The 57,671-nt window shown below is 74.0% G+C and carries 38 protein-coding genes (2 of these 38 running past the window's edge); 16 read left to right on the top strand and 22 right to left on the bottom strand.

Annotation, left to right across the window (positions count from 1 at the left end):
- The 3 genes from BLU95_RS36675 to BLU95_RS36665 all read right to left on the bottom strand — a co-directional run.
- Nucleotides 1–170 carry the 5' end (the start) of a C45 family autoproteolytic acyltransferase/hydrolase gene (locus tag BLU95_RS36675; RefSeq protein ID WP_093863791.1) on the bottom strand. Its footprint begins 1,015 nt before the window's first position, so 170 of the gene's 1,185 nt are visible here — the first part of the coding sequence; it begins with the start codon at nt 168–170; the stop codon falls past the left edge of the window.
- Nucleotides 167–2,035: an amidohydrolase gene (locus tag BLU95_RS36670; protein WP_231978075.1), complete on the bottom strand. Its 1,869-nt coding sequence runs from the start codon at nt 2,033–2,035 to the stop codon at nt 167–169. The genes BLU95_RS36675 and BLU95_RS36670 overlap by 4 nt, the downstream gene beginning before the upstream one ends.
- Nucleotides 2,036–2,164: 129 nt before the next feature.
- Nucleotides 2,165–3,703 (bottom strand): purine-cytosine permease family protein, encoded by a 1,539-nt coding sequence (locus BLU95_RS36665; RefSeq protein WP_093863790.1) that lies wholly within the window; start codon nt 3,701–3,703, stop codon nt 2,165–2,167.
- Between the two features lie 103 nt (nt 3,704–3,806).
- Between BLU95_RS36665 and BLU95_RS36660 the strand changes: the two genes are divergently transcribed.
- The 5 genes from BLU95_RS36660 to BLU95_RS36640 all read left to right on the top strand — a co-directional run bounded on the left by BLU95_RS36660 (nt 3,807) and on the right by BLU95_RS36640 (nt 11,183).
- Nucleotides 3,807–4,502, top strand: coding sequence for a TetR/AcrR family transcriptional regulator (locus BLU95_RS36660; RefSeq protein ID WP_093863789.1), 696 nt, complete (start codon nt 3,807–3,809; stop codon nt 4,500–4,502).
- Nucleotides 4,503–4,777: 275 nt separating this feature from the next.
- Nucleotides 4,778–6,934 (top strand): serine/threonine-protein kinase, encoded by a 2,157-nt coding sequence (locus BLU95_RS36655; RefSeq protein WP_093863788.1) that lies wholly within the window; start codon nt 4,778–4,780, stop codon nt 6,932–6,934.
- A 450-nt stretch (nt 6,935–7,384) separates the two neighbouring features.
- Nucleotides 7,385–7,966: a hypothetical protein gene (locus tag BLU95_RS36650; protein WP_093863787.1), complete on the top strand. Its 582-nt coding sequence runs from the start codon at nt 7,385–7,387 to the stop codon at nt 7,964–7,966.
- 164 nt (nt 7,967–8,130) lie between these two features.
- On the top strand, nt 8,131–8,973 hold the full coding sequence (locus BLU95_RS36645; RefSeq protein ID WP_093863786.1) for an SDR family NAD(P)-dependent oxidoreductase: 843 nt from the start codon (nt 8,131–8,133) through the stop codon (nt 8,971–8,973).
- A 191-nt stretch (nt 8,974–9,164) separates the two neighbouring features.
- Nucleotides 9,165–11,183 (top strand): LamG-like jellyroll fold domain-containing protein, encoded by a 2,019-nt coding sequence (locus BLU95_RS36640; protein ID WP_093863785.1) that lies wholly within the window; start codon nt 9,165–9,167, stop codon nt 11,181–11,183.
- On the opposite strand, the gene BLU95_RS43490 is transcribed toward BLU95_RS36640, so the two are convergent.
- Nucleotides 11,170–12,570: a serine hydrolase domain-containing protein gene (locus BLU95_RS43490; RefSeq protein ID WP_093863784.1), complete on the bottom strand. Its 1,401-nt coding sequence runs from the start codon at nt 12,568–12,570 to the stop codon at nt 11,170–11,172. The two genes, BLU95_RS36640 and BLU95_RS43490, sit on opposite strands and share 14 nt — an antisense overlap.
- 174 nt (nt 12,571–12,744) lie before the next feature.
- Nucleotides 12,745–18,567, bottom strand: a complete 5,823-nt coding sequence (locus tag BLU95_RS36630; RefSeq protein ID WP_093863783.1) for a DUF7927 domain-containing protein — start codon at nt 18,565–18,567, stop codon at nt 12,745–12,747.
- 336 nt (nt 18,568–18,903) lie between these two features.
- On the opposite strand from BLU95_RS36630, the gene BLU95_RS36625 reads away from it, so the two are divergent.
- On the top strand, nt 18,904–19,872 hold the full coding sequence (locus tag BLU95_RS36625) for a hypothetical protein (RefSeq protein ID WP_093863782.1): 969 nt from the start codon (nt 18,904–18,906) through the stop codon (nt 19,870–19,872).
- Between the two features lie 137 nt (nt 19,873–20,009).
- Here the strand turns inward: BLU95_RS36625 and BLU95_RS36620 are convergent, their stop codons facing one another.
- Complete coding sequence (locus BLU95_RS36620; protein ID WP_093863781.1) at nt 20,010–21,071, bottom strand: LacI family DNA-binding transcriptional regulator; 1,062 nt, start codon at nt 21,069–21,071, stop codon at nt 20,010–20,012.
- A 155-nt stretch (nt 21,072–21,226) separates the two neighbouring features.
- Between BLU95_RS36620 and BLU95_RS36615 the strand changes: the two genes are divergently transcribed.
- The 5 genes from BLU95_RS36615 to BLU95_RS36595 all read left to right on the top strand — a co-directional run bounded on the left by BLU95_RS36615 (nt 21,227) and on the right by BLU95_RS36595 (nt 28,043).
- Nucleotides 21,227–22,504 (top strand): MFS transporter, encoded by a 1,278-nt coding sequence (locus BLU95_RS36615; protein WP_231978074.1) that lies wholly within the window; start codon nt 21,227–21,229, stop codon nt 22,502–22,504.
- 131 nt (nt 22,505–22,635) lie between these two features.
- A complete protein-coding gene (locus BLU95_RS36610) occupies nt 22,636–23,343 on the top strand; it encodes an alpha/beta fold hydrolase (RefSeq protein ID WP_093863780.1) in 708 nt (235 codons plus the stop codon).
- A gap of 30 nt (nt 23,344–23,373) precedes the next feature.
- Complete coding sequence (locus tag BLU95_RS36605) at nt 23,374–25,923, top strand: beta-glucosidase family protein (RefSeq protein ID WP_093863779.1); 2,550 nt, start codon at nt 23,374–23,376, stop codon at nt 25,921–25,923.
- Between the two features lie 185 nt (nt 25,924–26,108).
- Nucleotides 26,109–27,158, top strand: a complete 1,050-nt coding sequence (locus tag BLU95_RS36600) for an NAD(P)-dependent alcohol dehydrogenase (protein ID WP_093863778.1) — start codon at nt 26,109–26,111, stop codon at nt 27,156–27,158.
- A 141-nt stretch (nt 27,159–27,299) separates the two neighbouring features.
- Nucleotides 27,300–28,043, top strand: a complete 744-nt coding sequence (locus BLU95_RS36595) for a hypothetical protein (RefSeq protein ID WP_093863777.1) — start codon at nt 27,300–27,302, stop codon at nt 28,041–28,043.
- 102 nt (nt 28,044–28,145) lie between these two features.
- On the opposite strand, the gene BLU95_RS36590 is transcribed toward BLU95_RS36595, so the two are convergent.
- From BLU95_RS36590 to BLU95_RS36540, 11 genes are all read right to left on the bottom strand, one after another.
- The gene (locus BLU95_RS36590; RefSeq protein WP_231978073.1) at nt 28,146–28,748 is read right to left on the bottom strand and encodes a hypothetical protein; all 603 of its coding nucleotides are present in this window, start codon (nt 28,746–28,748) and stop codon (nt 28,146–28,148) included.
- Between the two features lie 234 nt (nt 28,749–28,982).
- Entirely contained in the window at nt 28,983–30,596 is a 1,614-nt protein-coding gene (locus tag BLU95_RS36585) for a glycoside hydrolase family 13 protein (protein ID WP_093865399.1), read from the bottom strand.
- Between the two features lie 115 nt (nt 30,597–30,711).
- Nucleotides 30,712–31,581 (bottom strand): carbohydrate ABC transporter permease, encoded by an 870-nt coding sequence (locus BLU95_RS36580; protein WP_231978072.1) that lies wholly within the window; start codon nt 31,579–31,581, stop codon nt 30,712–30,714.
- Between the two features lie 8 nt (nt 31,582–31,589).
- The gene (locus BLU95_RS36575) at nt 31,590–32,498 is read right to left on the bottom strand and encodes a carbohydrate ABC transporter permease (protein WP_231978071.1); all 909 of its coding nucleotides are present in this window, start codon (nt 32,496–32,498) and stop codon (nt 31,590–31,592) included.
- Nucleotides 32,499–32,612: 114 nt separating this feature from the next.
- Nucleotides 32,613–34,007, bottom strand: coding sequence for an extracellular solute-binding protein (locus tag BLU95_RS36570; RefSeq protein ID WP_093863776.1), 1,395 nt, complete (start codon nt 34,005–34,007; stop codon nt 32,613–32,615).
- Between the two features lie 311 nt (nt 34,008–34,318).
- Entirely contained in the window at nt 34,319–38,611 is a 4,293-nt protein-coding gene (locus tag BLU95_RS36565; RefSeq protein ID WP_093863775.1) for a discoidin domain-containing protein, read from the bottom strand.
- Between the two features lie 349 nt (nt 38,612–38,960).
- Nucleotides 38,961–39,974: a LacI family DNA-binding transcriptional regulator gene (locus BLU95_RS36560; protein WP_093863774.1), complete on the bottom strand. Its 1,014-nt coding sequence runs from the start codon at nt 39,972–39,974 to the stop codon at nt 38,961–38,963.
- A 178-nt stretch (nt 39,975–40,152) separates the two neighbouring features.
- Entirely contained in the window at nt 40,153–44,517 is a 4,365-nt protein-coding gene (locus BLU95_RS36555) for a bifunctional nitrate reductase/sulfite reductase flavoprotein subunit alpha (protein WP_093863773.1), read from the bottom strand.
- 429 nt (nt 44,518–44,946) lie between these two features.
- Complete coding sequence (locus tag BLU95_RS36550) at nt 44,947–46,044, bottom strand: TolB-like translocation protein (protein WP_231978070.1); 1,098 nt, start codon at nt 46,042–46,044, stop codon at nt 44,947–44,949.
- Entirely contained in the window at nt 46,041–47,366 is a 1,326-nt protein-coding gene (locus BLU95_RS36545; RefSeq protein ID WP_093863772.1) for an MFS transporter, read from the bottom strand. The genes BLU95_RS36550 and BLU95_RS36545 overlap by 4 nt, the downstream gene beginning before the upstream one ends.
- Nucleotides 47,367–47,368: 2 nt before the next feature.
- Nucleotides 47,369–48,715: a discoidin domain-containing protein gene (locus BLU95_RS36540; RefSeq protein WP_231978069.1), complete on the bottom strand. Its 1,347-nt coding sequence runs from the start codon at nt 48,713–48,715 to the stop codon at nt 47,369–47,371.
- A 529-nt stretch (nt 48,716–49,244) separates the two neighbouring features.
- Between BLU95_RS36540 and BLU95_RS36535 the strand changes: the two genes are divergently transcribed.
- Complete coding sequence (locus BLU95_RS36535) at nt 49,245–49,685, top strand: hypothetical protein (RefSeq protein ID WP_093863770.1); 441 nt, start codon at nt 49,245–49,247, stop codon at nt 49,683–49,685.
- A 12-nt stretch (nt 49,686–49,697) separates the two neighbouring features.
- On the opposite strand, the gene BLU95_RS36530 is transcribed toward BLU95_RS36535, so the two are convergent.
- From BLU95_RS36530 to BLU95_RS36525, 3 genes are all read right to left on the bottom strand, one after another.
- Nucleotides 49,698–50,762 (bottom strand): hypothetical protein, encoded by a 1,065-nt coding sequence (locus BLU95_RS36530; protein WP_231978068.1) that lies wholly within the window; start codon nt 50,760–50,762, stop codon nt 49,698–49,700.
- A 174-nt stretch (nt 50,763–50,936) separates the two neighbouring features.
- Nucleotides 50,937–51,113, bottom strand: coding sequence for a DUF8730 family Cys-rich protein (locus BLU95_RS43125; RefSeq protein ID WP_173862196.1), 177 nt, complete (start codon nt 51,111–51,113; stop codon nt 50,937–50,939).
- Nucleotides 51,114–51,184: 71 nt separating this feature from the next.
- Nucleotides 51,185–51,583: an ASCH domain-containing protein gene (locus BLU95_RS36525; RefSeq protein ID WP_093863769.1), complete on the bottom strand. Its 399-nt coding sequence runs from the start codon at nt 51,581–51,583 to the stop codon at nt 51,185–51,187.
- A gap of 294 nt (nt 51,584–51,877) precedes the next feature.
- Here BLU95_RS36525 and BLU95_RS42700 point away from each other — a divergent pair, with 294 nt between their 5' ends.
- The 4 genes from BLU95_RS42700 to BLU95_RS42695 are packed head-to-tail and all read left to right on the top strand — an operon-like array spanning nt 51,878 to nt 55,491.
- Complete coding sequence (locus BLU95_RS42700; protein WP_093863768.1) at nt 51,878–52,771, top strand: hypothetical protein; 894 nt, start codon at nt 51,878–51,880, stop codon at nt 52,769–52,771.
- Nucleotides 52,772–52,811: 40 nt separating this feature from the next.
- Nucleotides 52,812–53,627, top strand: coding sequence for a hypothetical protein (locus tag BLU95_RS36515; protein ID WP_093863767.1), 816 nt, complete (start codon nt 52,812–52,814; stop codon nt 53,625–53,627).
- Complete coding sequence (locus tag BLU95_RS36510) at nt 53,624–54,484, top strand: hypothetical protein (protein ID WP_093863766.1); 861 nt, start codon at nt 53,624–53,626, stop codon at nt 54,482–54,484. The genes BLU95_RS36515 and BLU95_RS36510 overlap by 4 nt, the downstream gene beginning before the upstream one ends.
- A complete protein-coding gene (locus BLU95_RS42695) occupies nt 54,481–55,491 on the top strand; it encodes a hypothetical protein (RefSeq protein WP_093863765.1) in 1,011 nt (336 codons plus the stop codon). Before BLU95_RS36510 ends, BLU95_RS42695 begins: the two co-directional genes overlap by 4 nt.
- Before the next feature lie 124 nt (nt 55,492–55,615).
- Here the strand turns inward: BLU95_RS42695 and BLU95_RS36500 are convergent, their stop codons facing one another.
- Both BLU95_RS36500 and BLU95_RS36495 read right to left on the bottom strand, forming a co-directional pair.
- Nucleotides 55,616–56,737 (bottom strand): RICIN domain-containing protein, encoded by a 1,122-nt coding sequence (locus tag BLU95_RS36500; protein WP_159425152.1) that lies wholly within the window; start codon nt 56,735–56,737, stop codon nt 55,616–55,618.
- A gap of 100 nt (nt 56,738–56,837) precedes the next feature.
- Nucleotides 56,838–57,671 carry the 3' portion of an alpha/beta hydrolase gene (locus BLU95_RS36495; protein WP_197698661.1) on the bottom strand. 291 nt of this gene lie beyond the right edge of the window, so 834 of the gene's 1,125 nt are visible here — the last part of the coding sequence; its start codon lies beyond the right edge, outside the window; the stop codon is at nt 56,838–56,840.

Below are 57,671 nucleotides of genomic sequence, written 5' to 3'. Positions count from 1 at the left end.
CGGGCGGGGGTGATGCCGCCGAGGGCGAAGAGGCGGTCGTACACGTCGAGCGCGGCGGGGAGGTGCGCGCGCAACTGCTCGCCGCGGGCGGTGCCGCGCCGGTGCGGGTCGACGGCGTCGACGTGGACGTGGCGGCGGTGGTCGGGGCGGGGAATCGGTGTCGGGGTCACGGCTGGTCCTTCCGACCGGCAACAGGGCCGGCGAGGGTGGTGGGCGCGGTCCGGACGGTGGGCGCGACCGGGGCGGCGAGCGCGGTACGGACGGTGGGCGCGGCCGGGGTGGCCGCGTGGAACTGGACCGCGCCGCCGACGACGGTCGCGAGCACCGGGTTCACCGCCTGGGCCTCGGGGTCGAGGTCGAGCGGGTTGGCGGCGAGGACGGTGAGGTCGGCGGTGAAGCCCGGGGCGATCCGGCCGAGTTCGCCCTCCGCCCCTGAGGCATAGGCGACCGCGGCGGTCATGGCCCGGTAGGCCTCGCGCGCCGTGAGCGCCTGACCGGGCTGCACGGGTGCGGCGTCCGGTTCCTCGACGGGGCGGCGCAACTGGCAGTCGGCGAGTCCGACGCGCGGATCGCCGGGCCCGATCGGCCAGTCCGACCCCAGGGCGACGACGGCGCCGTGGTCGAGCAGGTCGCGGGTGCGCCAGCCGTGGGCGGCCCGCTCGGGCCCGATCCGTCGGGACCAGTTGTCGGTGCCGTCCGCACGGGTCTGCCGGGTCGCGTGGACGGGTTGCAGTCCCGCCACCACGTCGAGGCGGGCGAAACGGGGCAGCAGGTCGTCCGGGACGGATTCGAGGTGTTCGATCCGGTGCGGCGCACGGGCGGCCCGGCCGGTCTCCTCGATGACGTCGAGGGCGAAGCGTACGGCGCGATCGCCGATGGCGTGGGTGGCGGTGGGGATGCCGCGTTCGGTGAAGAAGCGGACGGCGGCGCGGTAGGCGTCGGTGTCGCGCCAGAGCGGCTCGCGGTTCTCGCCGTGGACGTCGGGGTGTTCGAACCAGGCGGTGCCGTTGTCGGCCGTGCCGTCGAGCATGAACTTCACCCCGTCGACCTGCCAGCGCCGGCCGCCCAGACCCTGGAGCCCGGCGATCCGCTGCCACACCTCCGGTGCGGAGTCCGCGGGCACCAGCGGGGAGCAGCGCACGCGCAACGGCAGTTCGCCCTGCTCCTCCAGGTGCCGGAACACCTCCTCCGAGGGCTCGCCGAAGTCGAGGGCGTGCAGTCCGGTGAGCCCGCTGCGGGCGAAGCGTTCGAGCTGCGCCCGGACATGGGCGGCGGCGGTGTCGAGCGGGACTTCCGGGCAGTGGGCGAAGACCAGGTCCATGGCCTGGAGTTCGAGCACGTAGCCGGTCGGGCGCCCGGCCCGGTCGACCACGACGGAGGAGGCGTCGGTGAAGGTCTCGCGGCCGGTGAGGCCGGAGAGTTCGACGGCACGAGGGCTGACGACCAGCGCGTGGGCGTCGCGGGTCAGCAGGGACACGGGGCGCCCGGGGAGTTGCTCGGCGAGGAAGGCGCCGTGCGGTTCGCCGTCGAACACGTTGACGTCGAGGTCGTAGCCGGTGATCCAGTCCTCGGCGGGGCGACCGGTGGCGGCGTCGGCGAGGCGGGCGAGGACGTCGTCGAGGGTGGCGGCGCCGGACAGGTCCACGCCGCTGCCGGTGGAGATCGCACCCCAGACGGGGTGGGCGTGGGCGTCGGTGAGGCCGGGCAGGATCGCGGCTCCCGGGAACTCGTGGACCTCGGTGGCGGGGCCGCACAGCGGGGCGAGGAGTTCGGCGGGGCCGACGGCGGTGATCCGGCCGGCGGTGATGGCGACTCCGTACCGCGGCGGGGTGAGGGTACGGGGAGTGTCCGCGGCGGGGCCTACCAAGCCAGTGGGGGCGGCGGGGCCGGTGCGGTCGGCCGAGTCGGTCGGGCCGGTCGGGTGCTCCGGGTCGGTCGAGCGCACCGGGGCGGCCGCGTCGGTCGGGTCGGCCGCGTCGGTCGGGTCGGTCAACAGCTCGACTGTGCGGGCGAGGAGGATGGTGTCGGCGTGCACGGGGGTGGGTTCTTTCGGGTCGGGGACGGTATTGCTTATTGGTCACTCGACCAATAAGCAGCACTGCGAAACGGGGTGCTATTGGCCATGCAACCAATAGCACCGAAGGGAGGATCGGGACCGCGATCGTCAGGGGCGCGGGATCGTCGCCAACGCGCTGGTGGCCGCCCAATAGACAGCAGCAGCGACCGCCATCCCCGCCGGTACGGAGAGGTCGACGCCGCCCGCGGCCGCCGCGATCGGTCCGGTCCAGAAGGTGGTGCGCACCCACAGCACGGCGGCGAGCGCGCCGGCGGCCAGGGCCAGGACCCCGGCCCAGTGGACACCACCGCGGTACCAGAACGGCCCGCCTCGTCGCTGGGCGAGCAGCTCCGGCCCGCTGTAACGGTTGCGGCGCAGGACGAGGTCGGTCATCGCCACCGCCATCACCGGACCGGTGACCACCACCACGAGCTGGAGCACGGCACTGACGCTCGTCAGGAAGTCGAAGACGAGGATCGCGTAGAGCGTCATGGCCGCGCCCAGGACCCCGATGACCAGCACCGCCGGGATCCGGGCGATCCGGACGCCGACCGACTGGACGGACAGGCCCGCGCTGTAAGCCGTCATACCGTTGTTGGCCATGGTGTTGAGGACGACCGCGACAACGAAGACCGGCACGAACCAGCCGGGCAGCACGCCCTCCAGCGCTGCCTCCGGGTCGCTCATGTCGAGCCCGGTGGCGGCGAGCGCGCCTACCGCCGTGAAGACGACGCTGGGCAGGTAGGCCCCGAGCGCGGTCCAGCCCGCGACGGCGACCGGGCTGCTGTCCCGGGGCAGGTAGCGGGCGAGGTCGGGACTGTTGGTGTAGGACAGCGGCGCCGAGGCGACCAGCGTGAACCCGGCGCCGAGCGCGGCCGCCAGCGCGGCGCCCCGCAGCGGTTCGGCCGGGGCGTACGAGAGGTCGGCAGCAGCCAGCACGTACCCGGAGACCACAGCGAAGACGACGGTCAGCGCGACACTGAGCCCGGCGTAGAGGCGCACGATCAGGCCGTACCCGAAGATGGCGATCAGCAGTGTGCCGGTGGCGACGGCACAGACCACCGCCGCGTCGACGACCGGGGAGTCGGGCAGGCCGAGCCGGGCAGCGAGGCCGATGCCCGCCACCGAGGCGGCCGACCAGTTCAGGGCCAGGTAGGCGGCGGCGATCAGCCACCCGGTGACGACCACCACCGCCCGATTGCCGCGCACCCCGTACAGGGCGCGGGAGACGACCGACCCACTGGTGCCCGCGGCGGGGCCGGCGGCCGCGACCACGCCCGTGCAGATCCAGACCAGATTGCCGACCAGGACGACCCCGAGCGCCTGCGGGAGGGTGAGCCCCATCAGGACGAGCGCGGCGCCGACGACGAAGCTGAGGTAGCTGACGTTCGGCGCGGCCCAGACGGCGAACAGGTCGCGGGGGCGCCCGCCGCGCTCCTCGTCGGGGACGAGGTCGATCCCTCTGACCTCGGGGCCACCGGCGCGCGGGGCGGGGGCGGGGGCGACACCGTCGGCGCCGTCGCGGCCACGGGGGCCGTCGGGGCCGTCGGAGGCGGCGCCCGGTCCGGGGCCCGCACCCGGTCCGGGACGGGCGGGCCGGGAGTCGTCGGCGGATCTCGGGGCGGGGGTGGAGTCGGTCGGTCTCATCAAGGCCTCTCGGGTCGGGCAGGGATCCGGCCGCCGGCCGTTCCAGTCTTATTGGTCGGATGGCCAACAACATGTTGGGCACACATCCAATAGCGTGTCCCCCATGACGTCAAGACCTCAGGCCGCCCGCACCCGCAAGCCCCCCGGCGAACGCCGCGCGGAGATCCTGCACACCGCCGCCCGCATCGCCCTGGACGAAGGTCTGGAGCGCATCACCCTGCGGCGCGTCGCCGACGAGCTCGGCGTCCGCCCCGGACTCATCGGTCACTACTTCCCGGCCGCCGACGATCTGGTGAGCGAGGCCTTCGCCCACGCCGCCGCCCAGGAGCGCGACGCGCTGCTGCCGCCCGGCGCCCACGAGGCGGACCGCTCCCCCACCGTTCGGCTCGCCGGCTTCCTCGTCCGCCTCACCGGCGCCGACTGCCTGGACCTCAGCCGCCTCTGGCTCAACGCCCGCCACTTGAGCCGCTTCAAACCGGGCCTGCGCGCCACCGTCCGGGAACAGGAGTCCCTCACCCGGACGGCACTGACCGGACTGGTGGAGGAGGGCGTACGCCGCGGTGAGTTCCGCACCGACGATCCGCTCGGCGCGACCCTGCACATCCTGGTCACCGTCGACGGCCTCGCCGCCTACGCCAACGACGACATCGACGACGACCACGGCGGCGACGACGAGGACGGCACCGGCGACAGAACCAGCACCGACGTCGACCACCCGGCCCTTCAGGACCTCGCTCTCACCGTCGCCGAACACCGACTCGGCCTCACACCGGGCCTGTTGCGCGCCGCAGCGTTCTGACGCACCCACTCGGGCGACGACCGCAGACGCACGCGGCGGAGGCGCGGGGAAGCGGGGAGGCGCACCCGGGCGCGCGGAAGCGGACCGCACGCCGCCCGAGTGCGCCTTTCCGTCCCCGGCCGCCGTCCGCCCACGTCGGGCCACCTGCCAGCAGGAACGCCCAGGGGCGTGCACGACCGGCTGCCGCGGCACGTTCGGACCGTGTCCGAAGAGGGGAACCCGTCGATCGGTGGCCGCGTCGACGGCTGCGAGACGACTCGCGGAGGGGGCCCACCGTGCGCGACCAGGACCAGGGACAACAGAACCGACAGGACCGACAGGACCGGCAGGACCGGCAGGACCCGCGACACCTGCACCACCCGCAGGACCCACACGACCCGCAGGACCGAAGACACCCACCGCACGCCACCCCGGCCGCAGCGTCCGCCGACGGCTGGTGGCTGCCGGAGTACCACCACGAACGGGAGTTGGGCAGCGGCGCCAGCGGCCGCGTCTGGCTGGCGCACCACCGCCCCACCGGCACACCGGTCGCGATCAAGTACCTGCACGACCCGGCGGACGGCGCCGACCTGCGCCGGGAGGCGACCGTCCTGGCCCGGATCGACTCGCCCCACGTCACCCGGCTCTACGAGTACGTGGAGGCCGGGCCGAACGCGGCCATCGTGATGGAACTCGTCGACGGCCTCTCCCTGCGCGCCCTGCTGGGGGCCGAGGGCGCCACCACCCCGGAGGCGGCGCTGGTGGTCCTCAAGGGTTCCCTGCTGGGGCTGGCCGCCGCACACGCCGCCGGACTCGTCCACCGCGACTACAAGCCGGCCAACGTCCTGGTCGCGGCGGACGCCACTTCCAAGCTCGTGGACTTCGGCATCGCCGTCCCCGGCGGCGACGCCCGGGACATCTCCGGCACTCCCGCCTATCTGGCACCTGAGCAGTGGACCGGCGCCCCGGCCTCGCCCACCGCCGATGTCTACGCGGCCACCGTCACCTTCTTCGAGTGCCTGGCCGGCGTCCGGCCCTTCGGCGGCACGACGACGATCGAACTCGCCGTCCAGCACCTGGAGTCGCCGGTGCCGACCGGGCTGGTCCCGGAGGCCGTGCGGCCGCTGGTCCTGGCCGGGATGGCGAAGCGGCCGGAGGAACGCCCGGCCGGCGCGGTGGAGTTCCTCCAGTTGCTGGAGGCAGCGGCCGTCACCGCGTACGGGGAGCTCTGGGAGGAGCGGGGCCACGCCGACCTCGCCGTCCTGGTGGGGCTGCTGGCCTCGCTGCTGCCCCGGAGCGCGGCGGCGGCGCCCGGCGGCGCGGTCACGCCGCCGCTGCAACTGGTCGCGGCGGAGAGCGCGTTGCCGGACCGCCCCCGTCCCCGGGACGGCGTCGGCCGGGGCAGCGTCGGCCGGGGCTCCGGGACCGGCGCCCCGGCCGGACCGGCTACGACGCCGCACGAACGGACCGTGTCCTCGGCCACGTCGTACCCAGGAGGCTCGCGCCGTCGGCGGCGCTCCACGGCGGTCGCGGGCACGCTCACGGCGGCCCTGCTGGCCGGAGCGGCGCTCGCGGGGACGACCGGGCCGGACGACCCGACGGTGACGGGCAGTCCGATGCTGCGGGTCACCACCACCCTGGACCCGGCGGGTGTCGGGAACGTGACCACCCGGCCGCCCGCGTCGACGAGCCCGCGCTTCCCTGGCGCGCCCGCCGACTCCTCCGGCGCTCCGCGCTCCCCGTCGTCCTCCGGGACGTCGACCCCAGCGGTCGCCGCCCCGCCCTCGACGAACCCTCCCTCGACGAACCCGTCCCCGGCGTCCTCCCCGTTCGCGCCACCGCCCGCTCACCGGCCGTCCTCGATCTCCCCGTCGCCGATCCCGCCGCCCGTGCCCCGGCAACCCTCGGCCGTACCGCCGCCGTCGGCGCCACCGCAGCCGCCGGCCAGCACCGCTCCGTCGACCGGTTCCCACGCCCCGGCCCCCGCCTCGTCGTCACCGCCCTCCCCCTCCCCACGGCTCACGGACCCGCCGGCCACCTCCACCGCCCCGCCCGGTGGCACCGCCCCCTCCCGCACGCCGCAGCCGCCCGTCGTGACCTCCCCGCCGGCACTGCCCGTCCGGGTGGAGTCGCTGACCGTCGACTCCCTCCAGTGCCTGGACAGCAATCTGTTCGGCCTCCAGGCCCGGATCACGGTGGTGGCCTCGGGACCGCCCGGCGCCACACTGACCGTGTCCTGGCAGCATCACTCCGGCGCGGTCAACCCTCCGGCGACCGTCGCCACGGAGACCGTCCGTCTCGGCTCCGGGTCCGTCACCCTCAGCCGCTCCCACGTATTCGGCTCGGACCCGGCGGCCCAGTGGGGCGTCCTGGTCGGCAGCGACCCGCGGCCGGAGAGCGCACCCGTGGCCTACCGCGAGCTGCCCGCGATCGACTGCAGCCAGCCCGGCTGACCCCGCACCGTCCGATCAGCACCCCCGATCGCCATCCCCGGATCACCACCCCCGATCGCCACCGTCCGGTCGCCGTTACCGCCCACCGCCCGGGCAGTCGTCCGACCTCCCGCACCCGCCCCGGAGGCTCCCGTGACCGTGCCCCCGCCGGACCCCCGGTCCGGCCCCGACCGCACCGTCCGTCTCAACCCCTCCGTTCCCCAACCTCCTCCCGTCCAGCCGCGCGTTCCCGGCACACCCGCCCGGCCCGTCCGTCCCCCCTCGTCCGCCGGGCCAGGTGCGGGGCGGACCACGGACGGCGAGGACGCCGGGTGCGCCACCGTCCTCGACCCGACCGCCTGGAGCACCCCAGCCACCACCCCCACCCCCGCACAACCGCCCGCACCCCCGCCGCCACCGCCACCGCCACCCGCGAACCCCCCAGCCCCGACCCAGGAGGCCCCGGCCCCGGTGCCCGCTCAGCACCAGCCCCACGAGGTCCGCCGGTTCGGCCCCGGCGTACCCCCGGCAGTGGCCGCGGTGTGGCGACGCCCGCCCCCACCGGCCCGACCCGCCGCACGGCTCCGGCGCCACCAGACCCTGCCGTGGCTCGTCCCGGCGGCCGCGGTGGTGGTGCTGCTCGCCGCACTGCCCGCCCGCTGCCGGGCCACCGAGCCTCCCCTCACCCCGACCGGTCTCACCCTCACCGTCACCACCGTCGCCACCTCCACCTCCACCACCGCGAACGGCCCGACGAACAGCCCGACGAACGCCCCTGCCGACAGCCCGCACTGCGACAACAGCGCCCTGTTCACCGCGAGCGTCACCACCGACGGCCGCCCCGGCACCCTCCGTTACCGCTGGCGGCGCAACGACGGCACCGCCTCCGACGAGCTGCGGCAACCCGTCCGGTCCGGCGAGTACCGCACCACCCTGGTCCTCGGCTGGTCCTTCGTCGGCCACGGCGCCGTCCACGCGACGGCGACCGTCGAGATCCTCTCCCCCCGCAGCCTGAGCGCGACCGCTTCCTTCGACTACGACTGCCCGGCCTGACGGCATCCCCGGGCCGTGCCGGGGGCGTGCACTCCCGCAGCCGCGAGACCCCAACGCTCCCGCGCGCCTCCGGAGCGGATTGCCGGAGGGCTGGGCGAGGGACCGCCGGAATGGGACGGTGTCCCGTCTCGGGAGCCGAGCAGGACGGATCGGGGGCACGGAGCATGACAAGACGTTGGCTGGTGACGGGGTGTTCGACCGGGCTGGGCCGGGCGCTGGCCGGGGCCGCGGCCGGCGCCGGGGACCGCGTCCTGGCGACCGCACGCCGGACGGAGACCTTGGACGACCTGGTCCGCGAGCATCCCGGACGGGTCCTCGCCGCACCCCTGGACGTGCGCGAGCCGGAGCAGTGCGAGCAGGCCGTCGCCACGGCGGTGGAACGGTTCGGCGGCGTGGACGTCCTGGTGAACAACGCCGGGAACGGTGTGTTCGGCACCGTGGAGGAGGTCGGCGACCACGAACTCCGCGACCAGTTGGAGACCCTGGTCGTGGGTCCCTGGCGACTCGCCCGGCTGGTGCTGCCGGTGATGCGCGCGCAGGGCGGCGGACTGATCGTGAACGTCTCCTCGCTCGCGGGGCGGACGGCCTTCCCCGGTCTGGCCGCCTACGTCACGGGCAAGCACGCGCTGGAGGGCATGACCCAGGCACTCGCCGCCGAGGCGGCCCCGTTCGGCGTCCGGGCCGTAGCGCTGGCCGCCAGCGGGTACGCCACCCGGTACGGCGCCTCGGTGACCGACGCCGCCGGCCGCTCCGACGCCTACCGCCCGACCACCGGGCCGATGCGCGAGCAGCTGCGCGACATGGCGGCCCTGCCGGGCATCGGCCGCCCCGAGGACTTCGCCCGGGAGGTGCTCCGCCTCGCCGACACCTCCGGACCGCTGCCGGTGCGGATCCCGATCGGCCCCGGCAGCTTCGCCCACCTCACCGCCGCGGCGTACGCCACCCAAACCGAACTCGCCACCGCCCGCGCGCTGCTGCTGGACCGGTCGGATCCGCAGCAGGGCTGACGGCCGCTCCGACGGCTCCCGGAAGCCGTCCCGAGCAGCACCCCGACCACCGACCCGCGCACCGCCCCGCCCCCGCCCCGGCCCCGCCCCGACGGGTTCGGCCGCTGTTCAGCGGGGCGTGGCCCGGCCGATGATCTCCGACCAGACCCGGTGCCTACGGTCGGGGACCACACCACTTCCGGGAGCGAACCATGCACGACAACCACGAGTCCGGACATCCCTGCGAGTGCCCGCGCACCGCCGAACTCGACGGCGACGGGCCCGCCGCGGCCGGACGTCGCCGGTTCCTGCGCGGCGCCGGCCTGTTGGGCGCCGGGGTGGGCACGGCCGGGCTCGGCCTGCTCGGCGCGGCGCCCGCCCACGCGGCCGGCCCCGGACCGGCCGGCGCGCCCGGCACCGCCGCCGGGTCCGACCCGTCCGCCGCCGCACCGGGGAAGGCCAAGAAGCCGGCCGGGAAGCAGCGTTGGCAGCCCGACCCGGACGCCCGCCGGTTCACCCTCGTCGTCATGCCGGACACCCAGTACCTGTTCGACCAGGACCGGATCCACCCGGCCCCGGTCGAGGCCGCGCTCCGCCACGTGCTCGACGGCGGGGTCAACCGGGAGGACGGGACGGACGACAACATCGTCTTCCTGGCCCATCTCGGCGATGTCACCGAGAACGGACTGGCCACCGAGTTCGCCGCCGTGAGCAAGGTGTTCGGCCTGCTGGACGACGCCGGCGCGGCCTACGGCGTGCTCGCCGGAAATCACGACATCCGCTCCTCCACCGACGACCGGCGCGGCAGCACGCCCTACCTGGAGACCTTCGGCCCGGCCCGGGCCGCCCGCACCTCCGGGTACCACAGCTCCAGCCCGGACGGCTACAACACCTGCCACATCGTCACGGCCGGCGGCCGCCCGTGGATGCTGCTCTCGCTGGACTGGCGACTCTCCGACGCGGGCTTCGCCTGGGCCAACGCCGTCATCGCCGCCAACCCGAAGGTGCCGGTGGTCCTCACCACCCACGAGCTCGCGTACGCCGACGACGCCGGCCGGGCCGAGCTGTCCGACTACGGCCGGCAGCTCTGGGAGCGGTTGATCAGCGCCAACGACCAGATCTTCCTGACCGTCAACGGCCACTACTGGCCGCCCGGCCGGACGGTACTGACCAACAAGGCCGGTCACGACGTGCACGTGCACATCACCAACTACCAGGACCGCTACTACGGCGGCGCCGCGATGATCCGGGCGTACCGCTTCGACCTGGACCGCAACACCGTCGACGTGTCGACCTACTCGCCGTGGATCCAGGAGATCGCGGCCGAGGAGCGCAACACCCTGGCCGCGCAGCAGGTCGAACTGACCTCGGACGTGGACCGCTTCTCGCTCTCGATCGACTTCGACCGGCGCTTCTCGGGCTTCGCGCCCGTCCCGGCGCGCCCCGCCCGCCGGGCGTCCGACCTGCTGGTCCGGGACACCGCGGCCTACTGGCGCTTCGACGGCGGCAGCGGCGACGGCACCCCGGTCACGGCCCGGCAGGTCGTCAAGGACCTGACGGGGCAGGGCAACGACCTGTTCCCGCAGAGCGCCCCGGGTACTCCGGACGGCGGCCTCACCTGGTCCTCCGAGCACCACCCGGACCAGCCGGGCCACGGCAGCCTCCTGTTCAAGGGCACCCGCTCGCCGGTGCGCGGCACCTATCTGCAGACCGCGCCCAACGCCCCGCTGAACCGGGAGACCTTCGAACGCGGCTTCACCGTCGAGGCGTTCTGCAAGCTGCCCGCCGACTGGGACTCCGGCCGGAGCCGCTGGTCCGCCCTGCTCAGCCGCTGGGGAACGGCGGCCGAGGCGGGCCGGAGCGGCCCCGGCACGGATGCCGACGAACCCGTCGTGACGCTCAGCCTCTCCGAGGCGCCCGCGCTCCAGTGGTGTGTCTACCCGGTCAACCAGACCGGGGCGTCCACGTGTTGGGGTCACCAGCTGCCGCTGGACCGCTGGTGGCACGTCGCGGTCGTCAACGACGGGAAGTTCAGCCGGATGTACGTGGACGGCTGCGAGGTGGCCCGCAACCCGGCGACCCCGGCCGTGGGACTCGCCACCCTCGGACGCCCCTGGATGGTGGGCGGCTACGCGTACGCGGGAGTGCTGGACAAGGTGTTCCACGGGTACATCGGCGACGTCCGGGTCGTGCGGCGGGCCCTGCGGGTGAAGGAGTTCATGACCGGCTGACGAGGTCGGGCAGCGGGAGGTCCGGGCCGGTGCGCGGAAGCGTCCCCGGGAACGGCTGCGGCACCGGTGCCGCAGCCGCCGGACCACCCGCACCGGCGCCCGCATCCACGCCCGCACCGGCACCCACACCCACACCCACACCCACACCCACACCCACACCGGCATCTGCACCGGCACCCGGCTCGCACAGCGTCTTGGCGATGATCGAGCCGATCGGTTCCGTGCCCCCCGACCCGTCCTTGCCGACGAACGGGTTGGTCGACAGCGCGAACTGCCGCTTCCCGTCCCCGCTTCCGAGCAGCAGGGTGCTCCAGCCGGCCAGGCTGCCGTCGTGGCCCCAGGCGGCCTCGCAGCCCGGTCCCAGGTCGATCCGGACCACGCCGAGCCCGTACCGCAGGCCCGCCACCGTGGTCGCCACGGTGTCCTTGAGCGCCGCGGTCTCGGCGGGCCGCAGCAGCCTCCCACCGAACAGCGCGGCGTGGAAACGGTCGAGGTCGGACGTGGTGGAGACACCGCTGCCGGACGCGTCCACCACGGACGGGTCGAGCCGGGTGATGTCGGCCGGACCGGCGGGCATGTCGAGGTACGCGTGGGCGTGCGGCCCGCCGAAGCCGGTCCCGGACACCGGGAAGACCGTGTCGTCCAGGTGCAGCGGCCGGACGATCCGGCGGTCCGCCTCCTGCTGCCAGGACCGGCCGGTCACCTTCCGGACGATCATCCCGGCGAGCACGTAGCCGGTGTTGGAGTAGTGCCAGCCCGCGCCCGGGGCGAAGTACGGCGGGTGCTCGGCGGACACGGCGGCGAGCTGCTCCGGCCGGTACGTCCGGTAGCGCCACCTCCCGTACGCGTAGTCCTCCAGGTCGGCCCGGGTCCGGATCAGGAACCGCTCGTCCTCGGTGTGGTTGAACACGCCGCTGGTGTGGTTCAGCAGTTGCCGGACGGTGATCGCGCCCCCGTTGGGGACCACCCCCGGCAGGTACCGCTCGACCGGGTCGTCCAGTCCGAGCCGCCCCTCCCCGACCAGTTGCAGCACCACGGTCGCCACGAAGGACTTGGTCACGCTGCCGATCCGGAACCGTCCGTCCGGCCGGGCCGGCTGCCCGGTGGCCAGGTCGGACACCCCGGCGGCGCCCCGCCACGGGGAGCGGCCGACGCCGCGGATCTCGGCCAGCGCGGCGGTCGTCCCGCCGTGCTCCACGAGGTCCCGCAACTCCCGCTGCGCGTCGACGCGGGGCCGGCGCTCCGCCCGGCCGCCCTCGCCGCCGGTCGCCGCGGCCGAGGCCGGGGCGACCGCGAGAACGGTGGTGCCGGCCAGCGCGACAGCGGCGAGCCGTGCCCCGAACCGTCCGCGCCGCGGAAGGCCCGTCCGTACCCGAACACTCGTCATGGTGCCCCCTCCCGGCCCGGCCGTCGGGCCGCCGGCTCCAGGATCGCAACGGCCGCGCGGCCGCGCCTCCTCCCCAGGGGGTGATCGTCGCTCCGTCCGGAGGACCGGGCCCCCGGCCGAACGGCGGGGGCCGGGTGAGCACGCCCACCCGGCCCCGTCCTCCGCGCCCTCCCGTCAGTCGGTCCGGCGGCGCAGCACGGTCAGGGCGACGCCGAGGGTGAGCAGCGCGGCGACGGCCGGCAGCAGGTCGATCGCCCGGCTTCCCGTCGGCGGGAGCACCGGCGGCTCGACCGGGGGCACCACCGGCGGCACCACCGGCGGCACCACGGGCGGCACGACCGGCGGGACCACCGGCGGCTCGACCGGCGGCCGCACGGGCGTGTCGGTCCCGCAGCCGGGCTCCGACGGGTCCTCGCAGTTGGCACCCGGCGTCCCGGAGGTGACCGCGTTGCGCAGCGTGCGCGTCCCGGTGAGGTCGGTCCGGACGGTGACCGAGTAGGTGACGGTGACGGTCCGTCCGACGGCCAGGGTCCCGTGCCAGGCGAGCCGGGGCGCGCTCCAGTCGAGCGTGCCGCCGTCCGCCCGGGCGTCGCCGTTCCAGACGGCGGCGTCCAGCACCCCGCTCAGGTCGTCGGTGAACGAGGCGTCCTCGTACGCGGCGGCGCCGGTGTTGACGACGGTGACGCGGTAGCCGACCGTCCCGCCGGGGCGGACCTCGGTGGGCGCGGCGGTCTTGGTGAGCCGCAGCGAGCGGACGGGCGTGACGGTGGCGCAGTCGGGGTCGACCGCCGCCCGCCGTCGGTCGCCCATCGGCAGCGGGCAGTTGGTGCGGTCGGGGCTGGTGACGGCGTTGCGGAGGGTCTTGTCGCCGGTGGGTTCACGGACGACGGTGACGGAGTAGCCGACGGTGGCGGTCGCCCCGGCGTCCAGGGTGCCGGTCCAGGTGAGGACGGGTGCGGCGTAGCCGACGGTGCCGGTGTCCGCCCGGGCGTCGCCGTTCCAGGTGGCGTTGCCGAGCACCCCCGCCAGGTCGTCGGAGACGGAGGCGTTGCGGTAGGCGGTGCTGCCGGTGTTGGTGACGGTGAGGGTGTAGGCGACGGTGCCGCCGGGGGTGGCGACCGCGGGGGCGGCCGACTTGCGGACCCGCAGCAGCGGCGCGGGGAGGATCTCCCGGCAGGCGGGGTCGGTGGAGCCGGCCTCGCAGTTGGAGCCGCTCGCGGTGACGGTGTTGGTGAGCCGCTGGTCGCCGGCGAGGGTGGCGGTCAGGCGGTAGGTGACGGTGGCCCGCTCCCCCTTGGCGAGGGTGCCGGTCCAGGTGAGGACGGGCGCGGCGTAGTCGACGGTGCCGGTGTCCGCCCGGGCGTCACCGTTCCAGGTGGCGTCGTCGAGGACGCCGCTCAGGTCGTCCCGGAAGGAGGCGCCGGGGTACGGGGCCTCGCCGGTGTTGGTGACGGTGACGGTGTAGGTGACGGTGTCCCCGGCCTTGACGTCCTTGGGGGCTCCGCTCTTCTCGATCCGCAGGGCGGGCAGCGGGGTGACGGTGCCGCAGTCCCCCTCGCAGGTGGAGTCGGTGGGGCCGGTGACGGCGTTGCGCAGCACCTTGTCCCCGGCGGGCGGGCTGCCGACGGTCACGCTGTAGGTGATGACGACGGGGGTGCCGGGGGCGACGTCCCCGGTCCAGCCGAGCACCGGCCGGGTGTAGGTCGGGGTGCCGGAGGTCGCCCGGGCGTCGTCGTTCCAGGTGGCGTCGTCGAGGACGCCGCTCAGGTCGTCACGGACGGTGGCGCCGGTGTAGGTGACGGTGCCGGGGTTGGTGAGGCGGACGGTGTAGGTGACGCGGCCCCCGGGCACCGGGTCGGCCGGGTCGGCGGTCTTGCGGATCACGAGCTCGGCGACGGGGGTTTCCGTCCCGCAACTGCCTTCGCAGGTGGAGTCGGTGGGGCCGGTGACGGCGTTGCGCAGCACCTTGTCCCCGGCGGGCGGGCTGCCGACGGTCACGCTGTAGGTGATGGTGGCCCTGGCTCCGGCGGGGAGGTCGCCGCTCCAGTGCAGCCGCTCGGCGCGGCGCTCGACGGTGCCGAGGGTGGCGGTCGCGTCGTCGTTCCAGGTGGCGTCGTCGAGGACGCCGCTCAGGTCGTCGGTGAAGGAGGCGCCCGGGTAGGGGGCGGTGCCGGGGTTGGCGGCGGTGACGGTCCAGGTGACCTTGCCGCCGGGGCGCGCGGTGGCGGGGTCGGCGGTCTTGGTGAGGACCAGCCGGGCGACCAGGGTCTCCGTCGTGCAGGCCGGATCGGTGCTGCCCGCCTGGCAGTTGGAGCCGTCGGGGCCGGTGACGGCGTTGCGCAGCCGGTGGTCCCCGGTGGGCGGGGAGGCGACGGTCACGCTGTAGGTGACGGTGGCGGAGGCTTCCTGGGGCAGGTCGCCGGTCCAGCTGAGCCGCCGGGCGGCGGCGTCGAAGGTGGCGGTCCCGGTGGAGGCGGTCACCGCGTCGTCCCAGACGGCGTCGTCGAGGACCCCGCTCAGGTCGTCGGTGAAGGAGGCGCCGCGGTAGGTGGCGCGGCCGGTGTTGGTGACGGTGACGGTCCAGGTGATCCGCTCGCCGGGCCTGGCCTCGGCCGGGACGGAGATCTTGGCGATCGCCAGGGTGGCGAGCGGGGTCACGGTGCCGCAGGACGGGTCGGTGCTGCCGGGCGGGCAGCTGGAGTCGGTCGGGCCGGTGACGGCGTTGCGCAGCACCTTGTCGCCGGTCGGAGGCTTGGCGACGGTGACGGTGTAGGTGACGGTGACCGTGGCGGAGCGGGCCACGTCGCCGGTCCAGGTGAGCCGCTTCGTGGCGGGGTCGAACACGGCCGACCCGCCGGAGGAGGTCACCGCCCCGTCCCAGACGGCGTCGTCGAGCACGCCGGTCAGGTCGTCGGTGACGGTGGCCGCGCGGTAGTCGGCGTCGGCGCTGAGGTTGGTGACGGTGAGGGTGTAGGTGACGGTCTCGCCGGGGCGGGCGCCGGCGGGGGCGGCGCTCTTGCGGACGGCGAGGGTGGGGCGGGGGATGACGGACCGGCAGTTCGGGTCGGTGGAGCCGGGCGGGCAGTTGGAGTCGGTGGCGGTGGCGGTGTTGCGCAGGTAGGTGTCGCCGGTGTTGGTGACGGTGACGCCGTAGGTGATGGTGGCGGTGGCGCCGACGGCCAGGTCGCCGGTCCAGGTGAGGATCCGGCTGCCGGGGTCGAAGGCGGTGCTGCCGGTGCTGGCGCTCGCCGTGTCGTTCCAGGTGGCGTCGTCGAGCACGTCGGTGAGGTCGTCGGTGAGGGTGGCGCCGGGGTAGGGCGCGGTGCCGTCGTTGGTGACGGTCAGGGTGTAGGTGACGGTGTCGCCGGTCTTCGGGTTGTCCGGGGTGCCGCTCTTGACGACCTTGAGCGAGCGGACGTCCGTCTCGGTGGCGCAGGCCGGATCGGTGCTGCCCGCCGGACAGTTGGAGCCGTCGGGGCCGGTGACGGCGTTGCGCAGCCGCTTGTCCCCGGCGGGCGGGCTGCCGACGGTGACCCGGTAGGTGACCGTGACGGTGGCTCCCGCGGGAACGTCGCCGCGCCAGCCGAAGCGGCGGGCGACCGGGTCGAAGGAGGTGGTGCCGGAGCCGGCGGTCACGGCGTCGTCCCAGCTCGCGTCGTCCAGCACGCCGGTCAGGTCGTCGGTGAAGGAGGCGCCGGGGTAGGCGGCGCGGCCGGTGTTGGTGACGGTGACCGTCCAGGTCAGCTGCTCACCGGCGGAGACGGTGGCGGCCGAGGCGGTCTTGGCGATCACCAGGGCGGCGAGCGGCGTTTCGGTGCCGCAGGACGGGTCGGTGCTGCCGGGCGGGCAGCTGGAGTCGGTCGGGCCGGTGACGGCGTTGCGCAGCACCTTGTCCCCGGTCGGGGGCGTCCGCACGGTGACCGAGTAGGTGATGGCGACCGTCTGTCCGACCGCGATGTCACCGGTCCAGGTCAGCCGGGCGGCCCCGGCGTCGTAGGAGGGCTGGGTGGGCGTGGGCGTGCCGCCGCTGCGGGCGGTGGCGTCGCCCCGGTAGTCGGCGTCGTCGACCAGTCCGGAGAGGTCGTCGGTGAGGGTGACCCCGGTGCGGGCGACGCCGCCGGTGTTCTCGGCGGTGACGGTGTAGGTGACGGTGTCACCGGGTTTCGCGGAGGCGGTGGAGACGCTCTTGGTGACGACCAGGCCGCTGATGGTCTCGTCCGTCGTGCAGTCGGGATCGGTGCTTCCCGCGGCGCAGTTGGAGCCGTCCGGGCCCACCGCGCGGTTGGTGAGGCGTTTGTTCCCGGCGGGTGGTGAGCCGATCCGCGCCGAGTAGGTGACGGTGACGGTGCCGCCGCGGGCGACGGTGCCGGTCCAGCGCAGGGTGCGGTCGGCGGGGGTCCAGGTGACGGGACCGGCGCCGGAGCCGTCGGCGTTGCGGGCGGTGGCGTCGTTGTTGTAGACGGCGTCGTCGACCACGTCGGTGAGGTCGTCGGTGAGGGTGGCACCGGTCCAGTCGGCCTCGCCGTCGTTGGCGAGGGTGACGGTCCAGGTGACGGTGGAGCCGGGCTGCGGGGCCTCGGGGGTGACGGACTTGCGGATCGCCAGCCGGGCGACCGGGACCTCGGTGGTGCAGGCGGGGTCGGTGGAGAGCGCGCCGCAGTTGCTGTCGGGCACGGTCACCGCGTTGCGCAGGACGCCGTCCCCGCCCGGCGGGTCCGCCACCTTGACGGAGTAGGTGACAGTCACCGTCGCCCCGGCCGCGACGTCCCCGCTCCAGCGCAGGGTGCGGCCGGCGGGGTCGTACACCGGCTGGTTCGCGGTGGGGCTGCCGCCGCTGGTGGCGGCCGCGTCGCCGTTGTAGGCCGCGTCGTCCAGCACGCCGGTCAGGTCGTCGGTGATCACGGCCCCGCTGACCGGCACGGCGCCGTCGTTGCGGGCGGTGACGGTGTAGCGGACGGTGCCGCCCGGCTTGGCGGTCGCGGTGTCGGAGGTCTTGGCGACCATCAGCCGGGAGGTCAGGTTGGGCGCGACGGCGCAGCTGGCCAGGTCGGTGATCGGCCAGGAACCGCCGGACTCGGAGCTGATCCGCCCGGTCTGGTTGTCCTGGGCGTTGCCGCCGGCGACCTGGACCGAGACGCCGGTGCGAGGGTCGGCGCGGTAGAGCGCGCCGCCGTAGTAGCCCAGGTAGATGGCGCCGTCGAAGAAGGCCATGCCGTAGTTGTTGAAGCCGTTGCTCGCGCCGGCGCCGGTGAGCCGGACGGCCTGGGCGGTGGTGCCGGTGGCGGGGTCGAGCCGGTAGATGTAGGTGGAGCCGGAGTAGACGATCCCGTAGTACACGCCGCCGTCGACGTCGACGAAGATGTCCGGCACCAGGGTGCCGGAGGCGAACACCGGGTCGTTCGCCGGGACGGAGGTGAGGGTGCTGCCGCGCGACCAGGTGCGGGTCGCGCCGGTCGCCAGGTTCATCTCGAACAGCACGGGCGCGCCGCCGTTCTGCGCGCCGTAGAGCATCCCGGTGCGCGGATTCGCGCCCAGGCCGCCCCAGTTGACCCCGCTCGGCAGGTTGCGGGTGGCGCCGCCGGCGATCTGGTCGGTGACCGTGTCGGTGCCGGAGACGTGCTTGTAGAGCTTGAGGTTCGAGGTGGTGTAGCTGGAGTAGAAGGCGGCGACCCGGCCGGTGTCGGGGTCGGTGCCCATCGCCATGTTCGTCGACCAGTAGTCCGGCAGTCCGCTGCCGACCCGCTTGCTGATCACCGTGTTGCGGATGCTCGCGGCGCCGGCGGCGTCGTTGGCGAACTCCATGCCGGAGCGGTAGTTGCTGTAGTAGAGGTGGTCGCAGTCGAAGGCGGAGGGCACGTTCTGCCCCTCCACCGTCCAGCTCTGGGCGTGGGCGGGCCCCGCTCCGGAGAGCACGAGCGAGGGCAGGACGAGCAGCAGGGCGAGCAACTGGGCGAGCCTGCGCTCGACGGACGGACCGAAAGCGGCGAGTGGCCTCACGACACGACTCCTGTGGGCTGGCGGCGGCAGTCACAGAAAGTCACAGCATGAGCTGATCATCAAACACCCACTCCGACGGTTGATCTGATGATCACTCGTCCGGCTGCGAATGCCGGCCGGCGCCCGGCCCGCACCCGAACCGCGCCCGCCTCGCCCCCGGGCCCGCGCACCGGCACCAGCGGGTCTCCACTGAAGGGGGGCGCCACCCCGAGGCGCCCTGGTGGCGCCGGAGCGACTCTGACAGCATCGCAGCCGGGACGGCCACCGGTATAGACCACTGGCCGCCTCGGCTCTGTCATTCCGCCATGGAGCATCAAGAGGAATCCGAGGCCCGGCATGAAGACCCTACGGAACCACTTCTCCCATCTGATGACGGTCGTCCTGCTGATGCTGGGGATGGTGACGGCCGCCTCCGCCCAGGCCCACGCCACCCCGCAGCGGCTCACCGGCAGCGCGACCATCTGCTCCAACTCCCCAGTCCCGGCGGGCTGGGTGATCACCGGCGCCTACAACAGCAGCAGCTGTACCGGCACCGGCGTCGCCTACACCATCACCGACACCAGCAACCTGACCAGTGTCTCCGCCGTCTGCTCGCAGTCGCCGATCCCGGCGGGCTGGGTGATCACCGGCGCCTACAACAACGGCGGGTGCGTCGGCACCGGCGTCAGCTACACCCTGGTCAGGATCACCACCCAGAGCTCGATCACCGTCTGCTCCCAGTCGCCCGTCCCCCCGGGCTGGGTCATCGTCAACGCCTACAACAACAGCGGCTGCGTCGGCACCGGCGTCGGCTACACCATCAACAGTGTCGCCAACCTGAGCTCGGTCACCGCCTGCTCGCAGTCGCCCGTCCCCCCGGGCTGGGTCATCACCGGCGCCTTCAACAACAGCGGGTGCGTCGGCACCGGCGTCAGCTACACCCTGGTCAGGATCACCACCCAGAGCTCGATCACCGTCTGCTCCCAGTCGCCCGTCCCCCCGGGCTGGGTCATCACCGGTGCCTACAACAACGGCAGCTGTGTCGGCACCGGCGTCGGCTACACCCTGGTGAACTCCGCCAACCAGACCTCCCTGACCGTGTGCTCGCAGTCGCCGATCCCCGGCGGCTGGGTCGTCACCGGCGCCTACAACAACAGCAGCTGCACCGGCACCGGGATCGCCTACACCCTGGTGAAGATCACCACCCAGACCTCGATCACCGTGTGCTCCCAGTCGCCCGTCCCGGCGGGCTGGGTGATCAGCGGCTCGTTCAACAGCGGCTCCTGCGCCGGCACCGGCATCGCCTACTCCATCCGGAAGGTGTGACCCGCCGCCGCCACCGGTAGCCACCTGCGGCCGGACGTACCGGGTGGGCGCGCCTCGACCGGGGCGCACCCACCCGGGGCGTCCGGCCCCGGTGCCCCGCCCGACGGGGCTGCCGCGCGTCCGCCCGGCGACGGTCCTCAGGAGGAGTCGCGGGCCACCAGTTCCACGGTCATCAGGTCCTGGCTGACCAGGGCGGACCCGGGGTCGGTCAGCGCGCGGTCGACCAGGTCGGCGAGGTGGCCGCCGCCCGGCAACCGCATCCGCACCGAGGTCAGCCGCGGCCGCAGCAGCCGGCCCAGCAGCAGGTCGTCCGCACCGACCAGGGCGATCTCGCCGGGGACGTCGAGCCCGGCGTCCTGGAGCGCCCGCAGGGCGAGCATCGCGTACTCGTCGTTGTAGCCGAACAGGCCGTCCAGGGAGAGCTCACGGGACCGCGCGACCAGGGCGGCGGCCGACTCCTCGGTGTACTCCAGTGACAGCGGCTCGACCGCCCCGCCGTCCGACGGCCCACCGCCCGCCGTCGCGACGGCGGCACGCACGCCGGCCAGCCGGGCGCCGCTGAACGGTGCCAACGCGGGGTCGGCCGGGACCACCACGCCGATCCGCCGACGCCCGCGCTCCAGCAGGTGGGTCGCGGCGCAGAGACCCACCTCGACCTGGTCCATGATCAGCGCGTGCGCGCCGGGCACCGGCTCGGGGCCGAGGGTGAACACCGCCCGGGTGCCGGAGCGCAGCAGGATCCGCACGCCTTCGGCGGTGAGCCCGGGCGTGAGACAGACCACCGCGGTGGGCCGCAGTTCGGCCCAGGCGCGGGCCGCGTCGTCGCCGCTGCCCAGGGTGGTGCCGAGCAGCACGCCGGTGTAGCCGCGCGGCAGCAGGGCGTCCTGGAACTCCCGGTAGAAGCCGCTGAACAACGGGCCGATCGGCACCGTGGAACCGGCCATCAGGATCAGGCCGGTGCGGCCGGCCCGGAGGGACCGGGCGCCGGCGTGCGGCACGTAGCCGAGGCGGTCGGCGGCGGCCAGCACCCTGGCCCTGGTCTGCTCACCGACCCGGCCGCCGGGCGTGTTGTTGAGGACGAAGGAGACCGTGGCCCGGGAGACGCCGGCCAGCCGCGCGACGTCCGCGCTGGTGGGAGGGGCGGCGGGTGGGACGGCGGGCGGCGGCGGGGCGGCGGGATCGGTGGGGTCGCTGTTCATAACGGTTCGAATCTTTTCACGGCCGGGCCTGGCCCAGGGCGGGAACGCCCTGCTAAACATCTGGTTACACGAGTAAGCGTTACACGTGTAACCTCACATTTCGGTCCACCGCTCGGCACCCCCACCCCAGCCGGGCACGTCTTCTGGAGGGCACCGTGGCCCTTTCCCCCGACCGCGACGTACCGCAGGACACCCGAAGAGCCACCACCGCCGACCACCCCGCGATCACCGCCGACAGCCCCGCGGCCCCCACCCGCGGCCTGCTCCCCCTGCTCCTCACCGGCAACACCGCGATGTACGCGCTCTACATCGGCGTCGGCAGCGTGCTGCTGCCCCTGCAGATCGAGCACCTCGACCCCGCCGCCAAGGTCGCCAACCTCGGCCTGGTCAGTGGCGTGGCCGCGGTCCTCGCCACCCTGTTCAACCCGCTCGCGGGCGCGCTGTCCGACCGCTCCGGCCGCCGCAACCCCTGGATCCTGGGCGGCGGGCTGGCCGCGGTCGCCACGATGGCCCTGCTCGGCAGCGTCGACTCGGTACTGCTGGTCTGTGTCGCCTGGTGCCTCGGCCAGGCGGCGATGAACTTCTACCAGGCCGCGATCACCTCCGTGGTGCCCGACCGCGTCCCCGCGGCGCGCCGGGGCACCGCCTCCGCCGCCGTCGGCCTCGGCCTGCCGCTCGGCTCCACCCTCGGCGTCCTGCTCGCCTCCGCGTTCGCCGACCACCTCCGCACCGGCTACCTGGTCCTCGGGCTGCTGGTGGCGCTGGCCGCCGCGCTGTTCAGCGGCCTCGCCCGCGAGCGGCGGATGCCCGCCCGGACGGCCGTGCCACTGCGCGACCAGGCCGCCGCCTTCCTCGGCGTGCTCCGCGTGCGGGACTTCCGCTGGGCGTTCATCGGCCGGGCCCTGCTGGTCCTGGGCTACTTCGCCGTGGTCGGCTACCAGCTCTACATCCTCCAGGACCACATCGACCTGCCGGCCGGGCTGCGGCCCGAGGACGCGATCGCGATCCTCACCCCCGTCTCGGCCGTCGCGATGGCCGTCTCCACGGTCGCCGGCGGAGTGCTCTCGGACCGCCTGGACCGGCGCAAGCCGTTCGTCGCCGCGTCCGCCGCGCTCTCCGCGGCGGCGCTGCTGATCCCGGTGCTCAGCCCGACCTGGCCCGGCATGATCGTGTTCTCGGCCGTCAACGGACTCGCCTTCGGCTGCTTCATGGCCGTGGACACCGCGCTGGTCACCATGGTCCTGCCCAGCGCCGAGGACGCCGCCCGCGACCTGGGCGTGCTCAACGTCGCCAACGCCGGGCCGCAGATCGTCGCCCCCTTCGTCGCCTCCGCCGTGGTCGGCCTGGGCGGCTACACCCCCCTGTTCTCGCTCGGCGCCGTGCTCGCGGTCGCCGGCGCACTGGCGGTCCGCCCGATCCGCGGCGTCCGCTGACCCGGCGCCCGGCACCCGGCCCCCGGCACCCGGCCCCCTCGGGCCCGGCCGGCACCCGGAACCACCCCCGCACCACCTCGCACCACCACCCTCGCAAGCAAGTGACTGAACGTCAGAAAGGCTGTGGATCCGTGAAGTTGCACACCCAGGAATGGGGAACCGGAGACCGCCTGGCCGTGCTGGTGCACGGCATCATGTCCGACCACCGCACCTGGCGCCGGGTCGGACCGGCCCTGGCCGAACGCGGCTACCGCGTCGTCGCGGTGGACCAGCGCGGCCACGGGCTCAGCCCCCGGGGCACCGGCGCGACCCCCCGGGAGCGCTACGACCTCGACGCCTACGCCCAGGACCTCGTGGACACCCTGCCCACCGGGATCGAGCTGGCGGTCGGCCACTCGCTCGGCGGCATCTCGCTGCTGCGCGCGGTGGAACGGCTGAAGCCGGCCCGCGCCGTGTACGTCGACCCCGCCTGGCAGTTCGCCCTCGCCGAGGGCCTGGACCCGGCGGTGTTCGTGGAGTTCCGGCACGCCACCGCCGAGCAGATCGCCGCCCTCAACCCGCGCTGGGAACAGGCCGACATCGAGGTGGAGCTCGCCACCCTCGCCGCCTGGGACCCGGACTCCGCGCTCGCCCTCGCCGGCCAGCACTCCGACCTGCCGGAGGCGCCCGCCGTGCCCTCGCTGGTGGTCCTGGCCGACGGAAGCATGCTGGTGGGTCCGGCCGACGCCGCGCTCCTTCGGGCGCGCGGTCTCGAGGTCCGCACCGTGCCGGGAGCCGGGCACACCGTCCACCGGGACGACCACGAGGGCTTCCTGGCCGCGCTGGACGGGTGGATCTGAGCCGTGCACAACCATGAGGAGAACAGCGACATGACCGGCGACACCGACCGCACGCCCGCTCGCACCGACCGCGCTCCCGCCGACGCCCGCCGCGAGGCGGCCGTCGAGGCCGCGCTCGCCCGGCTGGACCTGCCCGCCAAGGTGGCCCTGCTCGCCGGCGCCGACATGTGGTCACTGCCGGCCAACGAGGAGATCGGCCTCGGCCGCCTGGTGATGTCCGACGGCCCGGCCGGCGTCCGCGGCGAGCACTGGACGGCCGACGACCCGTCCGTCGCCCTGCCCTCGCCCACCGCGCTCGCCGCCACCTGGGACGTCGACCTCGCCCGACGGGCCGGCCGGCTGCTGGCCCAGGAGGCCCGGCGCAAGGGCGCCCACGTGGTGCTCGCACCCACCGTCAACCTGCACCGCAGCCCCCGCGGCGGGCGCCACTTCGAGTGCTACTCGGAGGACCCGCTGCTCACCGGCGAGATCGGCGCCGCCCTGGTGTGCGGCGTCCAGGACGGCGGCGTGGCCACCACGCCCAAGCACTTCGTCGCCAACGACTCCGAGACCGACCGCTACACCGTCGACGTGCGGGCCGACGAGCGCACCCTGCGCGAGCTGTACCTGGCGCCCTTCGAGACCATCGTGCGCAAGGCCCACCCGTGGGGCCTGATGGCCGCCTACAACGCCGTCAACGGCACGAGCATGAGCGAGCACACCGCGCTCAACCTCACCGTCCTGCGCGAGGAGTGGGGCTTCGACGGCGTCCTGGTCTCCGACTGGACCGGCGCCCGCGACACCGTCCGCTCCGCGCTCGGCGGGCTCGACATCGCGATGCCGGGCCCGGCCACCGTCTACGGCGAGCACCTGGTCGCGGCCGTCCGGGAGGGCCTGGTGCCCGAGTCCGCCGTGAACGGGCTGGCCCGCAACGTGCTGCGGCTGGCCGCCCGGGTCGGACTGCTGGCCGGCGCGCCCGCGGCCGTCCCGGCCGGGGAACTGCCCCCGCCGGTGGACGGCGAGGCCCTGGTGCGCGAGCTCGCGGCCCGCTCCTTCGTCCTGCTGCGCAACGAGGGCGGTGTGCTGCCGCTGGACCCGGCGCCCGCCTCGCTGGCCCTGATCGGGGCGGCCGCGACCGAGGCCCGGATCGGCGGCGGCGGCAGTGCGCAGGTCTTCCCCACCCGGATCGTCGGCCCGCTGGACGGCCTGCGCGCCGCACTCGGCGCGGACACCGCACTGGTCCACGAGACCGGCGCCGACCCGCGGACCTTCGTCCCCGCCGCGGCCTTCCCCTGCACCGCCGAGCTCCTGGGCGCCGACGGCACCGTCCTCGGCACCGCCGCCCTCACCGACGGCAGCGTCCGCTGGCTGGGCTCGCTCCCCGGCGGCGTCTCCTTCGGCGACCTCGCCGCCGTCCGGCTGACCGGCGCCACGCCGGCCGGGCCGGCCGGGCGGCACCTGCTGGCCGTGCGCGGCGTCGGCCGGTTCACCCTGGAGGCGGACGGCGAGGTGCTGTTCGACGGGGTGCTGCTGCCCGAGGGCGAGGACCCGGCCGCCGCGTTCCTCAATCCCCCGGAGCGCCGCTTCGAGGTGGAGCTCCCCGAGGGCGGCCGGACGGCGGTCACGCTGACCTGCACCATGCCGGAGACAGGCGAGTTCGCCGGCTTCGGCCTGGTCTCCTTCGCGCTCGGCCACGCCGAGCCGACCGTCTCCCCGGACGAGCTGATCGAGCGCGCCGTCGAGGCGGCCCGCGCGGCCGAGGTCGCGGTCGTCGTGGTCGGCACCACCGAGGAGGTGGAGAGCGAGGGCGTGGACCGGGACGGCCTGCGGCTCCCGGGCCGCCAGGACGAACTGGTCGCCCGGGTCGCGGCCGCCAACCCGCGCACCGTGGTGGTGGTCAACGCCGGCGCCCCGGTGCTGATGCCGTGGCGCGAGTCCGTCGCCGCCGTGCTGCTCTGCTGGTTCCCCGGCCAACAGGCCGGCGAGGCGCTGGCCGACGTGCTGCTCGGCACGGTCGAGCCGGGCGGCCGGCTGCCCACCACCTGGCCCGCCGAGGAGGCCGACAGCCCGGTGTGGGAGGTGGTCCCGACCGACGGCCGGCTGGAGTACAGCGAGGGACTGTTCATCGGCTACCGGGCCTGGCAGCGCCGGGCCGGCGCCGCCCCCGCGTACTGGTTCGGCGCCGGCCGGGGCTACACCGACTGGTCCTACGAGGGCCTGGAGGTCCGGCTGGTGGACAGCGCGGAGGGCGCGACCGGCGCGACCGGCACGGAGGGCGCGACCCCGGACGTCCTGGCCGAGGTCGCCGTCCGGGTGCGCAACACCGGGGCGCGGACCGGCCGGGAGGTGGTCCAGGTCTACCTGGGCACCGACGGGTCCGACCGCAGCCGCCCGGACCGCCGGCTGGCGGGCTTCGCGGTGGTCGAGGCCGCCCCCGGCGCCGTCGCGACCGCGCGGATCGCGGTGCCGCTCCGGGCCGTCCAGAGCTGGGACACCGCGGCCCGCGCCTGGCGCACCGACCCGGGCGTCCACCTCGTCGAGGCAGGCCCGCACGCCGGGGACCGTCCCCTCACGGTGGCCCTGGTGGTGCCGTCGGCATGACTGGCGCGGCCCGGCCCGTGTGCGCCCCGCACGCGGGCCGGGCCGTCCGGGGCCGGGAGTTCGGGCCGGGGCATTCCGGGGCCGGGGCATTCCGGGGCCGGGCGGTGCGCCGACTGGTTCGCACCGGTGCGCTCCGCGACGATGGGAACAGTGCCGGCCGCCCGACCGAGAGGCAACGAACCGCCATGAGCACCACGACCACCGTGACCGCCTACGCGGCCCCCGCCCCCAAGGCCCCGCTGGAGCGCACGACCGTCGAGCGCCGCGCCGTCCGCGAACGCGACGTGCGGATCGCCATCGCCTACGCCGGCATCTGCCACTCCGACCTGCACCAGGTCCGGGCCGGCTGGGGCGGGGAGATCTTCCCGATGGTGCCCGGGCACGAGATCACCGGCATCGTCCGCGAGGTCGGCCCCGGGGTCACCCGCCACCGCGTCGGCGACCGGGTCGGCGTCGGCTGCATGGTCGACTCCTGCCGGGTCTGCGACGACTGCCGCGCCGGTCTGGAACAGTACTGCGCCGAAGTACCGGTCTGGACGTACAACGCCGTCGGCAAGGACGGGCAGCCCACGTACGGCGGCTACTCGCAGGAGGTCGTCGTCGACGAGCACTTCGTGGTGCGGGTGCCGGACGCCCTGGCGCTGGACGTGGCCGCGCCACTGCTGTGCGCGGGCATCACCACCTACTCGCCGCTGCGCCACTGGAAGGCCGGCCCCGGCCGCAGGGTCGCGGTGGTCGGGCTCGGCGGGCTCGGCCACATGGGCGTGCAGCTCGCCCACGCGCTCGGTGCCGAGGTGACCGTGCTCTCCCAGTCGCTGCGCAAGCGGGAGGACGGCCTGCGCCTCGGCGCCGACGACTACCGCGCCACCTCGGACCCGGCGACCTTCGAGGAACTCGCGCGCACCTTCGACCTGGTGCTCAACACCGTCTCCGCCCCGATCGACTTCGCCGCGTACTTCGGGCTGCTGCGCACCGACGGCGCGATGGTCAACCTCGGCCTGCCCGAGGAGCCGGTGCAGGTCCACCTCCAGTCGCTCAGCGGGCGCCGCCGCAGCATGAGCAGTTCGGGCATCGGCGGTATCGCGGAGACCCAGGAGATGCTGGACTTCTGCGCCGCGCACGGGGTGGCGGCCGAGATCGAGACGATCCGCGCGGAGCAGGTGAACGAGGCCTACGACCGGCTGCTCGCCGGTGACGTCCGCTACCGCTTCGTCATCGACGCCGCGACGCTCTGAAGCGGCAGGGGCGGCGGAGCCGTCGGCGGCGGACGCGGGGAGCGCGGCTGCGACCACGGCGCCCGTCCGCCCCGATCGGTCGCGGTCGGTCCCGTCCGGTGCAGGTCATCGGGGTGGGTCGGACCGCCCTATGCTGGCGGCATGTCCGAGCTCCCCTCCTTCACCGTCCTGCTGCAACGACTCCTGGACCACCGCGGGCCGGAGTCCGCCCCGGCCGCCGCGCGTGCCGACGGACCGGCGTCGGCCGCCGTCCTGGCCGGTGCGACGCCGGACGGACCCCTGCTGCGGGACCTGGCGCCGGCGCTCGGGCTGGACCCGGCGGACCTGTTCGAGATCGCGGACGTCCCGCTGCCGCCGGACCTCGCGCCGGGCGGGGGCATGGTCACCACCTCGGTCGTCGGCGTGCTGCGGCTCTGCCGGGCACTGCCCGCCGAACGGCGGGGCGAACTCCTGGACTTCGTGGCCGCGTTGCCGCCGTCGCCACCGTCGTCCCAGGACGCCCGGATCGAGGGGCTGCCGGCCAGGCTGCCCCGGTCGGCGCAGCCCGGCAACCTGCTGATGCGACTGGTCGCCGTGCGCAACCTCGGCTGGACGGGCACGGCGAAGGTCTTCCGCCTGCTGACCGGCCGCTCCTGGATGGCCGACGCCTACGGGCGGATCGCCACCGGCGAGCAGCCGGTGACGCCCGACCTGCTGGTCGACTTCGCGACGGTGCTGGCGTGGCCGGCACCCGAGCTCGCGGCGCTGCTGGGCGTGCCGCTGTCCGGGCAGCCGCCAGTGCCGCCGGCCGAGGTGGCCGACACCGCCCGCCTGCTGGTGGGCCTGCGGCGCCTGGGCGTCGCGCAGTTGCGCGAGGCGGAGGACCTGGCGCGGGCCCTCGGGTAGGCGCGGTCGTCGGGCGGCTGCGGGCCCCGACCGGGCGCGCGGCCCCGGCCGGACGGGCATCGTGGTGCCGGTCCGGCCGGGGCGCCCGGAGGGGCGGTCCGGTCAGGCCTTGACGAGCACCCAGGCGCCCAGGCCGCTGCACCCGCCGGCGTTGTAGGTCGCGGCGCGGAACCCGGCCGGGATCGGCGAGTAGGGGCAGGTCCAGAGGCCGACCCGGGCGAGGTTGTGGCGCCAGGATCCGGCGCCGCCGCAGCCGGTGGTGGTGTGGTCGGTGAGGACGTACCCGTTGACCACCGGCGAGCCGCTGCAGGTCCAGATGCCGTCCTTCGGCAGGTTGTGCCGCCACGAGCCGATGCCCGAACAGCCGGTGGTGGTGTGGTCGGTGATGACGTACCCGGGGACGACGGGCGAGCCGGAGCAGGTCCAGATGCCGTCCTTGACCGGCTCCTGGTACCAGGAGCCCCGGCCGCTGCACCCGTTGCGGTCGTAGAGGGTGAGGACCCAGCCGGACTGGATCGGCGCGCCGCCGCAGGCCCAGGTGCCCGGTCCGCCCCACCCGGAGGTAGCGGCCGAGGCGGTGGAGGTGCCCGCGGCGGTGCCGCCCACGACGAAGGCGGCGATCAGCGCGAGCGTGCCCACGGTGGCGGCGAGCCCCCTGCGGGCCGCGGCGGATATCAGGTGCTTCCACAACTGGCGGACGGCCATGGGCGTTGCGCTCCAATGCTGGTGAGGGCGGAGGTGGTGCGGCCCGCACGGGGTGGGCCCGGGGTGGAACGCGATCACCCTACGCAAGGATCATGTGTGCGTCCGGTGCGAGAGACGTGAACCGTCAAGCTTGACCGGAACCCGACCCTCCGGTGGCGGGCCGACGCCCTCGGAGCCCGACGGATGCCGTCACGGGCCGTCACCGTGCCCGCGGGCAAGCCTCCGGGCGCAGCCTCAGGCCCGCCCCAGCCACAACGCCGTGTCCGACGGCAGCCGCCCATCGGTCAAGGAACCGCTGCGGAGCAGGAGTTCGCCGGGGGTGTCGATCGGGACCGGCTGCGGGGAGAGGTTGACCAGGCAGGTGAAGCCGGTGCCGCGGTCGAAGGCGAGCACGCCCTCGGGGGCGGGCCGCCACCGGAGGCCGCCGGTGATCGCGGTGCGGCGCAGGCGCAGGGCGGTGCGGTAGAGCTCCAGCATCGAGTCCGGGACGCCGGTCTGGGCCTCGACGGTGAGCGCCGTCCAGTCGGCGGGCTGCGGCAGCCAGGGTTCGGCGGCGCCGGGGGCGGTGGAGAAGCCGTACGGGGGGCGGTCCCCGGACCAGGGCAGCGGGACCCGGCAGCCGTCGCGGCCGGGGTCGGTGCCGCCGGAGCGGTGGTGCATCGGGTCGCGGAGCCGGTCCGGGGGCAGGTCCTCGACCTCCGGCAGGCCGAGCTCCTCGCCCTGGTAGAGGTAGACCGATCCGGGCAGGGCCAGGGTGAGCAGCGCGGCGGCACGGGCCCGGCGGCGGCCGAGGGCGAGGTCGGTCGGGGTGCCGAAGGCCTTCGCGGCGAAGTCGAACCGGGTGTCGGCGCGCCCGTAGCGGGTGGCCGTCCGGGTGACGTCGTGGTTGGCGAGCACCCAGGTGGCGGGGGCCTCGACCGGCTCGTGCGCGGCGAGCGTGCTGTCGATCGACGCGCGCAACGCGGTCGCGTCCCAGGGGCGGGCGAGGAAGTCGAAGTTGAAGGCGGTGTGGAGTTCGTCGGGGCGCAGGTAGCGGGCGAACCGTTCGGCGTCGGGGACCCACACCTCGCCGATCAGGGCCCGCGGCGGGTGGTAGGAGTCGGCGACGGCGCGCCAGGAGCGGTAGACCGGGTGCAGGTCGTCACGGTCGACGTAGGGGTGCGGGCCTTCGGGGGTGAGGTCGGGCAGGTCCGGGTCCTTGACCAGCAGTCCGGCGGAGTCGATCCGCACGCCGGCGGCGCCGCGGTCGAACCAGAACCGCAGGACGGCCTCGTGCTCGGCGCGCACCTCGGGGTGGTCCCAGTTGAGGTCGGGCTGCTCGGCGGCGAAGAGGTGCAGGTACCACTGGCCGTCCGCGGTCCTGGTCCAGGGGAGGCCGCCGAACTCCGACCGCCAGTTGTTGGGCGGGAGCCGGCCGTGCTCGCCGCGGCCGTCGCGGAAGTGGAAGCGCTCGCGTTCGGGGCTGCCGGGCGGGGCGGCGAGGGCGGCGCGGAACCACGGGTGCCGGTCGGAGACGTGGTTGGGGACGATGTCGACGATCGTGTGCAGGCCCAGGCCGGCGGCTTCGGCGATGAGCTTCTCGGCCTCGTCGAGGGTGCCGAGCACGGGGTCGACGGCGCGGTAGTCGGTGATGTCGTAGCCGCCGTCCTTCTGCGGGGACGGGTACCAGGGGTTGAACCAGACGGCGTCCACGCCGAGCCGGGCGAGGTGCGGCAGCCGGGCGCGGATGCCCGCGAGGTCCCCGACGCCGTCGCCGTCGCCGTCCGCGAAGCTGCGCGGGTAGACCTGGTAGACGGCCGCGTCGCGCCACCACGGGACGGCCGACGGCACGGACGCGGGCACGGGCACGGGCGCGGGCTCGGGCACGGACTCGGACGACCGCACGGACGACGGCACGGACGCGGACGCGGGCACGGACTCGGGCTGCTGGGCCACGGGGCCCTCCTTCGGGGTCGGGGGTGGGTCAGCCCTTGAGGCTGCCGGTGGTGAGACCGGCCATGATGTTGCGCTGGAAGATCAGGAAGAACACGATCGTGGGCGCCGAGGCGATGGCCAGGGCGGCGATCAGGACGTTCTGCGGGACGCCCAGCGAGAGCGAGTTGATGCCGGTGTTGAGCGGCTGGTCGCGCGGGTCGGGCAGCACGAGCAGCGGCCAGAGGAAGTCCTTCCACACGCTGACCACGGCGAAGATCGAGACCACGCCGAGGATCGGCCGGGACACCGGCAGCACGACCGACCACAGGGTCCGCAGCGGGCCGGCGCCGTCGATCGCGGCGGCCGCCAGCAGCTCGTCCGGTATCGAGTCGAAGAACCGTTTCAGGAGGAAGATGTTGAAGGCGTTGGCCACGGCCGGCAGCCAGATCGCCCACGGGGTGCCGACCAGGTCGACGTGCAGCACCGGCAGGTCGAGCACGGTGAGGTACTGCGGGACGACCAGGACGGCGGCCGGCACCATCAGGGTCGCCAGCATCATGCCGAGGACCAGCCGGCCGAGGAGCGGGCGGAGCTTGGAGAGCGCGTACGCGGCGGCGACGTCGAAGACCAGCTGGAAGGCGAGCGCCCCGAGGGCGTAGAGCAGGGTGTTGGAGAGGAGTCGCCCGAGCCGCAGTTGGTGCCACGCCTCCGCGTAGGTGCCGGGGTGCAGTTCGTGCGGGACGAGGGTGGGCGGGCTCTGGACGACCTCGCGGGCCGATTTGAGGCCGCCGGTGACCAGCCAGTAGAGCGGGCCGAGGAAGACGAGGGTGAAGCCCACCACGGTCACGACGAGGACGGTCCGGTGGACCAGCCGTCCGCGCGGCCGGTTGAGCTGCACGTCGGAGATCAGGGTGCGCACGGGCGGCCTCAGTCCTGTTCGGTGCGACGGGCGAGCCGTGCGTAGAGGGCGGAGAAACCGGCGAGGACGAGCAGCATGACCAGGCCGAGCGCCGAGGCGCTGCCGTAGTTGTTGAAGTTGAAGGCGTACTGGTAGACGAGGTGGACCACGGTGGTGGTGGAGCCCTCGGGGCCGTTGCCGCCGGTGAGCAGGTAGGGCTCGACGAAGACCTGCATGGTGGCGACGATCTGGAGCAGCAGGAGCAGGGAGAGGATCAGCCGGGTCTGCGGGATCGTGACGTGCCGGATCCGGCGGAACAGGCCGGCGCCGTCGAGTTCGGCCGCCTCGTAGAGCTCGCCGGGGATGTTCTGCAGGGCGGCCAGGTAGACCAGGGTGGCGCTGCCCATGTTCATCCAGGTGGCGGCGAGCACCACCGAGACCATGGCGGTGTCGGCCGAGTTCAGCCAGGCCGAGGTCGGCAGGTGGAGGAGTTCGAGGATCCGGTTGAACAGGCCGTGCCCGGGGTCGTAGAAGTACTTGAACAGCAGCACGGAGGCGACCGGCGGCATCATCACCGGCAGGTAGACCAGGACCCGCAGGTACGTCCGGGCGCCGCGCAGCTCGTTGAGCAGCAGGGCGACCACGAACGGCACCGCGAAGCCGAGCAGCAGGGCGAGCAGGGTGAACAGCAGGGTGTTGCGCCAGGCCTGCCAGAACGCCGGGTCGTGGACGATGCGCTCGAAGTTCTCCAGGCCGACCCAGGTGGTGCGGCCGCGCCGGGTCCGCTGGAAGCTCATCACCACCTCGCGGAGCATCGGGTACCAGGAGAAGCAGGCGAAGCAGAGCAGGGCGCCGAGCAGGAACCCGTGGGCGGTGAGGTGGTGCCGGACCCGCTGCCGCAGGCGGCCGGGTCGGGGGTGGTGGGCGGTGGCTGCCAAGGGGTGGGCTCCTGACGGCGGACTGACGGCGGGCTTCGGGGCGAGTCGGGACGGGTCGAGGCGCTTCGGGGCCGTTCGGAGCCCTTCGGGGCGCGCGCACCGGGCGGACGGTCGTCAGAGGTTGGCCAGCACCTGGTCGACCTGGCTCGCGGCGGTCGCCAGCAGCTTGTCGAGGTCGGCGTCCCGGTCGGTGAGGACGGCGGAGACGGCGGTGTCGAGGATCTTGTAGATCTGCTGGGCGTTGGCGGGCTCGGTCCTCCCGGGCACCGGGGCGGCCAGGTAGGGCGCGTAGTTGGCCACCGGGACGGTCGCCGAGGCCGACTTGGCCGCGTTGTCGGCGGCCAGGCTGGCGCCGGTGAAGAAGGAGGGCTGGGGCAGTCCGACCGGCAGGCCGTCGTTCTTGGTGCGGGCGTAGTCGAACTGGCCCTTGCCGACGGTGAGGAACTTGAAGTCGATCCAGGCGATGCCGGCCTTGATCTGGTCGGGGGTGAGTCCCTTCTTGAACAGGTAGTCGTTGCCCCCGAGCAGCGCCGCCTTCCCGCCGGGCATCGGGCCCATGCCGTAGTCGGCGTAGTTCCCCTTGAGGGTCTGGACCATGTACGTGATGTCGTCCGGCGCGCCGACGTACATGCCGAGCTTGTCGGTGGACATCTGCGTCATCAGGTCCGGCCACTTGAGGCCCTGGGTGGCGCCCATGGCGTTGTCGGTCCAGCGCAGGTCGTGCAGGTTCTGCAGGACCTGGCGGCCCTCGGGGGTGCGGAAGGCGGCCTTCTTGCCGTCCGGGGTGGTCATGGTGCCGCCGAGGCCGTACAGCTCGGCGGTGTAGTGCCAGCCGCCCTGGTTGGTGGCGCTGTAGTCGCCGTAGCCGTTGACGCCGTTGCCGAGGGCGGCGATCCGCCGGGCGGCCTCGCGGATGCCGTCCCAGGTCGTCGGCGGCTTGTCGGGGTCGAGCCCGGCCTGCTGGAAGAGCTTGCGGTTGTAGATCAGGCCCATCCGGTAGTTGGAGAAGGGCAGGCCGTAGAGCTTGCCGTCCGCCTTGAGGGTGGCGAGCACGGAGGGGTCGATGTCCTTGAGCGCGGGGACGGAACTCTCGTTCACGTAGGCCGAGATGTCCTCGACGGCGTCGGCGTCGAGGGCCTGGTCGAGGTCGGTGAGGTAGCTGTAGAAGAGGTCGGTCTGGGTCCGGCCCTTGAGCTGGGCGGTGAAGGCGGCGGGCTCCTCGCAGGGGAAGCCGTCCTTCGAGTCGACGGTGATGTTGGGGTGGAGCCGCCGGAACGCCTCGATGTCCTCGGCCCACTGCTTGCGCTCGGCGGGCTTGTTGACCGGCGGTTGGCAGTCGATCGAGATGGTGACCTCGGCCGCCGGGTCCAGCGGCGCGGCCGCGTCGGCGGCGGGGGTTCCGGGGGCGGCGCCACCGTCGGAGCCGCTGCCGCAGGCCGCGGCGGTGAGGGCGAGGCCGGCGGCGGCGAGCACGGCGAGGGATCTGCGGACACGCGGGTGTCTGGTCATGGGTGGTGGGCCCTTTCGAGCGGCGGGGCGGAGCGGGACGCGCGGGCCCCGCGGTTCCGGGTGGGGGTGCCTCGGCGGAAGGGGCATCGCCGGGCGGTGGCCTCACTTAAGCAGTCCGCAAGCGCCGTCCGCAATATCTCGACGCAAACTCGCAAACTTCTGACAGATGGCTTGCGGAGACCGGGAGCGGGCAGAAGGGGGCGGGCAGAAGACCGTGCGAGCCGCACGCGGGCAGCCCGGGCAGGGCGGGCGCACCGGGGCGCCCGCCCTGCCCGGACCGTGGACGACGGGTCCTGAACGGGTGACGGGTCCTACGGGTTGACGATGATCCGGAAGCCGGGGGTCGTGTTGCGGATGTCGACCGCGTTGCCGTTCATCGTGAGGTGATTGAACGTCACCTCACCGACCGCCGGGCCCTGCCCGGGCTCGGGCAGCTCATTGGCCCAGACGCCGAAACCGGACTTCGCGTCGAAGGCGTCACCGCTGCGCCGGGCCCCGCTGATCGCGATGTTGGTGAACACCGTGTCGGTGACCGGGTTCTGCGGCTGTCCGCCGCTGTAGTTGGTCTGGAACATGATGCCGCTGTAGGTGGGGTCGACGATGTCCACGTCGCTGACCCGGATCCCCTGCAGCTTCTTGGAGGCCGAGAAGACCCAGATCCCGGGGAAGGTCTGCGCGCCCCAGAAGTGGCCGCCGGCGCGGACGATCGAGATGTTCTGGAGGTTGGTCGGGTCGGTCCCGAAGCCGTTCATCGGGTAGCCGAAGTCCAGCGAGGAGATGGTCACCCCGGCGTAGCAGAGGGTGTCGGCGATGTGGATGTTGCGGAAGGTGTTGGCGTAACCGCCGTACACGGCGATGCCGGCCGCGCGCCAGGTGAGGATGCTGGTGAGGTTCTCGTAGACGTTGTTCTTCTCGTCCGCGCCGCCGGCGTCGATCGCCGAGAACAGCGCGAAGGAGTCGTCGCCGGTCGCCCTGGCCTCGTTGTTGGAGACCAGGTTGTCGGTCGAGCCGTTGGTCATGTTGACGCCGTCGGCGAAGGTGTCGCGGATCCTGGAGTTGGTGATCCGCATCGAGTCCGTGTTGGCGCCCCAGTACAGGCAGACCATGTGCTCGGCCCAGATGTTGTCGATGGTGATCCCGGAGACGTTGGAGAAGTCGAACACCTTGCCCGGGCCGTCGATCCGCGAGGTGTAGTTGCCGAAGTAGGCGAAGCCGGCGAAGGTCGAGCCGTTGGCGCTCGCCTCGGCGCGGAAGCCGATGTCCGTGTTGGACTGGTCGGCCGGGGCCCGGAAGCGGGTGAACCACGGTCCGGCGCCGATCACCTTGACCGGCTTGCCGTACACCTGGAACTTGCTCGCCGTCCGGTAGTCGCCGGCGGGCAGGTAGACGCCGACCAGGGTCCCGGTGGTGTCCATCCGCACCCGGTCCAGGGCGTCCTGGACGTCCTGGTGGCCGAAGCCGGCCGGCACCGCGTACTTCGCCGGGTCCGGGTTCGGCTGCTGCACCGCCTGCTCCAGCCCGACGAAGTCGATCGCGTAGCTGCTGGTGTTGGCGGCGTCCTTCTGCAGCCGGATCTTCGCCCCGGCCGGGACGGTCGTCCCGAGCAGCACGTTCGCCTCGTCGTAGATGTGCCGGGGGCTGCCCGCGGCGGGCGAGTTGCCGGGCGAGGCCTCGGCGCCGTACAGCCAGGCGTACCGGGAGGTGAGGTCGACGGACTTGAGGAAGGTGCCGTCCACGTACACGTCCAGGGTGGCGTCCGTGCCGCCGCCGGAGGCCGAGTCGGGGATGGAGAAGCGGGTGACCAGAGTGTTGGTCGGTGCCTTGGCCGTGAACTCCACCGAGGCGCCGGTGCGGTCCAGCGTCACGGCGCGGCGCCCGGACGCCTCGCCGGCGAGGTCGCCGATGGTGCGGTTGGGCCCGACCACGGCCGCGCCGCCGGCCAGCACGCCGTCCTCGGCCTCGTAGGTGTCGAACGGCAGGTTGGCGCCGCGGCCGACGTAGAGCTGCTGCGTGCTGGTGTTGTTGCCCTGCTTGACGGCCGGCTCGTCGGCGTCCGGCGCGATCACCGTCCGCACGGTGTAGCGGCCGTTGCCCGCCGTCCAACTGCCGAGCCGGACCGGGGCGGTGGTGGTGCCCGGAGCGATCACCCCGGTGTACGACCCGGTCAGGGTCTTCACCACGGCGCCGGTGGCGGCGTCGGTGACGGTCAGCGTGACACCGTGGGCTCCGGCCGCCGAGGCGCTGCTGCCCTGGTTGCGGATCGCCACGGTGAAGTCCACCGGGTTGCCCGCGGCCGGGTTGGACGGCGACCAGGCGACCGGGGCCGCCAGCAGGTCCGAGCCCGGGACGGGGCGGACGGTGAGCGGGGCGGGAGCGGTCCAGCTGTTGTTGGACTCGTCCTGCTCGATCACGGCGTTGGCCTCGTCGGCCTTCGCGGTGAGCGGGTAGCTGCCCGCGGCCTGCGGAGCGGCCTGTACCGAGACGGTGGCGGAGGCGCCGGCGGCCAGTGCCCCGACCTGCGCGGTGCCGGCCTTGGCGGTGCCCAGGTAGAAGGTGACGGCGCTCGGTCCGGCGGGGGCGGGCCCGGCGTTGCGCACGGTCGCCGACAGTGTGACCGGGTCGCTCTCCAGCGGTTCGGCCGGGGCCGCGGTGAGACCGGTGACCACCAGGTCCGGATTCGGCGCGGGCCGCCCGACCACCTGGAACTCGGCGACCTGCCCGGCCGGGGCACCGGAGTTGGCGGTGATCCGCAGCTGGACGTCGGCCACCCTGGCGCTCACGGGGACGGTGACGGTGTTCCCGCCCGGCTGGTCGAAGGTGTAGGACTTCGGCGCCACCAGGGAGGTGAAGGCCGTGGCGCTCTGCTCCCGGCCCAGCACCTCGACGGTCTGGGTCCGGGTGGACCAGGCCGCCGACGGGTCGAGCTTCAGCACGACCGCCTCGGTGTCGGCGTTCGCGCCCAGCGCCACCGTGAGCACGCTCGGGTAGCTGCCGCCGGCCCCCTCCCAGTAGGTGGTGACGTCGTTGTCGTTGGCGTTGGTGGCGACGAAGGTGTGGACGGTGGAGGAGGCGGTGATGGCGCGGCCCGCCGCCAGGTTGGTGCCGCCCGTGCTGCCGGCCCGGGTCACGGTGTTGCTCGCGGCCGAGAGGTTGCCCGCCGCGTCCTTGGCCTTCACGTAGTAGGAGACGGTGGCGCTGTCGGGGCGGCTGTCGGTGTACGACAGCACCGAACCGCCCACGCTGGTCAGCAACTGCCCGTCCGCGTAGAGGTCGTAGCCGGTCACACCGACGTCGTCGGTGGACGCCGACCAGCTCAGCCGGATCTGCCCCGGCCCCGCCTGGCTGTACGCCAGCCCGGTCGGCGCGCTCGGCGCCCGGGTGTCACCGCCCTGGCCGGTGCGGGTGACGGTGTTGCTGTTCGGCGACTGGTTGCCCGCCGCGTCCTTGGCCTTCACGTAGTAGGAGACGGTGGCGCTGTCGGGGCGGCTGTCGGTGTACGACAGCACCGAACCGCCCACGCTGGTCAGCAACTGCCCGTCCGCGTAGAGGTCGTAGCCGGTCACACCGACGTCGTCGGTGGACGCCAGCCAGCTCAGCCGGATCTGCCCCGGCCCCGCCTGGCTGTACGCCAGTCCGGTCGGCGCGCTCGGCGCCCGGGTGTCGCCGCCCTTCGGGCCGTAGACCTCGAAGGAGGCCAACTGTGCGGCGGGCCATACCGAGTTGGCGGTGACCAGCAGCCGCAGGAACCGGGTGGTCACGGTCGGCAGGTCGACGCCGGCGGTGTTCCCGCCCTGCGGGTCGAAGGTGTAGGACGCCGAGGGCAGCAGGTCGGTGAAGGCGCTGCCGTCGGTCGAGCCCTGGACCTTCAGCGTCTGGGTGCGGCGCTCCCAGCCGACGGGCAGGCCCAGCACCAGCCGGCTCACCGGGACGGCCGCCCCCAGGTCGCCCTGGATCCACTGCGGGAAGGCGTTGTTGGCGCTCTCCCAGTAGCTGGACCGGTCGCCGTCGCCCGCGTTGGCCGCGGGATAGGACGCGGTGGAGCTGCTGGCGGTCAGCGGGCGCCCCCGGAGCAGGTCACTGGAGGCGGTGGCGGTGCCGTAGACCTCGAACTCGGAGATCTGGGCGGCCGGCCAGACGTCGTTGGCCGTCACCTGCACCCGCAGGTAGCGGGCGGTGGTGGCGCCGAAGTCGAGCCGGACGGCGTTGCCGCCGGCCCGGTCGAAGGTCCGCACGGCGGAGCCGACCACGGTGGCGAAGCCGGTGCCGTCGGTGGAGCCGAGCAGGGTCAGCGTCTCGTTGCGGCTCTCCCAGCCGGCCGGGAGTTCGAGCACGACCTGGTCGACACTGAGCGCGCTGCCCAGGTCGACCTGGATCCACTGCGGCAGCGCGTTGCCGGCACTCTCCCAATAGCTGGACCGGTCACCGTCGTTGACGTTGCGCGCGACGTACTGGCCGTTGGCACTGCTGGCGGTGACCGTGCGGCCGGCCGCGAGGTTGGGGCCGCCCGCCGCGTGGGCGACCGGTGCGACCGGCCCCCCGAGCAGGAGCATCCCCACCGCGACCGACGCTGCCGTCAGTCGTCGGAGGATACGGGTCAGGTGCATGAGTCCCTCTGTCTCTGATCGATACCGGTACCGGTGGACCGGCCGGGCGTGGGCCGGCCGGGGGGCGGGCCGACGGCGTCCTCGGCGGCGGCCCGGGGCTGTACGGAGCTGGCCGCGTCGAAGAGCCCGACGGGCGCGATCAGAAAAGCGCGATCAGAAAAACGACAAGGTTCTGTCGCACTTTTGCGGTGTGGCATCCAACAGTTACAGCGGGGCTACGGGCATGTCAACGGACCGGGTCACGGTGGGTACACGAAAATGCGGCGGGCACCCGAAGGTGCCCGCCGCTGTCCCGCTCCCGCGCCCGGTCCTGCCCGCTCCCCGCCCGGCTCCCGCCCGGGCCCTCGTGTCAGTCGCGCCCGCGCGCCGGCGCGGTCGACCCCCGCACCACCAGCTCCGGCTCGAACAGCAGCTCGTCGTGGGTGACCCGGACCCCGCCGATCTCCCCGACCAGCAGCTCCACCACGGCCCTGCCCATCGCGTCGATCGGCTGCCGGACGGTGGTCAGCGGCGGATCGGTGCAGGTCATGAAGGAGGAGTCGTCGTAACCGATCACCGAGACGTCGTGCGGCACGGTGAGCCCGGCGCGCCGCACCGCCCGGATCGCCCCGAGGGCGAGCGGGTCGCTCGCGCAGACCACGCCGGTGACCCCGCGGCGCAGCAGTCGGGTGGTCGCGGCCTGCCCGCCCTCCAGGGAGAACAGCGCCCGCTCGACGCAGTCGTCCGGCAGCTCCAGGCCGAGCCGCTCGGCGGCGGCCCCGGCCGCGGCCAGCTTGCGCCGGGACGGCACGTGGTCGGCCGGACCGAGCACCAGACCCACCCGTCGGTGCCCCAGCTGCCGCAGGTGCCCGAAGGCCTGCTCGACGGCGACCGCGTCGTCGCAGGAGACCCGGGGGAAGCCGAGGTCGTCGACGGCCGCGTTCAGCAGCACCGTCGGCAGGCTGCGCTCGGCCAGCCGGGCGTAGTGGTCGTGCGGGGCGTCGCCCTGCGCGTAGAGGCCGCCGAAGAAGACCACCCCGGAGACCTGCTGGGCGAGCAGCAGGTCGACGTAGTCCGCCTCCGACACCCCGCCGGCGGTCTGGGTGCAGAGCACCGGGGTGAACCCGTGGCCGGACAGGGCGCCGCCGACGGCCTCGGCGAAGGCCGGGAAGATCGGGTTCTGGAGCTCGGGCAGCACGAGGCCGACCAGCCTGGCCCGCTCCCCGCGCAGCTGGGTGGGCCGCTCGTAGCCGAGCACGTCCAGCGCGGTCAGCACCGCCGCCCGGGTCGCGTCCGAGACGCCGGGCTTGTCGTTGAGCACACGGCTGACCGTCGCCTCGCTCACACCGACCTTCTTGGCCACCTCGGCAAGTCTTCGCGTCATGACGGGGAGTCTAGAGCAGGAACGCAAACGGCTTGCATCATTGTGCAAGACCGTTTACGTCGGAATGCGCGGAACGCGCGGGACATCCAGGCCTCGCAGGACTCCCGGGACCCGCAGGACCCGCAGGACCCGCAGGACCGTTCCCGTCGGGACGACCGCGAGCGGACGAGGCACGGGGTCAGTAGACGTCCCGCACGTAGCGCTTGTCGGCGGCCAGTTGCTTGAGGTGCACGGCGGCCTCCTCCTCGCCGAGTCCGCCGTGGGTACGCGCGATCTCGCGCAGGGCACGGTCCACGTCCCTGGCCATCCGGGCCGCGTCGCCGCAGACGTAGAGGTGGGCGCCGTTCCGCAGCCAGTCCCAGAGCCCGAGGCCGTGCTCGCGCATCCGGTCCTGGACGTAGACCTTGTTGCGCTGGTCGCGGGAGAAGGCGAGGTCCAGGCGGTCCAGATGGCCCGAGGCCCGGAAGCCGGCCAGCTCCTCGCGGTAGTAGAAGTCCGTCGACTGCCGCTGCTCGCCGAAGAACAGCCAGTTGGGCCCGGTGTGGCCGAGGGCCCGGCGCTCCTCCAGGAAGCCGATGAACGGGGCCACACCGGTGCCCGGACCGATCATGATCATCGGGGTGGCGGGGTCCGCCGGGGGCCGGAAGCTCGCGGTGGGCCGGACGAAGACCGGCACCGGACCGCCGCTCGCGCGGTCGGCGAGGTAGGTGGAGCAAACGCCCTTGCGGATCCGGCCGGCCCCGTTCGGGTGGCGGACCACCGAGACGGTCACCCGGATCTCGTCCGGGTGGACGAGCGGGCTGGAGGAGATCGAGTACAGCCGGGGCTGGAGGGGCTTCAGCACCGCCGCCCAGTCGGCGGCCCCGGCCCGTACGGCCAGCGCGCCGGCCACGTCGACGGCCTGCCGGCCCCAGGTCCACTTGGCCAGCTCCCCGGTGTTGTCCGGCCGCAGCAGCCGCTTGAGGACGCGGTCGCCGGACCGTTCGGCGGCGAAGCGGAGCAGGTCCGGGGTGATCCTGGCGATCTCCAGGTGGCCGCCCAGGGCCTCGGCGAACGGGAGCTCCCCGGCGCCGGGGACGGTGACGGGCGCCTCCGGGTCGAGGCCGGTGACGGCCAGCCACTCGGCCACCAGCTCGGGGCAGTTCCGCGCCCGGACGCCCAGGACGTCGCCGGCCCGGTAGTCCAGGCCGCCGGTACCGCCGAGGCTGTCCCCGGTGCCGAAGGCGAACTGCCGGACCTCCTTGCCGGAGCCGGGCAGGCTGAGCAGCCGGTTGCCGGTCATCCGGGCCCCGAAGGGCGACTCCTTGGAGTACCCGGTCCGGGGCGCGGGGACGGCCTTCGGGGGCAGCGGCAGCACCGCAGCGGTCGGAGCGGCGGGAGCGGCCGGGGTGGTGCGGTCCGCCGGGGCGCCGGGATCGGCGGGAGCGGTGCGGTCCGCCGGGGCGGCCAGCGCGGCCACCACCTGCTCCAACCACCGGTCGGCCGCGTCCTGGTAGTCGGGCTCGCAGTCCGCGCGCGGAGCGATCCTGGTCGCGCCGAGCTCCCCGAGCCGCTGGTCGAGCCGGCGTCCGTGGCCGCAGAAGTCGCTGTAGCTCGAATCACCGAGCGCGAGCACGGCGTAGCGCAGTCCGCCCGCCTCCGGCTGCGCCTCGGCGAGCACCCGCTCCCAGAAGCCGGCACCGTTGTCGGGGGCCTCGCCGTCGCCGAAGGTGCTGGTGATCAGCAGCACCGGCGTGCCGGCCACCAGGGCGCCCGGCCCCGCCTCGTCCATGGCGAGCAGCAGCGGCTGCCAGCCCTCGGCGGCCAGGCGCTCGGCGACCCCGGTGGCTATTCGCTCGGCGGTGCCCGTCTGCGAGGCCCACAGCACGGTCACGGCCCGCACCGGCCCGGCCGCGCCCTCGCCCGTACCGGGACCGGCGTCGGCGCCGACGGCCCCGACCGCTTCCGGACCCTCCGCCGGTCCGGACTCCCCCGCCGGCCACGGTGCACCCGTCGTACCCGGTGCACCCGTCGCCCCCGGCGCTCCCGGCGCGAGGCGCGAGTACGCGCCGGCCAGCACACCGTTGACCCACCGCGCCCGCTCGGGGTCGACCGGCGCCTGCGCCGGCAGGACCGGCACCCCGGTGCCCCCGGCCGGAGCGGACGGGACGCCGGCCAGGAAGCCCGCCAGATAGGTGCGTTCGGTGGCCGTCAGCCGCGGTACCTCGACCGAGTCGACGCCCAGCAGCCCGGCCAGTGCCGCGAGCTGCGACGGCACGGGTCCGACCGACGCGGGTTCCCGAGCCGCGACCGGCTCCACCACCGCGACGGACTCGACGGCCGGCGGTGCGGCCGCCTCCGGCGGGACCGGCGCCGCGACCGGACGCAGCGCGACCGCGCAGACCTTCAGCTCCGGCTGGAACGAGACCGGGTCGACCTCGTCACTGGTCACCGCGTTGATGCTGAGGTACTCGCCGAACAGGTCGTTCCAGTGGAACGGCGCGAAGCAGTCGCCCGGCCGCACCCGGTCGCTGACCACCGCCGGCAGCACGGCCCGCCCTCGTCTCGACGCCACCTCCAGCCGGTCGCCGTCCGCCACCCCGAGCGCCTCCGCGTCCTGCGGGTGGATCTCGACGAACGGGCCGGGATCGAGCCGGTTGAGCGCGGCGACCCGGCCGGTCTTGGTGAGGGTGTGCCACTGGTGCTGCAGACGGCCGGTATTGAGGCAGAACGGGTAGTCCTGGTCCGGCAGTTCGGCGGGCGGCAGGTGCGGCCGGGCGAAGAACACCGCCCGGCCGGACGGAGTGGGGAAGGCCAGCCTCGGCCGGCTTCCGTCCGGCCGCTCCAGCAGCGTCTGGCTGACCCCGTCGTTGAGGTACCGGACCGGGTTGCGGTCCGGCCCGTCGGGATCGGCGCACGGCCACTGCACGGGGCTGTCCCGCAGCCGGGCGTAGCTCACGCCGCGCAGGTCCCAGCCGGTCTTCGGGTTCCAGGCCCGCTTGATCTCCTCGAACACCTCCTCCGCGCTCGCGTAGTCGAAGCCCTCGGCGAAGCCCATCTCGCAGGCCACCCGGGCGATGATGCGCCAGTCCGGCAGTGCCCCGCCGGCCGGGTCGGCGGCCGGCCGGGCCAGGGTGAGGCCGCGCTCGGAGTTGACCAGCACCCCCTCCGTCTCGGCCCACAGGGCGGCGGGCAGCACCACATCGGCGTAGGCGTTCGTCTCGGTGTCGGCGAACACGTCCTGGGTGATGACGAGTTCGGCGGCCTCCAGCCCGGCGATGACGGTCTTGCGGTTGCCGACGGAGGCGACCGGATTGGTGCAGATGATCCAGCAGGCCTTGATCTCCCCCGCGGCCATCTGCGAGAACATCTCGACGGTGCCCCGGCCGACCTCGGTGCGCAGCGTGCCGGGCGGCAGGCCCCAGAGCTCCTCGGTGAACGCCCGTTCCGCCGGGTCCAGCACCGAGCGCTGCCCGGGCAGGCCGGGCCCCATGTAGCCCATCTCCCGGCCGCCCATCGCGTTGGGCTGGCCGGTGAGGGAGAACGGTCCGCTGCCGGGGCGGCAGATCGCTCCGGTGGCCAGGTGCAGGTTGACCAGGGCGTTGGTGTTCCAGGTGCCGTGGGTGGACTGGTTGAGCCCCATGGTCCAGCAGCTAGTCCACTCCGCCGCCGAGCCGATCAGCCGGGCGGCGGCGCGGATGTCCTCCTCGGCGAGTCCGGTGGTCCGGGCGACCTCGGCGGGCGGGTAGTCGGCCAGGAAGCCGGGCATCTGCTCCCAGCCCTCGGTGAACTCCTCGATGAAGGCCGGGTCGGTGTCGCCGTTCTCGACCAGCAGGTGCAGCAGTCCGTTGAGCAGCGCCAGGTCCGTACCGGGCCGGATCCTGAGGAAGAGGTCGGCCTTGTCGGCGGTCGCGGTGCGCCGGGGATCGACGACGATCAGCTTGGCGCCGGCCTTCTTGACCCGGTCCATCATCCGCAGGAACAGGATCGGGTGGCAGTCGGCCATGTTGGAGCCGATCACCAGGAAGACGTCCGCCCGGTCGAGGTCCCGGTAGGAGCCGGGCGGGCCGTCCGCGCCCAGCGACAGCTTGTAGCCGCTGCCCGCGCTGGCCATGCACAGCCGCGAGTTGGACTCGATCCGGCTGGTCCGGACGAAGCCCTTGGCGAGCTTGTTGGCCAGGTACTGGGCCTCCAGCGTCATCTGGCCGGAGACGTAGAAGGCCACCGCGTCCGGCCCGTGCTCGTCGAGCACCGCCCGCAGCCGGCGCGCGGTCGCGCTGATCGCCGCGTCCACGTCCTCGGCCACCGGTTCGGCTCCCCGCTCGGCCCGCACCAGCGCGGTGGTCAGCCGCCCGGGCGCGGCGAGCATGTCCGCGGTGGTGGCGCCCTTGGTGCAGAGCCGGCCGGCGTTGACGGGGTGGTCGCGGTCCCCGGAGGACTTCACCACGGTGCGCCGGCCCGTCGACCCGTCGACGGCCACGTCGAGCAGCATGCCGCAGCCGACACCGCAGTACGAGCAGACGGTGCGAACACGCTCGACGGGGTTCGGGTCCGGTACCGTCACCACGGCTCCCTCTCAGGTAGCGATCTCCGGCCTCGGTCCTGCCGGTCCGTGCCGTCCGACGGTGGGAGGCCCACCACCGGCACCGTAGGAACACGGCGTTAACACGAGATCACGAACCCGGACGCCGTGCGTAAACCCCGCCGCACGGCCGGCACCCCACCCCGGTGAGTCCGGGGCCGGCCGCACCGCCCGCCGGAGCTGCCGGACGTGCCCGACCCCCGCGGACCCGCCCGGCCGACCGACCGGCCGACCGCCTCCGCACAGTGACACGGCGGGCGGCCCGTTGCCAAGACGCCGCCGCGCCCGGACCCGCCGGGCGGCGGGAACGGGCGCGGGAACGGACGCGGGCGCTGGGGGTGGGGACGGGCGCGGACGCCGGGGGTGGGCGCGGCAGCGAGCGGGGGTGGGCCCCGGGGAGCGGCGGGCCGGTCAGTGCGACACCGGTGACGGCGGCGCCACGGTGACCGGGGAGGACGCGCCGGGGAGGAGGAGACTCGGCGTCCCGCTGCCGTCGGCGGGCGTGGACCAGACGTCGGTGGCCTTGCTCCCGTGGGCCGGAAGCGCGTAGGCGAGGGTGCTGTCGTCGAGCCACGCGGCCTGGTCGTCGACGCTCCGGGTCTCGGCGAGCGGGTGCTCACGGAGGTCGGCCAGGTCGAGGACGTAGAGGCGCCAGGGGGCGACCGGGTCGGCGGAGACCTTCTTCTTGAAGGCGATCCGGGTACCGTCCGGCGAGAGCGAGGGGCACTCGACGTTCTCCCGCAGGGTGCGGGCCGACCAGGCCTTGAGGTCGCCCTCGACCAGGTGAGTGCGGCCGCCCGTCGACACCGTGGCGTAGAAGCGGTTGTCGTCGGCCGCGAAGTTGACACCCCAGTAGTTGACGTCGGCGGCGTGGTAGCGGGTGTCGCCGATCGTCAGGGGGATCTCCTCCACGGACTTGATCAGGTAGCCGGTGCGCAGGTCCAGGATCGAGGTGCGGGTCGAGAACCGGCCGGCGGCGTAGGAGTCGCCGACGGCGAAGGTGGTCCAGGACAGCACCTGGCCGGAGGGCGACACCCGGGCGCGGTTGGGGATTCCGGGGACGGTCACCCTCCGGAGCTCGGTGAACCGCCGGTCGTAGACCACCGCCTCGGTGCGGGCCGGGGTGCCCGGCAGGGCCCGCAGGCACAGCGCCCGCTCCCCCGCCGCGTAGAACCGGGCGCAGGACGGACCGTCCGCCGTGCCACCCGGGCTGCGGGCGACCCGGCCGGTGGCGAGGTCACGGTAGTAGAGGCCGGGCTCCTCCAGGGTGAACGAGGCCTCCGCCGCGACGAGTTGCGGCCCGCCGCCACGTTGCCGGGCGTGCAGCACATAGCCGGTCGAGCCGCCCACGAGGACGAGGAGGGCGAGGATCAGCAGGAGCCGGCGCGACGTGAGCGACCGGAGCGTCGCCGGGCCGCTCGCCGGCGGTCCGGGCTGCATCGGGTCCGGCGCGTCCGGTGTCGGGTCCGGCTCCGTCGGGTGCGAGGTCGTCGTCGGGTGTGTCGTCATCGGGCCTTCCTCCCGGGCAGGATCCGCCAGGCGGCGGTGAGGGCGGCGGCCAGGGCGAGGGCGGCCGCGGCCAGGGCCGGGCGCGGCCCCCACCACGTCCAGGCCGCGCCGAAGCCGGCGGCGCCGACCAGGCGGGCCAGTGCCTGGCCGGTCTGCAGGACGGCGAGCCCGCTCGCCCGGCCCCTGGCCGGCAGCGCGGGCGCGGCCAGGGCCATCAGCACGCCGTCGGTGGCGGCGTAGAAGACACCGAGGAGGACCAGGACCAGCACGGCGACCACCGGTCCGGCCGGGGCCAGCAGGGTGAGGTAGGCCGCGAGCAGGGCACCGTGGCCGAGCAGGAACGGGATCCGCCGCCCGCTCCGGTCCGCGAGCCGCCCGGCCGGGACGGCGAGCAGCAGGTAGCAGGCGGCCGAGCCGAGCGGCAGCAGGGGGAAGAGCGCTGCCGGGAGGTCGAGGCCGCGCTGGAGCAGCAGGTAGAGGAAGGAGTCGCCGATGGTGGCGGCGCCGAGGAGGGCAGCGGCCACGACCACCCGCCGGAAGGCGGGGTCGGCGAGCACGCGTGCCGTGGTCCGGGCGGGCTTCGCGGGCACCGCGGTCCGGGCGGGCTCCGCCGACGTGGTGGTCGGCGTCGGCGGTGGTGTCGGCTTCGGCGACGGCGTCGGCTTCGGCTTCGGCAGCCGACCCGGCGCCCCCGGATCGGCGGGGACGAACAGCCTCAGCACCACCACGCCGAGCAGCCCGGTGGCGAAGCTGACCACGAACACCGCGTCGTAGGCGTCGGCCGTCGCCCACAGGACGAGGAACGCGACCAGCGGACCGAGCAGCGCCCCGGTGGTGTCCATCGCCCGGTGCACGCCGAACGCCCGGCCGAGCGCCTCCGGCGGCGCGCTGAGCGTGATCATCGCGTCCCGGGGGGCGGTGCGCACACCCTTGCCGAGCCGGTCGGCGGCCATCGCGGCGGCGATCCCGCCGGCCGCACCGCCCGCCAGCAGCAGGCCGAGCCGGGAGAGGGCCGAGAGCAGGTAGCCCGCCCCGGCGACGGTCCGGTGGCGGCCGCCGCCGCGGTCGGCGAGCCGCCCGCCGAGCAGCCGCACCAGTGCCGTGGCGCCGTTGAAGAGTCCGTCGAAGAAGCCGAACTGGAGGGGTGACAGGCCGAGACCCAGCACCAGGTAGAGCGGCAGCACGGCGGTGACCATCTCCGAGGAGATGTCGGTGACCAGGCTGACCGCGCCGAGCGCGACGACCGTACCGGGGACGCGCCGCCCCACCCCGACGGGGCGGGGCGGTGCGTCCGAACGGCGGCCGGTGGTGGCCAGGTACATCATCAGTGGCAGCTGTAGTTCGGGCTGGTGTCCTTGGCCTTGCCGTCCGTGCCGATGTAGCTCCAGCCGTACCCGGAGTCGGTGAAGTCGATCTTCAGCACCCCGTACTCGCCGCTGATCCGCTTCTGGCTGTTCGGCTGGATCTGCTCGATCGGGTAGGGCTCGGCGCCGCCCATCCCGCCGACGATCTCGACGATCCCGTCCGCGGTGGCCTTGCCGTCCGGGTCCTGCGGGGCGAACCGCTCGTAGTGGTGGTCGTGCCCGTTGAGCACCAGATCGGCCTTGGCGTCGTAGAGGATCCGCCAGACCGGCCGGGAGACCGGGTCGTTGCCGTGCCCGCCGGAGGAGTACAGCGGGTGGTGCCAGTAGGCGGCGACGCACTTCTTGCCGTTCGCCGCGAGGTCGGCCTTCAGCCAGTCGATCTGGGCGCTCTGGTCGAAGGCGTTGGAGTCGAGGGCGACGAAGTGCCAGTTGCCCTCGTCGAAGCTGTACCAGCTCTTGCCCTGCGGATAGGCGATGCTGCCGAAGTAGGACTTGTAGCCGACGAGGGAGCCGGCCGGGTCGTAGGTCTCATGGTTGCCGGGCACGGGGTGGGTCTTCGCCTTGAACGCGCCCCAGGTCTTGTCGTAGTAGGCCTTGAAGTCGGCCAACCTGGCGTCGTCGTACTGGTTGTCACCCATCGTCAGGTAGAACTTCGGGTCGAGCCGCTGGGCGAGGGCCGCGGTCTTCGGGTGCGCGCAGGCGCTGTCCGAGGCGGTGCACTGCGCGGCGATGTCGCCCGCCGCGACGACGGTGAAGGCCCCGCCCGGCGCGGTCGTCCCGGTCGGGGACGGTCCGGTGGGCGTGGGCGTCGGCGTGGTCCCGGTGGTCCCGTAGACCTCCATCTCGAGCAGCGAGTAGCCGTAGGACGTGCCGCGCGCCGTCCCGTACATCCGGACGTAGCGGCCCTTCCCGCTCAGGCCGGTCCACTCGTCCGTCCCGCCGTTGCCCGCCTTCTCCTCGGCCAGCTGGGTCCAGGTCGAGCCGTCGGCGGACACCTCCAGACGGTACGCCTTCGCGTAGGCGGCCTCCCAGGACAGCTTGATCCGCGTGACGGTGGCGTTCGCTCCGAGGTCGACCCGCAGCCACTGCGGGTCCTTCCCCTCCACGCTCGCCCACCGGGTACCGGTGTTGCCGTCGAACGCCTTGCCCGCCGCGTACGACGAGCTCTCCGTGGACGAGGCCGTGGCGGCCTTGCCCCGCGAGAGCAGCGGATCCGCCGCCGCTCCCGCCCGCCCGGACCAGCCGAGCAGTAGTCCGGCCACCAGCACGAGCACGGCGGCGAACACTCCGATGTGTACAGGCCTCACTGAGACTTCGGGACGCATCCCTGGACTCCCTGACCTCGATTGACGGCGAGAGCTGGACTCCGGCGCAGCCCGTGCACGGGCTGCGCCGGCAGAGCGGCGGCCCGCACCACCGCGGCGGCCGGGTCAGAGCTCTCGCTGAGCACGTCACGCCCCGGAGGTGCGGGCGCCGCGCCAAGCCGCCGTCGGGGAGCCTAGTGGTAAGTAAAGTTTACTGACAATACCTGACGCGCACCGAACTGCCGTGCGGGCAACCGGCCGTGCGCCGACCGACCGCCGGCACCGGTCCGGAAAAATACCCCCGGGGGTACAGTGGAGAAGAGGAACGAGCACGACGCACGGGCGGCACGGCCGGAACCGCGCCGCCGCCCGAGCTGGCGCCCGTCGCCGACGAAGCGGCCGCCCGCCTCCGCGCGGCCCTGGACTCCCTCGTCCGGGAGCGGACCGCAACCCGTCCGACGACGGCCGACGGGGACACCCGGTGAAGCCCCACCGAACCCCCGGGTACGAAGTCTCCGGCTAGTCTGCTCGGATGAGTCTCCTCGATGACGTGGCCGAACGCGACAACTGGCGATGCTGGGTGTGCGACGAACCGGTCGACCCCGACAAGTCGGTGAACGACCCGCGGGGGCCCAGTGTCGACAGCCGGACGGCCGACCGGAAGGCCAAGGTCGCCGAGCGGCTCGCGCACCGCGGGTGCAACACCCGCAAGGGCGCGGTCAAGGTGGTCATCGCCTGGCCGGAGCGCCTCTTCGTGGTCGAACCCGCACCGCTGATCGCCGTTGCCGCGAGACTGGAGCACAAGGGGGGCCGCGAGATCGTGGGCCGCTGCCCGACCAGGAAGGACGCCCAGGAGACGGCGGAATGGCTGGCCGACCGGTTCTCCCGGCTGACACCGGGGCTGCCGGTGACCACCCGGATCGAGGCGGGCGGCGGCCAGTTCCTCGTCGTCCTGGCCACCGGGCGCCGGTGAGGGGTTGCCCCTTTACGGCGTGCTGCGGCCCGCGTTCCCGCGTCCGGGCTTCAACGCGGCTGTGCTGTCGGGCATCGGCGGACCGTCCCCCTCTCCTCGGGCGTCACACGTGAAGGAAGATCGCAGCCCGTCCGACGAAGATCGACCGGGGTGCCCGACAGAGCCGTAGTGGGCAACCGGTCGCCCACCGGGCGCAGTACAGGCCGTGGGTTTCGCGGCCCGGAGTGCGGTCCGCGCCCGCGCGGCGCCGCTGCGGGTACACGCCTCGTCGGCGCCCACGACGACCGCCGGGACCAGGTGGCCGGCGCAGCGGCGGCAGACACCCGGCCGGGGGATCGGGTCCCGGCATTCGGCGCACTCGTCGTACCGGGCCGGTGCCGCCCGCGCAGGGGTCCGCGCGGGCGGCACCTTGTGCTCCAGGCGGTGACGGAGCACCGCCACCGCCGAATGGATCCGGAGGGGAAGGCCGGGCAGCAGGGCGGCAGCGAGGTCCTCCCGGGTCGCGCCGCGTTCCAGCCACTGGGCGACCTGGGGTGCGAGTGCCCGCGCCTCGGCCTCACCGAGGCGCAGGCGCGGCTCGGGGCGGATCACGCGGAACAGCACGGCGACCGCCTCGCGGACCTGCTCGTCCGGCAGAGCGCAAACGGCCCGGTCCTCGTCCGCCCCGCCCGCGACGGGGCCGTCGGGGAGGGAGGGCCTTTGGCTCCGGTTCTTCACTACAGGGACGCCTGCCCCACCGGCGTTCGCTCCACCGGGGCCCGGACGGGTGGCACCCGGCAGGCCGAGCTGCGGGGTGTCGTAGACGTGGGAATCGGTGCGGATCGTGCCGTCCGGCAGACGGACCTTCTCGACGCGGTAGAAGCCGGCGTCGGTCAGCTCCTTCAGCGCCTTGCGGACCGCACCCCGGCCCTGGGGGCTGCTGTCGGCCATGTGCCTCCCGTCCTCGCGCCAGCCGTCGGGCCGGGAGAGGAGGTCGGCGAGGAGTCCACGGGCGGTGTAGGACAGCCGCCGGTACTGGAGGAGGGCATTGGGCAGCACGGTGAAATTGCGCACGTGGGCGCTACGATGGACGTGCATCGGGAGTCTGGCTCCTGTTGCCGGACCCCGGGGTGTTGGTAGCACCGCCGGGGTCACCTGTTTTCGATCTGTCCACGGAACGTAGCACGTCGCACCGGGCGCCAAGGCCCTTTTGCCACAACAGCCCTGATCGCACGCCACCCGGGCCGGGTGGCGTGCATCGGGCCGCCGGGCTCAGCCGCGGCCCAGGATCTTCGCCAGGAGGCCGCCGAGGCCGCCACCGCCGCCCGTGCTCCGGTCGCAGGTGCAGCGGGCCGCCTTGGGGACACCGGCCAGGACCTGGTCGACGTGCATGCCGCACCCCGCGTAGCCGGCCTTGCCGCAGGTGCGGCACGTGGTTCGTCGACACATCTCGGGACTCCTCTGATCCGGTGGGGAGGTCTTCCTCCCCCTCCAGGATACCTGGGGGGGTATTTTTTCGGTCACCGGTCCTCGACGAGACGGAAGGCCAGACAGACCACGGCGGTCGCGTCCTCGACAGGGGTTCCCAGGCGGCTCCAGTAGCCGCGGTGCCCTTCGCGCCACTCCGCGAGCGAGGCGTCCCCCTCGCCCTCCGCCCGAGCGTGCTCCCAGGTCACCTCGCCGAAGGTGGTCACCTCCACACCGGTGATCTCGATCGCGGCGACGAACCCTCCCTCGTCGTCCACGAGCGCCAGCCGCTCGCCGGGGAGCTCCAGCTCCTCGGACTCCTCGGCGTACTCGGCGAGCAGACCGGTGGTGGCCGTCTTCCGGCCCGCCAGGACCAGGGAGTTCAGCTCGGCGCGGATCCCGTCCGGGGTGCCGAGTTCCATCGAGCGCATGCCGTTGACGCGAGGCCACATGTCGGCCGTCCCTTCTGTCGGGCACTCCCGCCGACCGGCCGGTCCGGCGCCGACCGACCGGAATCCGGCGCCCGCACCCGGGTCCGGACCACGGAGGTCACGGTCGATTTCGGTTCGGTTACGGTGTGTCGCTTTAGTGATCGATTGCGCGGGAGTGTGGCGATTGATCTTGTTGGCACCGGGACGGAGCCGCTCTCATAATTCCAGCCAGACGCGTGTTGTGCGGCCGTGACGGCCGCCCAGGTGCCCGTGAGCCGCGCGCGAAACCTTCTGCTTCTTTCCTGGGGGAACCCCTTGTCCGCGCACGATCACGTGCTGCCCGCAGCCGACCCGGCGCAGGCGTCCGCACCGGACCCCACCGTCCCCGGCGCACCCGTCCCGGCGTCCCCGCCCACCGAGACCCCGGACGCCCCGGGCCGGAAGCTGCCGCGGTCCGTCGGCGTCGCGCTGGCGACCGTCGGCCTGCTGGCCGTGACGGCGGTCAGCGCGACCGTGACGGTCGCCGTCGGCAAGCCGGAGCCCCGACCGGCCGTCGCCGCCGCGACGGCCACCGCGACGGCCACGACCGCGGCCGGCGGGACCGCGAGCACCGCGCCCGGCGCGTCCGCCCCGGCCTCCGCCACGCCGACCACCGCTCCCCCGGCCGCGCCGGCGCCCGCGCCCGCGCCGACGAGCACCCTCAAGGGCACGGTCAGCAACGGCCGGCACGACGGCGACCTGCAGTACTTCCTGCTCCCGATCCCCGAGGGCGGCGAGTCGTACGGCCCGGCCGACGGCATGCTGCTGACCGAGAAGGACATGGGCGAGCAGCTCGGCGGGGCGGACGCCATGAAGGCGCTCAAGTCCTTCGGCTACAAGGACTCCGCCACCCGCACCTACCGCACGGCGGACGGCAAGGCCGAGGTCACCGTGACCCTGCTCCGCTTCGCGACCGCCGCCCGGGCCGCCGAGGTCGCCCGCACCTACACCCTGGACGGCCTCGACCCGGTCGAGATCACCGGCGACCCGGCCGCCCACGGATACCTCGACAAGCCCAAGCAGCAGGCCTACACCGGCTCGATGAGCGGCATCTCCAGCCAGGGCGACGTGCAGTACATCATCGACGTCGAAGTGAAGGGTACCCCGGACAAGGCACTGCTCAGCGAGCTGATGAAGCGCCAGCGCGACTGGCTGACCTCCGGCCGCTGAGCCCCCGGCCCTCCCCTTCCCCCTTTACTGGAGCACTCGCATGACCACCGACCCCGTGGCGCCGTCGCCCGTCGACGCGCCACCGCCCACTCCGCCCGCCGGGGCGCCGGAGCTGCCGTCCGGCCCGCCGGAGGCCACCCCGGCCGCGCCTTCCGAGGCACCGCCCGCCCGCACCCCGCGCCGACCGCGCCCGGTCCTGCTGCTGGTCTCCGGGCTGGTGCTCGGCACCGTGGCCGGCGGCGGCGCCGGCTACGCGATCCAGGCGAACCGGCCGCCCACGCCGCTCCCGCCGATCCAGGTCGCACTGCCGTCCTACCCCGCCGGGGCGCTCGACCCGGCCGTGGCGGCCGCCGCCGCGCCCTCGCCGCTCGCCATCGACGGCGACCTGCGCAAGCTGCTGATCGCCGCGCCGAGCGGCAGCACCGCCTGGGGCGACTACCCGGACACCCCGAGCTGGATCACGGCGGGCGAGCTGGCCGAGCACGACGGCATGACCGCCGCCGTGTTCAAGCAGCTGAACACCCACGGCTTCCGGCGCGCCGTGGAGATCGACTGGAAGCAGGGCGATCTCAAGGTCCGGATCTCGCTGATCCAGTACACGGCCGACCGGGCCGCCGAGGCCGGCGCCCGTACCCTGGGCCGGTCCCTCGAACCCTTCGCGCCCGAGGCCAACGGTGGCTACCAGGTGGACTCCCGGGCCTCGTACTGGGCCGAGACCACGGAGCCCTACTACGGCGCCGACGCCGTCGCGCAGCGCGGCACCGTCGTGATGGAGGTCAAGGTGTTCGGCACCCGACCGGTGTCCCCCGAGGTCGTCAAGGACCTCGCCAAGCGGCAGTGGGAGCGGCTGGCATGAGCGACAGTGACGTCATCGTCCCCGGCGCGCCCGCGGTGCCGGCGCCCGGGGCTCCGGCCACCGCCATCCCCGAGGTCCCGGCCGTCATCCCGTCCGACGTACCGCCCGCGCCCCGGCCCCCGCGCCGACTGCTGCGGGCGGGAGGCGCGACCGTGGCTGCGGCCCTGGTCGGTGTGGTGATCGGCATCGGGATCATCGAGGTCCGCTACGACGACCCCGCGCCCGCGACCGCCGCCCCGGCGCCGGCCACCGTACCCACTCCCACCGCGACCGCCACCCCGTTCGGCGCGAAGTCCAACGGCAACCACTTCGGTTCGCTGCGCGACCTGCTACTGCCCGTCCCGGCGGGCTTCGGGCTCGGCCCGGACGACAGCGGCTTCGGCAACGACGTCGAGCTGACGGGGGAGCAGATGCTCGCCGCCGAGCTGGACCAGGAGGTGCTGCCGCTGCCCAAGGAGCAGCAGGACAAGCTCCGCAAGTACTGGAACGACCTGCATGTGAAGGCCGCCGGAGTGCGCACCTACACGACCCAGGCGGGCGAACTGACGATCAGCATGAAGCTGCGCCAGTTCAACCAGCAGGAGGTGCAGAAGCTGAACGAGTACACGGCGATCTTCACCGGTGAGACCGGCATCTTCCGCACCGGACCCACCGTGCCCGGCCATGCCGAGGCGCACTGCTACCTGCTGCCGGCGCCGCCGTCCGCACCGATCGACCGGCTGGAGTGCTCGGCCGCCCAGGGCGACCTCCTGGTCGTCATGGCGGTCGAGGGCGTGGCCCCGCTGCCCAAGGACCGGATCGTCGCCCTCCTCGCCCAGCAGCTCGACCGCCTCGCCGTCCCGGGAGCGTCCGTATGACCGACAGCGCCACGCAGCAGGACGCCTCCGTCCCGGTGGAGGGTCCCGTCCTGCCCGAGGAGACCTCCGCCCCCGCCGTCGAGGAGACACCCGTCGTCGAGGAGACACCCGTCGTCGCGGAGACGGCCGCCGCCGCGCCGGAGGACGGCGAACGGGCGGCCCGCCGCTCCCGGCGGCGCCGGGCGGCCGTGCGGTGGAGTGCGGCCGTCGTGGTCTGCGCCCTCGCCGGTACCGGGACCGCGCTGGCCGTGACGGCCCAGGAGCGCACCGACCTGCCCGGTCTGGCCACCCCGAAGGACGGCCGGTACACCTTCCCGGCCCTGGTGCTCCCGCAGCTGCCCTCCGGTCAGCCGGCGCCGAAGGAGAACAAGGGCCGCCACACGGCCGACCTGCGCGCCCTGCTCCTGCCGGTGCCTGCCGAGGCGGGCGGCTCACTCGTACCGGCTGCGGTCCCGGGCGTCGGCAGCTCGGCGTCCCCGTCCGCTCCGGGCTCGGCCTCGGCCTCGCCGACCGGCTCCCCCTCGGCGTCCTCCGCCGCCCCGTCCGGCGCCACCCCGTCCGCTGCGGCCCCGGTCGCCCGGGTCCCCTGCGAGGCGATCACCGCCGACTGGAAGGACCCCGGCGCACTGCGGGCCCTGCTGCTGCAGAAGGCCTGCCGCGATGCCGCTGTCCGCGAGTGGACCGCCGCCGACGGCACCCGGACGCAGATCCGGCTGCTGTCCTTCGGCTCCCAGGCCGAGGCATGGCCGCTGTTCGACAAGCTGCGGAGGACGGGCGAACCCAAGGACTCCTCGGGCGGCGTGGCGACCGGTGACACCCAGGGCTGGGACACGGTGTTCGGCGTCGACCTCGCCGCTCGCGAGGTGCCCGGCTCCCCGGCCGCCACCCGGATCGCCTTCCTCTCGGCGGGGAACGTCACGGGTGTGATCACCATGACCAACCCCAAGGGCGTGCCCACCGCCGCCTTCCGGCAGGTGGTGACGCTGCAGTCCGACCTGCTGGCCTGAGCACGGACTGCGGAACTGCAAACGGGGGACGGACCGGGCGGTGGCTCCGCCCGGTCCGTCCCCCGTTCCCCGTTCCCCCGTGCCCCCTGCCCCCGTAGCCCCCCGTACCCCCGCGACCGGGAGGTCAGGCGCAGTTGGTGAAGGTCGGGCTGGTGTTGGCGATGTAGAGCGTCGCGCCGGCCTGCGGGTCGTAGGTGAGCGGCACGGTGAGGGTGTCCTCGGCCGTCCAGGGGATGCCCCGGGCGTCGAAGGTCCAGGTGCCGGTCACCTTGCGGGCCAGCTCGGCCAGCGTCACCCAGCCGTACTGCTGCGGCGGGACGGACACCGCGACGCTGTTGTTGACGGTCGTCGACCCCTGCCAGACGTTGTTGTAGTGCAGCGCGGTGCTGACCACGGTGGTGAGCGCCCCGCCGGGCACGCCGCCGGAGATCTGGGTGCCCATGTCGCCGCCGATGCTGTTGGACCATCCGCTCATATTGGTGACCGAGAAGGCCTGCTGCACGGTGCCGGAGGTGTTGTTGAACCAGACCGAGGAGACGCAGACCTTCGGCAGCGGGGCCGCCGGGGCCTCGCTCTTCAGCGCCCAGGAGCAGGTCGAGATGTCCTTCTGGCACTGCTTGGCGGCGTGGTCGACGGCGAGGTTGCGGGCCGCCGCGGGGAAGCCGGTGGACCAGCGCTGGTTCACCGTTCCGTTGCAGGCGTACTGGTCGGTCCAGGCGTCGTCGTAGTTGCCGCCGAGCAGCAGGTCGAGACAGGTGTTGTCGCCGTGGTGGCGGATCATGAACGAGTCCTCGGCGCCGGGGACCGGCTGGAGGAACCACTTCTGGCTGGCCTGACCGGCACAGGTCTGCTGGCGCAGGGCGGGGGTGAACCACGCGAGGTCGATGCACTTGCCGGTGGTGTTGTTGACGATCGTGAACGAGGAGTCCGAGGCGTCGACGTTCAGCCGCCAGGACTGGTGGTAGCCCGGCGCCGAGTTGGTGACGATGTACGCGCCGTCGCCGGTCGAGCCGTTCTGGACGTCGAGCCGGCGGCCGTTGCTCAGCGAGGTGATGGTCAGGCACTGCTGCGGGGTGGCACAGGCCGCGGCGGCTCCGGTGGTGGCAGCGTCGGCCCGGGTCGCCGTGAACGGCGCGGCGGTGAGACCGAGCGCGGCGCAGCAGGTCACCAGGACGGCCGCGAGCAGGCGCAGCCAGGGGGCGGAGCGGCGGCCGGGGGCCGCGGGCGGGGCGGAGGTCGACAGCACGGGTCGGTCCTTTCGTCGGGAGGGGAGCCGTGGTGGGGTGCGGACGGGCGGCGCACGGACGGCGACCGCGTCGGCGGCGACCGTGTCGGGCGCGCCCGGGTCAGGCGGCGAAAGCGGCTTCCAGGCGCGGCACGTAGTCGACGAGGTCCTGGGCCCAGCAGCCGTAGCTGTGGCCGCCGTCGCAGGCAGGGCCCCAGCCAGCGCCGTTGCCGTAGTCGACGTAGCGGTGCGGGATGCCGAGGGCGGTCAGCCGGTCGGTGAAGCGCTTGGCGGTGCCCTCGGCCCAGAACTCCATGCCGGCGGGGTTGCCGTTGCCGTTGCCGGTGTAGACGGCGATGCCGGTGCCGGCCAGCAGTCCGGCGTGTGCGGTCGGGTCGGCGGCGTTCCAGCGCCAGTCCGCGTTGAAGACCGGGTAGGGGGTGCCGAAGATCGCGTCGCTGGACACCGTGGGTCCGAAGTCGAAGCCGCAGGGCTGTCCGCCGCTCGGGGCGCACAGTACGGTTCCGGCGTTGGTCAGGGTGCCGACGACGGCGCCGCGGATGACCATCTCGTCGGCCGAGAGGTCGTTGGCGCCGGACATGGTGAGGACCTGGCCGAAGAGTTCCGGTCGGGCCTGCGCGTAGTGCAGCGCGCCGAAGCCGCCCATCGAGAGTCCGCCGACCGCGCGGTGCTTCCGGTCGGTGAGGGTACGGAGGTTGGCGTCGACGAAGGGCACCACCTGGTCGAGGTGGAAGGTCTGCCAGTTCTGTGCGCCGGCCGCCGTGCCGCTGTCCTGCCAGTCGGTGTACCAGCCGCGCAGGCCGCCGTCGGGGATGACGGTGATCATCGACCTGGCCGCGGTCAGGGCGGGGTAGGCGAGGCCCGGGTTGGCGGGGTTGTCCGAGGCGCCGTGCAGGAAGTACAGGACGGGGTACCGCCGGTCGGGCCGGTCCGC

This window comes from Streptomyces sp. TLI_053 (assembly GCF_900105395.1).
GTDB lineage: Bacteria > Actinomycetota > Actinomycetes > Streptomycetales > Streptomycetaceae > Kitasatospora.
This window is presented reverse-complemented; position numbering and strand designations above follow the sequence as displayed.

Coding starts and splice junctions, on each gene's coding strand:
- BLU95_RS36665 (WP_093863790.1), bottom strand. CDS start 3,703: ATGAGACCGACCGACTCCACCCCCGCCCCGAGATCCGCCGACGACTCC.
- BLU95_RS36660 (WP_093863789.1), top strand. CDS start 3,807: ATGACGTCAAGACCTCAGGCCGCCCGCACCCGCAAGCCCCCCGGCGAA.
- BLU95_RS36645 (WP_093863786.1), top strand. CDS start 8,131: ATGACAAGACGTTGGCTGGTGACGGGGTGTTCGACCGGGCTGGGCCGG.
- BLU95_RS36640 (WP_093863785.1), top strand. CDS start 9,165: ATGCACGACAACCACGAGTCCGGACATCCCTGCGAGTGCCCGCGCACC.
- BLU95_RS43490 (WP_093863784.1), bottom strand. CDS start 12,570: ATGACGAGTGTTCGGGTACGGACGGGCCTTCCGCGGCGCGGACGGTTC.
- BLU95_RS36625 (WP_093863782.1), top strand. CDS start 18,904: ATGAAGACCCTACGGAACCACTTCTCCCATCTGATGACGGTCGTCCTG.
- BLU95_RS36620 (WP_093863781.1), bottom strand. CDS start 21,071: ATGAACAGCGACCCCACCGATCCCGCCGCCCCGCCGCCGCCCGCCGTC.
- BLU95_RS36605 (WP_093863779.1), top strand. CDS start 23,374: ATGACCGGCGACACCGACCGCACGCCCGCTCGCACCGACCGCGCTCCC.
- BLU95_RS36600 (WP_093863778.1), top strand. CDS start 26,109: ATGAGCACCACGACCACCGTGACCGCCTACGCGGCCCCCGCCCCCAAG.
- BLU95_RS36595 (WP_093863777.1), top strand. CDS start 27,300: ATGTCCGAGCTCCCCTCCTTCACCGTCCTGCTGCAACGACTCCTGGAC.
- BLU95_RS36590 (WP_231978073.1), bottom strand. CDS start 28,748: ATGGCCGTCCGCCAGTTGTGGAAGCACCTGATATCCGCCGCGGCCCGC.
- BLU95_RS36570 (WP_093863776.1), bottom strand. CDS start 34,007: ATGACCAGACACCCGCGTGTCCGCAGATCCCTCGCCGTGCTCGCCGCC.
- BLU95_RS36565 (WP_093863775.1), bottom strand. CDS start 38,611: ATGCACCTGACCCGTATCCTCCGACGACTGACGGCAGCGTCGGTCGCG.
- BLU95_RS36560 (WP_093863774.1), bottom strand. CDS start 39,974: ATGACGCGAAGACTTGCCGAGGTGGCCAAGAAGGTCGGTGTGAGCGAG.
- BLU95_RS36550 (WP_231978070.1), bottom strand. CDS start 46,044: ATGACGACACACCCGACGACGACCTCGCACCCGACGGAGCCGGACCCG.
- BLU95_RS36545 (WP_093863772.1), bottom strand. CDS start 47,366: ATGTACCTGGCCACCACCGGCCGCCGTTCGGACGCACCGCCCCGCCCC.
- BLU95_RS36535 (WP_093863770.1), top strand. CDS start 49,245: ATGAGTCTCCTCGATGACGTGGCCGAACGCGACAACTGGCGATGCTGG.
- BLU95_RS36530 (WP_231978068.1), bottom strand. CDS start 50,762: ATGCACGTCCATCGTAGCGCCCACGTGCGCAATTTCACCGTGCTGCCC.
- BLU95_RS43125 (WP_173862196.1), bottom strand. CDS start 51,113: ATGTGTCGACGAACCACGTGCCGCACCTGCGGCAAGGCCGGCTACGCG.
- BLU95_RS36525 (WP_093863769.1), bottom strand. CDS start 51,583: ATGTGGCCTCGCGTCAACGGCATGCGCTCGATGGAACTCGGCACCCCG.
- BLU95_RS36515 (WP_093863767.1), top strand. CDS start 52,812: ATGACCACCGACCCCGTGGCGCCGTCGCCCGTCGACGCGCCACCGCCC.
- BLU95_RS36510 (WP_093863766.1), top strand. CDS start 53,624: ATGAGCGACAGTGACGTCATCGTCCCCGGCGCGCCCGCGGTGCCGGCG.
- BLU95_RS42695 (WP_093863765.1), top strand. CDS start 54,481: ATGACCGACAGCGCCACGCAGCAGGACGCCTCCGTCCCGGTGGAGGGT.